55 protein-coding genes and 1 pseudogene (2 of these 56 only partly in view) are annotated in these 56,399 nt (G+C 70.0%); 17 read left to right on the top strand and 39 right to left on the bottom strand.

Going from position 1 to position 56,399, the window contains the following annotated elements:
* From ASH02_RS07985 to ASH02_RS27265, 4 genes are all read right to left on the bottom strand, one after another.
* Positions 1-456, bottom strand: partial view of a serine/threonine protein kinase gene (locus tag ASH02_RS07985; protein WP_156409733.1) — the 5' portion only. The gene continues 1,233 nt to the left of window position 1, outside the view; only the first 456 of its 1,689 coding nucleotides appear in the window; the start codon lies at positions 454-456; its stop codon lies beyond the left edge, outside the window.
* A gap of 134 nt (positions 457-590) precedes the next feature.
* Complete coding sequence (locus ASH02_RS07980; RefSeq protein ID WP_156388855.1) at positions 591-1,664, bottom strand: branched-chain amino acid aminotransferase; 1,074 nt, start codon at positions 1,662-1,664, stop codon at positions 591-593.
* A gap of 90 nt (positions 1,665-1,754) precedes the next feature.
* Complete coding sequence (locus ASH02_RS07975; RefSeq protein WP_057294548.1) at positions 1,755-2,816, bottom strand: 3-isopropylmalate dehydrogenase; 1,062 nt, start codon at positions 2,814-2,816, stop codon at positions 1,755-1,757.
* A gap of 10 nt (positions 2,817-2,826) precedes the next feature.
* Positions 2,827-2,952 (bottom strand): hypothetical protein, encoded by a 126-nt coding sequence (locus ASH02_RS27265; protein ID WP_268788269.1) that lies wholly within the window; start codon positions 2,950-2,952, stop codon positions 2,827-2,829.
* Positions 2,953-3,332: 380 nt separating this feature from the next.
* Here ASH02_RS27265 and ASH02_RS07970 point away from each other — a divergent pair, with 380 nt between their 5' ends.
* Positions 3,333-3,899: an O-methyltransferase gene (locus ASH02_RS07970; RefSeq protein ID WP_056676078.1), complete on the top strand. Its 567-nt coding sequence runs from the start codon at positions 3,333-3,335 to the stop codon at positions 3,897-3,899.
* Positions 3,900-4,283: 384 nt separating this feature from the next.
* Here ASH02_RS07970 and galE read toward each other — a convergent pair whose 3' ends face one another.
* On the bottom strand, positions 4,284-5,303 hold the full coding sequence (gene galE / locus ASH02_RS07965) for a UDP-glucose 4-epimerase GalE (RefSeq protein WP_057294547.1): 1,020 nt from the start codon (positions 5,301-5,303) through the stop codon (positions 4,284-4,286).
* Positions 5,304-5,312: 9 nt separating this feature from the next.
* Positions 5,313-5,975: a membrane protein YczE gene (gene yczE, locus ASH02_RS07960; RefSeq protein ID WP_056679081.1), complete on the bottom strand. Its 663-nt coding sequence runs from the start codon at positions 5,973-5,975 to the stop codon at positions 5,313-5,315.
* 62 nt (positions 5,976-6,037) lie between these two features.
* On the opposite strand from yczE, the gene yczR reads away from it, so the two are divergent.
* Positions 6,038-7,480: a MocR-like transcription factor YczR gene (gene yczR / locus ASH02_RS07955; RefSeq protein ID WP_057294546.1), complete on the top strand. Its 1,443-nt coding sequence runs from the start codon at positions 6,038-6,040 to the stop codon at positions 7,478-7,480.
* On the opposite strand, the gene ASH02_RS07950 is transcribed toward yczR, so the two are convergent.
* Positions 7,477-8,616: a glycoside hydrolase family 16 protein gene (locus ASH02_RS07950; RefSeq protein ID WP_056676061.1), complete on the bottom strand. Its 1,140-nt coding sequence runs from the start codon at positions 8,614-8,616 to the stop codon at positions 7,477-7,479. The two genes, yczR and ASH02_RS07950, sit on opposite strands and share 4 nt — an antisense overlap.
* Positions 8,617-8,709: 93 nt before the next feature.
* Positions 8,710-10,296, bottom strand: coding sequence for a phosphoglycerate dehydrogenase (gene serA, locus ASH02_RS07945; RefSeq protein WP_056676058.1), 1,587 nt, complete (start codon positions 10,294-10,296; stop codon positions 8,710-8,712).
* 356 nt (positions 10,297-10,652) lie between these two features.
* On the opposite strand from serA, the gene ASH02_RS07940 reads away from it, so the two are divergent.
* Together ASH02_RS07940 and ASH02_RS07935 are read left to right on the top strand one after the other, a co-directional pair.
* On the top strand, positions 10,653-12,236 hold the full coding sequence (locus ASH02_RS07940; RefSeq protein WP_057294545.1) for an ABC-F family ATP-binding cassette domain-containing protein: 1,584 nt from the start codon (positions 10,653-10,655) through the stop codon (positions 12,234-12,236).
* Positions 12,237-12,317: 81 nt separating this feature from the next.
* A complete protein-coding gene (locus tag ASH02_RS07935; protein WP_156409732.1) occupies positions 12,318-12,797 on the top strand; it encodes a hypothetical protein in 480 nt (159 codons plus the stop codon).
* Between the two features lie 12 nt (positions 12,798-12,809).
* On the opposite strand, the gene ASH02_RS25590 is transcribed toward ASH02_RS07935, so the two are convergent.
* Complete coding sequence (locus tag ASH02_RS25590) at positions 12,810-13,562, bottom strand: hypothetical protein (protein WP_162262579.1); 753 nt, start codon at positions 13,560-13,562, stop codon at positions 12,810-12,812.
* Between the two features lie 463 nt (positions 13,563-14,025).
* The gene (gene argG, locus ASH02_RS07925; RefSeq protein ID WP_056676044.1) at positions 14,026-15,456 is read right to left on the bottom strand and encodes an argininosuccinate synthase; all 1,431 of its coding nucleotides are present in this window, start codon (positions 15,454-15,456) and stop codon (positions 14,026-14,028) included.
* A gap of 111 nt (positions 15,457-15,567) precedes the next feature.
* Here argG and ASH02_RS07920 point away from each other — a divergent pair, with 111 nt between their 5' ends.
* Entirely contained in the window at positions 15,568-16,608 is a 1,041-nt protein-coding gene (locus tag ASH02_RS07920; protein WP_156409730.1) for an Rv0361 family membrane protein, read from the top strand.
* 10 nt (positions 16,609-16,618) lie between these two features.
* On the opposite strand, the gene ASH02_RS07915 is transcribed toward ASH02_RS07920, so the two are convergent.
* On the bottom strand, positions 16,619-17,329 hold the full coding sequence (locus tag ASH02_RS07915; RefSeq protein ID WP_056676037.1) for a DsbA family oxidoreductase: 711 nt from the start codon (positions 17,327-17,329) through the stop codon (positions 16,619-16,621).
* Between the two features lie 142 nt (positions 17,330-17,471).
* On the opposite strand from ASH02_RS07915, the gene ASH02_RS07910 reads away from it, so the two are divergent.
* The 3 genes from ASH02_RS07910 (at position 17,472) to ASH02_RS07900 (ending at position 20,115) form a co-directional block, all read left to right on the top strand.
* Positions 17,472-18,371, top strand: coding sequence for an ABC transporter ATP-binding protein (locus tag ASH02_RS07910; RefSeq protein WP_056676034.1), 900 nt, complete (start codon positions 17,472-17,474; stop codon positions 18,369-18,371).
* Positions 18,368-19,174 carry an ABC transporter permease subunit gene (locus ASH02_RS07905; RefSeq protein ID WP_056676029.1) on the top strand — a complete coding sequence of 269 codons (807 nt, stop codon included), beginning with the start codon at positions 18,368-18,370 and terminating at the stop codon, positions 19,172-19,174. Before ASH02_RS07910 ends, ASH02_RS07905 begins: the two co-directional genes overlap by 4 nt.
* A 101-nt stretch (positions 19,175-19,275) precedes the next feature.
* On the top strand, positions 19,276-20,115 hold the full coding sequence (locus tag ASH02_RS07900) for a hypothetical protein (protein WP_156409729.1): 840 nt from the start codon (positions 19,276-19,278) through the stop codon (positions 20,113-20,115).
* A 21-nt stretch (positions 20,116-20,136) separates the two neighbouring features.
* On the opposite strand, the gene efeB is transcribed toward ASH02_RS07900, so the two are convergent.
* The 22 genes from efeB to ASH02_RS07790 all read right to left on the bottom strand — a co-directional run bounded on the left by efeB (position 20,137) and on the right by ASH02_RS07790 (position 42,342).
* The gene (efeB, locus tag ASH02_RS07895; RefSeq protein WP_056676024.1) at positions 20,137-21,396 is read right to left on the bottom strand and encodes an iron uptake transporter deferrochelatase/peroxidase subunit; all 1,260 of its coding nucleotides are present in this window, start codon (positions 21,394-21,396) and stop codon (positions 20,137-20,139) included.
* Complete coding sequence (gene efeO, locus ASH02_RS07890; protein WP_056676022.1) at positions 21,393-22,565, bottom strand: iron uptake system protein EfeO; 1,173 nt, start codon at positions 22,563-22,565, stop codon at positions 21,393-21,395. The genes efeB and efeO overlap by 4 nt, the downstream gene beginning before the upstream one ends.
* 29 nt (positions 22,566-22,594) lie before the next feature.
* Positions 22,595-23,458 carry an iron uptake transporter permease EfeU gene (gene efeU / locus ASH02_RS07885; protein ID WP_056676019.1) on the bottom strand — a complete coding sequence of 288 codons (864 nt, stop codon included), beginning with the start codon at positions 23,456-23,458 and terminating at the stop codon, positions 22,595-22,597.
* 208 nt (positions 23,459-23,666) lie between these two features.
* Complete coding sequence (gene ilvC, locus ASH02_RS07880) at positions 23,667-24,692, bottom strand: ketol-acid reductoisomerase (protein ID WP_056676016.1); 1,026 nt, start codon at positions 24,690-24,692, stop codon at positions 23,667-23,669.
* 131 nt (positions 24,693-24,823) lie between these two features.
* Positions 24,824-25,363 (bottom strand): acetolactate synthase small subunit, encoded by a 540-nt coding sequence (gene ilvN, locus ASH02_RS07875; RefSeq protein ID WP_056676012.1) that lies wholly within the window; start codon positions 25,361-25,363, stop codon positions 24,824-24,826.
* Positions 25,360-27,120 carry an acetolactate synthase large subunit gene (locus ASH02_RS07870; RefSeq protein WP_056676010.1) on the bottom strand — a complete coding sequence of 587 codons (1,761 nt, stop codon included), beginning with the start codon at positions 27,118-27,120 and terminating at the stop codon, positions 25,360-25,362. Before ASH02_RS07870 ends, ilvN begins: the two co-directional genes overlap by 4 nt.
* Positions 27,121-27,350: 230 nt before the next feature.
* A complete protein-coding gene (locus ASH02_RS07865; RefSeq protein ID WP_056679077.1) occupies positions 27,351-27,653 on the bottom strand; it encodes a 4a-hydroxytetrahydrobiopterin dehydratase in 303 nt (100 codons plus the stop codon).
* A gap of 40 nt (positions 27,654-27,693) precedes the next feature.
* Entirely contained in the window at positions 27,694-28,395 is a 702-nt protein-coding gene (locus tag ASH02_RS07860) for a GNAT family N-acetyltransferase (RefSeq protein ID WP_056679074.1), read from the bottom strand.
* A gap of 17 nt (positions 28,396-28,412) precedes the next feature.
* The gene (locus ASH02_RS07855; RefSeq protein WP_156393480.1) at positions 28,413-29,459 is read right to left on the bottom strand and encodes a S66 family peptidase; all 1,047 of its coding nucleotides are present in this window, start codon (positions 29,457-29,459) and stop codon (positions 28,413-28,415) included.
* Positions 29,460-29,513: 54 nt separating this feature from the next.
* Positions 29,514-30,506, bottom strand: a complete 993-nt coding sequence (locus ASH02_RS07850; RefSeq protein WP_056676005.1) for a hypothetical protein — start codon at positions 30,504-30,506, stop codon at positions 29,514-29,516.
* On the bottom strand, positions 30,503-30,919 hold the full coding sequence (locus tag ASH02_RS07845; protein ID WP_056676003.1) for a VOC family protein: 417 nt from the start codon (positions 30,917-30,919) through the stop codon (positions 30,503-30,505). The genes ASH02_RS07850 and ASH02_RS07845 overlap by 4 nt, the downstream gene beginning before the upstream one ends.
* A 103-nt stretch (positions 30,920-31,022) precedes the next feature.
* A complete protein-coding gene (locus ASH02_RS07840; protein ID WP_156393479.1) occupies positions 31,023-32,003 on the bottom strand; it encodes an amidohydrolase family protein in 981 nt (326 codons plus the stop codon).
* 5 nt (positions 32,004-32,008) lie between these two features.
* Entirely contained in the window at positions 32,009-32,533 is a 525-nt protein-coding gene (locus ASH02_RS07835) for a 3-hydroxyanthranilate 3,4-dioxygenase (RefSeq protein ID WP_056675997.1), read from the bottom strand.
* A complete protein-coding gene (locus ASH02_RS07830) occupies positions 32,530-32,979 on the bottom strand; it encodes a RidA family protein (RefSeq protein WP_056675994.1) in 450 nt (149 codons plus the stop codon). Before ASH02_RS07830 ends, ASH02_RS07835 begins: the two co-directional genes overlap by 4 nt.
* The gene (locus tag ASH02_RS07825; RefSeq protein ID WP_056675992.1) at positions 32,972-33,763 is read right to left on the bottom strand and encodes a 2-keto-4-pentenoate hydratase; all 792 of its coding nucleotides are present in this window, start codon (positions 33,761-33,763) and stop codon (positions 32,972-32,974) included. Before ASH02_RS07825 ends, ASH02_RS07830 begins: the two co-directional genes overlap by 8 nt.
* Positions 33,760-35,217, bottom strand: a complete 1,458-nt coding sequence (locus ASH02_RS07820) for a 2-hydroxymuconic semialdehyde dehydrogenase (protein ID WP_057294540.1) — start codon at positions 35,215-35,217, stop codon at positions 33,760-33,762. Before ASH02_RS07820 ends, ASH02_RS07825 begins: the two co-directional genes overlap by 4 nt.
* Positions 35,214-36,566 carry an FAD-dependent oxidoreductase gene (locus tag ASH02_RS07815; RefSeq protein WP_056675981.1) on the bottom strand — a complete coding sequence of 451 codons (1,353 nt, stop codon included), beginning with the start codon at positions 36,564-36,566 and terminating at the stop codon, positions 35,214-35,216. The genes ASH02_RS07820 and ASH02_RS07815 overlap by 4 nt, the downstream gene beginning before the upstream one ends.
* Entirely contained in the window at positions 36,559-37,833 is a 1,275-nt protein-coding gene (kynU, locus tag ASH02_RS07810; RefSeq protein WP_235530206.1) for a kynureninase, read from the bottom strand. The genes ASH02_RS07815 and kynU overlap by 8 nt, the downstream gene beginning before the upstream one ends.
* A 117-nt stretch (positions 37,834-37,950) precedes the next feature.
* Entirely contained in the window at positions 37,951-38,853 is a 903-nt protein-coding gene (locus ASH02_RS07805; protein WP_057294539.1) for a hypothetical protein, read from the bottom strand.
* 109 nt (positions 38,854-38,962) lie between these two features.
* On the bottom strand, positions 38,963-40,645 hold the full coding sequence (gene ilvD, locus ASH02_RS07800) for a dihydroxy-acid dehydratase (RefSeq protein ID WP_056675972.1): 1,683 nt from the start codon (positions 40,643-40,645) through the stop codon (positions 38,963-38,965).
* A gap of 68 nt (positions 40,646-40,713) precedes the next feature.
* On the bottom strand, positions 40,714-41,175 hold the full coding sequence (locus ASH02_RS07795) for an SRPBCC family protein (RefSeq protein ID WP_056675969.1): 462 nt from the start codon (positions 41,173-41,175) through the stop codon (positions 40,714-40,716).
* 81 nt (positions 41,176-41,256) lie between these two features.
* The gene (locus tag ASH02_RS07790; RefSeq protein ID WP_057294538.1) at positions 41,257-42,342 is read right to left on the bottom strand and encodes a WD40/YVTN/BNR-like repeat-containing protein; all 1,086 of its coding nucleotides are present in this window, start codon (positions 42,340-42,342) and stop codon (positions 41,257-41,259) included.
* Here ASH02_RS07790 and ASH02_RS07785 point away from each other — a divergent pair.
* The 5 genes and pseudogenes from ASH02_RS07785 to ASH02_RS25585 form a co-directional block, all read left to right on the top strand.
* Positions 42,341-43,228, top strand: a complete 888-nt coding sequence (locus tag ASH02_RS07785; protein ID WP_082563488.1) for an EamA family transporter — start codon at positions 42,341-42,343, stop codon at positions 43,226-43,228. The genes ASH02_RS07790 and ASH02_RS07785 overlap by 2 nt on opposite strands.
* Positions 43,229-43,341: 113 nt before the next feature.
* The gene (locus tag ASH02_RS07780; protein ID WP_056675963.1) at positions 43,342-43,524 is read left to right on the top strand and encodes a hypothetical protein; all 183 of its coding nucleotides are present in this window, start codon (positions 43,342-43,344) and stop codon (positions 43,522-43,524) included.
* A gap of 54 nt (positions 43,525-43,578) precedes the next feature.
* Positions 43,579-44,505, top strand: coding sequence for an alpha/beta fold hydrolase (locus ASH02_RS07775; RefSeq protein WP_057294537.1), 927 nt, complete (start codon positions 43,579-43,581; stop codon positions 44,503-44,505).
* 43 nt (positions 44,506-44,548) lie between these two features.
* Positions 44,549-45,694 carry a PQQ-dependent sugar dehydrogenase gene (locus tag ASH02_RS07770; protein WP_057294536.1) on the top strand — a complete coding sequence of 382 codons (1,146 nt, stop codon included), beginning with the start codon at positions 44,549-44,551 and terminating at the stop codon, positions 45,692-45,694.
* A gap of 162 nt (positions 45,695-45,856) precedes the next feature.
* Positions 45,857-46,057, top strand: a pseudogene (locus ASH02_RS25585) (ISL3 family transposase); the annotation flags it as partial.
* A gap of 51 nt (positions 46,058-46,108) precedes the next feature.
* Here ASH02_RS25585 and ASH02_RS07765 read toward each other — a convergent pair.
* The 4 genes from ASH02_RS07765 to gatC all read right to left on the bottom strand — a co-directional run bounded on the left by ASH02_RS07765 (position 46,109) and on the right by gatC (position 50,201).
* A complete protein-coding gene (locus ASH02_RS07765) occupies positions 46,109-46,618 on the bottom strand; it encodes a DinB family protein (RefSeq protein ID WP_057294535.1) in 510 nt (169 codons plus the stop codon).
* A 165-nt stretch (positions 46,619-46,783) separates the two neighbouring features.
* Positions 46,784-48,283: an Asp-tRNA(Asn)/Glu-tRNA(Gln) amidotransferase subunit GatB gene (gene gatB, locus ASH02_RS07760; RefSeq protein ID WP_056675950.1), complete on the bottom strand. Its 1,500-nt coding sequence runs from the start codon at positions 48,281-48,283 to the stop codon at positions 46,784-46,786.
* Positions 48,280-49,860, bottom strand: coding sequence for an Asp-tRNA(Asn)/Glu-tRNA(Gln) amidotransferase subunit GatA (gene gatA / locus ASH02_RS07755; protein ID WP_082620833.1), 1,581 nt, complete (start codon positions 49,858-49,860; stop codon positions 48,280-48,282). Before gatA ends, gatB begins: the two co-directional genes overlap by 4 nt.
* The gene (gene gatC, locus ASH02_RS07750; protein ID WP_056675946.1) at positions 49,857-50,201 is read right to left on the bottom strand and encodes an Asp-tRNA(Asn)/Glu-tRNA(Gln) amidotransferase subunit GatC; all 345 of its coding nucleotides are present in this window, start codon (positions 50,199-50,201) and stop codon (positions 49,857-49,859) included. Before gatC ends, gatA begins: the two co-directional genes overlap by 4 nt.
* 84 nt (positions 50,202-50,285) lie before the next feature.
* Between gatC and ASH02_RS07745 the strand changes: the two genes are divergently transcribed.
* The 4 genes from ASH02_RS07745 (at position 50,286) to ASH02_RS07730 (ending at position 54,264) form a co-directional block, all read left to right on the top strand.
* A complete protein-coding gene (locus ASH02_RS07745) occupies positions 50,286-50,804 on the top strand; it encodes a SigE family RNA polymerase sigma factor (RefSeq protein WP_056675943.1) in 519 nt (172 codons plus the stop codon).
* Positions 50,797-51,942 (top strand): YncE family protein, encoded by a 1,146-nt coding sequence (locus ASH02_RS07740; protein WP_056675942.1) that lies wholly within the window; start codon positions 50,797-50,799, stop codon positions 51,940-51,942. The genes ASH02_RS07745 and ASH02_RS07740 overlap by 8 nt, the downstream gene beginning before the upstream one ends.
* Positions 51,943-52,006: 64 nt before the next feature.
* A complete protein-coding gene (locus ASH02_RS07735; protein ID WP_057294534.1) occupies positions 52,007-53,377 on the top strand; it encodes a mycothione reductase in 1,371 nt (456 codons plus the stop codon).
* Positions 53,374-54,264, top strand: coding sequence for an SGNH/GDSL hydrolase family protein (locus ASH02_RS07730; protein WP_057294533.1), 891 nt, complete (start codon positions 53,374-53,376; stop codon positions 54,262-54,264). The genes ASH02_RS07735 and ASH02_RS07730 overlap by 4 nt, the downstream gene beginning before the upstream one ends.
* Here the strand turns inward: ASH02_RS07730 and ASH02_RS07725 are convergent, their stop codons facing one another.
* Together ASH02_RS07725 and ligA are read right to left on the bottom strand one after the other, a co-directional pair.
* On the bottom strand, positions 54,265-54,813 hold the full coding sequence (locus ASH02_RS07725) for a chloramphenicol phosphotransferase CPT family protein (RefSeq protein ID WP_200959106.1): 549 nt from the start codon (positions 54,811-54,813) through the stop codon (positions 54,265-54,267). It lies immediately after the preceding gene.
* Positions 54,810-56,399, bottom strand: the 3' portion of a protein-coding gene (ligA, locus tag ASH02_RS07720) for an NAD-dependent DNA ligase LigA (RefSeq protein WP_057294532.1). 519 nt of this gene lie beyond the right edge of the window; 1,590 of the gene's 2,109 nt are visible here — the last part of the coding sequence; its start codon lies off the right edge, out of view — the gene reads right to left on this strand; it ends in the stop codon at positions 54,810-54,812. Before ligA ends, ASH02_RS07725 begins: the two co-directional genes overlap by 4 nt.

Genomic DNA, 56,399 nt, shown 5'->3' with positions numbered 1-56,399 from the left:
GTTGCGACCTTCCATCAGCACGTTCGACGGCTTGATGTCGCGGTGCAGCACGCCCACCCGGTGCACGGCCTGCAGCGCCTCGGCCAGGCCCTGGGCGAACCACGCCAGGTCGTCTCCGGTCAGCGGACCCTCCTCGCGCACGTGGTCGTGCAGCGAGAGCCCGGGCACGTAGCGGGTGGCCACGAACGGCACCGGCCCCCACGGGTCGGAGTCGACGATCTCGGCGACCCGGACACTACGCACCCGGGTGAGCGAGTTGACCTCGCGGGCCAGCCGGGCGCGGGCCTCGTCGTCGCCGACGACGTGCGGGCGCAGCACCTTGAGCGCCACGCGCTCTCCCCCGGGCTTGCGGGCGAGGTGCACGACGCCCATGCCGCCCTCGCCGATGCGCGAGAGGAGGGTGTAGTCCCCCACGCGCATTCCAGGTGGGGCCTGCCGGCCCGGAGTCGTCGTCACGTCGTGAGATTACCCGTGCCCACCGCCCCGAACCCCGTGTAACGCGCTGTCCGTGACGCTTTGCACCCTGCCCGCGGGTGCAGAAGTGTCAACAAGGGCGCACAAGTGCCCGGTTCGGTACGGCGTACGCCGGATCAGACGACCTGGTGCATCCAGCCGAAGGAGTCGTCGGCGCGGCCGTACTGGATGTCGACCAGCGACTGCCGGATCTTCATCGTCAGGTCGGTCGACGCCGGGGCCGGGACCTCGCCGCCGTCCCACTTCAGGGCACCGACCGGGGTGATCACGGCGGCCGTGCCGCAGGCGAAGATCTCGGTGATCGCACCGCTGGTGACGCCCTCGCGCCACTCGTCGATGGAGAACTTGCGCTCCTCGACCTTGTGGCCGAGCTGCTCGGCCAGCTCGATCACGCTGGAGCGGGTGATGCCCTCGAGGATGGTGCCGGTCTCGGGGGTGACGATGCGTCCGTCGTCGAAGACGAAGTACATGTTCATGCCGCCGAGCTCCTCGACGTACTTCCCCTCCTGGGCGTCGAGGAAGACGACCTGGTCGCAGCCGTGGCCGCTGGCCTCCTGCTGGGCGACCAGCGAGCTGGCGTAGTTGCCACCGGTCTTGGCGGCACCCATGCCACCGCGGCCGGCGCGGGTGTACTCCTCGGTGAGCCACAGGCTGACCGGCTTGATGCCGCCCTTGAAGTAGGAACCGGCCGGCGAGGCGATCACCATGAACGTGACGTGCTGGCTGGGACGCACGCCGAGGAACACCTCGGTGGCGATCATGAACGGGCGCAGGTAGAGGCTCTTCTCCCCCGCCGCCTCGGGCACCCACCGCTCGTCGACCTTCACCAGGGCGTCGACGGCCTGCACGAAGTCGTCGACCGGCAGCTCGGGGAAGGCCAGGCGTCCGGACGAGCGCACCATGCGCTGCGCGTTGGCCTCGGGACGGAACGTGGCGATCGAACCGTCGGGCTGGCGGTAGGCCTTCATGCCCTCGAAGGTCTCCTGCGCGTAGTGCAGGACGGCGGTCGCCGGGTCCATCGTCAACGGGCCGTACGGCGTGACGCGGGCCGCGTGCCAGCCCTCGTCGGGGGTCCACTCGACGGTGAACATGTGGTCGGTGAAGAACGTTCCGAAGCCGGGGGCCGCGAGGATCTCGGCGAGGCGGGCGTCGTCGACGATCTTGTCGCTCAGGGTGGTGCTGATCTCCATGGACATCAAACTATCTGACCTTCTGTGAAATGAGCGACGCCGGGCACGTCGAAGCGACGTACCCGGCGCCAGAGGCTGGCGAAGTACGTGTCAGCCGGCTACTCGCGCGGCGATCGCGTCGCCGATCTCGGACGTACGGCGGGCAACGCCGGCCGTGCGCTCGGACAGGTCCGCGAGGACGGCGGACTCGATGGACCGGGCAGCGTCGTCGAAGCCCAGGTGGTCGAGCATGAGGGAGACCGAGAGGATCGCCGCGGTCGGGTCGGCCTTCTGCTGGCCCGCGATGTCGGGGGCAGAGCCGTGCACGGGTTCGAACATGGAGGGGGCGGTGCGGTCCGGGTTCACGTTGCCGGAGGCGGCCAGCCCGATGCCACCGGTGATGGCGGCGGCCAGGTCGGTGATGATGTCGCCGAAGAGGTTGTCGGTGACGATCACGTCGAAGCGGGACGGGTCGGTGGTCATGAAGATCATCGCCGCGTCGATGTGCATGTAGTCGGTCGTGACGTCTGGGTGCTCGGCGGCCACGGACTCGAAGAGGCGCCACCACACGGAGCCGGCGTTGACCAGCACGTTGGTCTTGTGGACCAGGGTGAGCTTCTTGCGGGGGCGGCGCTCGGCCCGGGCGAAGGCGTCGCGGATCACGCGCTCCACACCGAAGGCGGTGTTGACCGAGACCTCGGTGGCGACCTCGGCCGGTGTGCCGACCCGCAGCGCGCCGCCGTTGCCGGTGTAGGGACCCTCGGTGCCCTCACGCACGACCACGAAGTCGACCTCGCCCGGCTCGGCCAGCGGCGAGGTGACGCCGGGGAAGATCCGCGAGGGGCGCAGGTTCACGTAGTGGTCGAGCTCGAAGCGCAGCTTGAGCAGCAGGCCGCGCTCGAGGATGCCGGGGGGCAGGTTCGGGTCGTTCGGCTTGCCGCCGACGGCGCCGAGCAGGATCGCGTCGTGGCCGCGGATCTCCTCCAGCGTGCTCTCCGGAAGGACCTCACCGGTGGCGAGGTAGCGCTCGGCGCCCAGGTCGTAGCGGGTCTGCTCGAACTTCACGGGGGCAGCCACCTCGAGCACCTTGAGTGCTTCGGCAGTGACTTCGGGGCCGATGCCGTCGCCAGGGATGACGGCGAGGCGGACGGTCTGGGGAGGAGTCGTGGTCATGACGATGAATCTAGTTGTCGTCGGGGCGCGGGCCGCCGTTGTCTCGCAGGTCAAGAGCGGCCTGGACGGCCTCCATGCTGCGCGGGTTCTCGGGGTTGTGGCTGGCAGGTCCCCACTCGGGGTACATGTCGTACATGGGTCTCTCCGTTCGGTGTCGCATCGGTTGATCGGGCGTGGGTGGTGCAACGAAGCCACGCCCCGCGACGGGGAGACGGATGCCGAGCCGTGGATCGCACGGGCACCGACACGGTCCATCAGGACCAGAGAGATTGCGGATCACGCTGAAACTTCTGGCGATCCGCCGCGGGGCGTCTTCAGGTGGAAGAAGGCCCGTCGTACAAACACCACTCGCCACGGCGAGGTGGCCTTCTGTCAGGCCTCGCCGCGGCAGTGAATGAGTACGAGAACGCTCCGCATGATGGAGAAACCGTACGACGCCTCGCGTGAGTGCGCATCCGACTTCCACGATCCGCTCACGATGCGAGACGACTTTCCCAGGATGAAAGACTCGACGCCATGAGCGCCCCGCCCGACCTTCCTTCCATCGTGTCCCGTGCGTTCGACGTGTCCCGCAAGTCGGGCTACGTGTCGTTCTGCCGCAACGAGACCGGACGACTCCTGGCCACCCTGGCCGCCACCCGCACCGGCACCTTGGCCGAGTTCGGCACCGGCTGCGGCGTGGGCACCGCATGGCTGCGCTCGGGCGTGCGCGGCGACGTCCGCATCGTCACGGCCGAGCTCGATGCCAAGCTGGCCGATGCCGCCGCCGAGATCTTCGTCGACGACGACTCCGTGGAGGTGCTGGCCGCCGACTGGTCGACCCTGCGCGACCAGGGACCGTTCTCGCTGCTGTTCCTCGACTCCGGTACGCCGTCCGCGGTCGGCGTCGACTCGATCGCCGAGCTGGTCGAGCCGGGCGGCATCGTCGTGCTCGACGACTTCGTGCCCTGCGAGCTGTGGCCGCCGATCACCGGCGGACGCGTCGACACCCTGCGCGAGCAGTGGCTCACCGACGATCGCTTCACCGCGGTCGAGGTGATGATCGCCTCCGACGCGTCGGCGATCATCGCCACCCGCAGGTAGGAGCAACCCGGCCGGCCGCGCCCCTGCTGCTGCGCGGCAGCCTGCTGTGCGGCAGCGCCGGCGCACGACAGGTCCCGCATCAGCGCAACGGCGCGACTCGATGGACGCGTCGGAAAGTGCGGCAGTTGGCGCTCACGCCGGCGCTCGCCCGCCGCATGTGTGACGTGCCAGCACCAACTGCCGCAGTTCCCCACGCCTTCGGAGCGAGATGATCAGCTCGGGGCAAGGCAACGGCCCGACACCAGTGCCCACTCAACACCCGTCTCGTCGGCCGCGGGTCGCGGTTCGCCTCCCGCTGGCCAGGGCCCGCGCCACCGGTCGCGGTCCGCGGGCCGCGGTCCGCGGGTCGCGGTCCGCGGGTCACGGCTCAGACTGGAGGCAGGCTCAGGCCTCCGGGTAGCCCTGCGGGTTGCCCGACTGCCAGCGCCAGGTGTCGGCGCACATGTCGTCGATGGTCCGGGTGGCCCGCCAGCCGAGCTCGTCGGCCGCGCGAGCCGTGTCGGCCCAGTAGGCCGGCAGATCGCCGGCACGTCGACCGACGACCTCGTGCGGGAGCTCGCGGCCGACCGCACGCTCGAACGCGTGGAACAGCTCGAACACGCTGGTGCCGGTGCCGCCACCGAGGTTGAACGCGCGGACCGGTTCGACCATCGCGTCGAGGTGCTCGAGCGCCGCCACGTGGCCGGCGGCGAGGTCCTCGACGTGGATGTAGTCGCGCTCGCAGGTGCCGTCGGCGGTCGGGTAGTCGTCGCCGAAGATGGACAGCTTGTCGCGTCGACCGACCGCCACCTGCGCGATGAACGGCATCAGGTTGTTGGGCACACCCTGCGGGTCCTCGCCCATCGTGCCCGAGCTGTGCGCGCCGACCGGGTTGAAGTAGCGCAGCAGCGCGACCTTCAGTCCGCCGGCGGTGGCCACGTCGGAGAGCACCTGCTCCTGCATCACCTTGGTGCGGCCGTAGGGGCTCGCGGCGGAGAGCGGCTGGTAGTCCTCGTGGTAGGGCACCGGCGCGTGGTCGCCGTACACGGTCGCGGAGGACGAGAACACCAGGCGTTGGACGTCGTGGCGCCGCATCGCGTTGGCGAGGGCGAAGGTCGAGCCGAGGTTGTTGGCGTAGTACTCCAACGGCTTGCCGACGCTCTCCCCCACCGCCTTGAAGCCGGCGAAGTGGATCACCGCGTCGATCTTCTCGTTGGCGAACAGCCGCTCGGTCTTGTCGACGTCGGTCAGGTCGAACGCGTGCACCGGCACGTGGGCGCCCGAGAGCGACTCGATGCGGCCGACCACGCTGGGCTTGCTGTTGGAGAAGTCGTCGACCACGAGCACGTCGTGGCCGGCTTCGATAAGGGAGAGGACAGTGTGGGAGCCGATGTAGCCGGCACCGCCGGAGACGAGAACGCGCATGGGAGAAGACTAGGGCGTGTCGGGTAGCTCGACGGTGAACCACGGCAGCATCGCCTGGGCCAGCGGCCCGATGGCCAGCGCGTAGAGCACCGTGCCCACGCCGAGAGCACCGCCGAGGAGCAGGCCCAGGACGACGACGGCGACCTCGAGTCCGGTGCGCACGAGCCGGAGCGAGCGGCCGGTACGCCGGGCCAGGCCGGTCATCAGCCCGTCGCGGGGACCCCGGCCGAACTGCGCCCCCATGTAGAGGGCGGTGGCCAGCCCGTTGCCGACGACACCGACGACCAGCAGGGCGATCCGCGGCGCCCAACCGTCGGGCTCGGCGAGCACGGCCAGCGTGGCGTCGGCGGAGAAGCCGACCACGAAGGCGTTGGCGATCGTGCCGAGTCCGGGAACCTCGCGCAGCGGGATCCACAGCAGCAGCACCACGAAGCTGAACAGCACGACGGCCTGGCCGAGGGTGATCGGCACGTGCTGGATGAAGCCCGAGTGGAACACGTCCCACGGGGCCAGACCGAGTGCCCCGCGCACCATCATCGCCAGCGAGACGCCGTACAGCACGAGCCCGATCATCAGCTGCGGCAGGCGTCGCGCGAGGCGACCGGCGCGGAGCTGTTCGAGCGGGCCGAGGTCGGAGAGCTGGCGTCGGGGAAACGTGGTGCTGAGGGACATGCCCACCATTCTGGTCTCGATTGGCCCTTGAACAAATAGCCAATCGTGGAATAGTGGCCTGTATGTCACGCGTCATATCGGCCCACACCGTGGCCACTCTCGTCGCCGACTTCGACCGTTCCCCGGCGTACGCCGGCCTCGCCGAAGCACTGCGCAGCCTGGTCGCCGACGGTCGGATCGCCCACGGCACCCGCCTGCCCAGCGAGCGCGAGCTCACCGACGCGCTCGCCGTCAGCCGCACCACCGTCACCCGGGCGTACGCCGAGCTCCGCGGGCGCGGCTACGCCGAGGCGAGGCGCGGCGCCGGCACGTTCACCTGTGTGCCGGGCGGACCGACGCGGGCGCCCGACCGGGTGCTCACCCCGCGCGTCGACGGCGAGGACCTGATCGACCTCAACTGTGCCGCAGCCCCCGCCCCGCCGGGTATCGCCGCGGCCTACGAACGCGCCGTCGCCGAGCTGCCCGCCTATCTCTCCGGCCACGGCTACTACCCCGTCGGGCTGCCCGAGCTGCGCGAGGCGATCGCCGCGCTGTACGACGCGCGCGGACTGCCGACCGATCCCGAGCAGATCATGGTCACGCCCGGCGCGCTGGCCGCGACCGGTGTCGTGGCCCTGGCCTGCACCGACCCCGGGGACCGGATCATGGCCGAGGTGCCGGTCTACCCCAACGCCACCCGGGCGCTGACCATGCGCTCCACCCGGCTGGTGGGCGCCGGCGTCGATGCGGACGGCTGGGACCTCGCAGGCATCGGCGCGACGATCCGGCAGAGCGCACCGCGTGCGGCGTACCTCATCCCCGACTTCCAGAACCCGACCGGCCACCTCATGCTCGACGCGCAGCGCGAGGAGTACGCCGCCCAGCTGGCCGCCTCGCGCACGTTGGCGATCATCGACGAGGCACACCAGGCGCTCTCGCTCGAAGGCCAGGAGATGCCCCTGCCGATGGCCGCGCACGTCGAGGCGGCCGGCGGTGAGGCGATCACGCTGGGCAGCGCCAGCAAGATGCTGTGGGGCGGCCTGCGCGTCGGCTGGTTGCGGGCTCCCCGCGCCCGGGTCGACGCCCTCACCGAGGCGCGCCTGGCGCTCGACCTCGGTGTGCCCGTGGTCGAGCAGCTCGTCGCGGCCACCCTGCTGCGCGATGACGGCAGCGTGCTGGCCGCGCAGCGAACCCGGCTGCGGGAGCAGCGTGACGCCCTCGCCTCCGCCCTTGCCGAGCAGCTGCCCGAGTGGACCTTCCGGGTTCCCGCCGGCGGCCTGGCCATGTGGTGCGAGCTGCCGTCACCGCGTGCCTCACAGGTGGCCGCCGAGGCCGAGGCGCGTGGCGTCGTGGTCGCGCCCGGTCCGGTCTTCTCACCGACGGGTGGCTACGAACGGTTCCTCCGGATCCCGTGGACCCGCCCCGCCGACGAGCTCGAGGAAGCCGTGGCCCGCATCGCCCAGGCCTGGCGAAGCGGCGACTCCGGCGACGCGCGCAAGACTGCCGAACGGGTGATGGTGGCCTAGCGCCAGACCCTGGCGTAGTCGACGCGCATGGTCGCGGGCAGGGGCGGCGGATCCAGCGGGTCGTAGCCGTTCGTCCCGGAGCCCAGCGCTTGGGTGAACATGACGATGTACTTCTGGCGGAACGCCGGGTCGCCGGAGGTGTTGGTCAGGCACAGCCTGTCGTTGACGTAGATCCGGATCCGGGTGGCCGACCACTCCAGGCGGTAGGTGTTCCACCGGCCACGGTGCGCGACACAGTCGTACGCCGTGTTCGTGTGCGCACCACTGGTGACGGAGCCGTTGACGTCGTTGCGGTAGTGCAGGAACGGGATCGAGAGGTCCGGGTAGACCGAGTAGGTCTCGGAGACGTCGATCTCGCCGGTCGTCGGCCAGTTCAGTTCGACCTCACGATCGTCGGGCCACAGCCAGTAGGCCTCGTGCAGGCCCGGCGCCTCGGTGGCCGTGGTGAAGACGCGAGCCTCGAACCTGCCATAGCGCTGCGACCACTTGTGGTAGGTCGAGACCATGCCCGACGTGAAGATCTTGAAGATGCCTTCGAGCCCCGGACACTCGGCCAGGGTGGCCGGTCGGGCGACGAGACGCAGCGCCCCGTTGCCCACGCTCACGTTGTCGCCGCGGTAACAGGCTGCCGCCCCGGGCGGGTCGCCGGTGATGAAGCCGTCGGTCTGCGGAACCCACTTGGTGGTGTCGAGCGCCGTACCGCTGAAGTCGTCGCGGAACGTGCAGCGCCATGGAGTGCCGTCGGCCTTGAGCGGCCGCACCCCGCAGGCATCGCGGGTGACCAGCAGCCGCGGCACGTAGCGGGTCGCGGACCGTCGACGGCTCGAGGCGTCGACCACCCGGTACCCGGTCTTGCGGGAGCTCTTCCAGACGACCGTGCGGAACGCGTGCCGCCGACTCGTGAGCGAGCGCACCCGCACCCATCGCGTGCCCGCTCGCCTCTGCAGGACCACGCGGTCCGCGCGGTGCGCCGTACGACCAGTGAGGTAGACCGTGCCGAGGTTGCGCGCGGAGACCTTGAGCGTGGGGGCGGCTTCGGCGGCGACGGCGACCGGTCCCGTGGCGGGGGTGAGCAAAAGTCCGACGACCATGACCAGCATCGCCAACAACGTCACGACCCGAGTCGTACGGCGCATGGCTCCTCCACAGCGTTTCGTCCGAGAGTGCAGGAAAATCACAACAGCGTCCTGGTGCCACACTCGCACCAGGACGCCGCTGTGTTCAAGAGGTCAGGACAGGTCGACGGCGCGCACGGTCTGCGCGGTCATCGCCTGCTCGATCTCGGCGAGGGTGTCGGCCGGGATCGCGGAGTCGACCGAGAGCGCGACCAGCGCCTGGCCGCCCTTGCCGTCGCGGGCCACCTGCATGCCGGCGATGTTGACCTCGGCCGTGCCGAGGATGCCGCCGACGGTGCCGACCATGCCCGGGCGGTCTTCGTAGGAGAAGAAGGCCAGGTGGTCGGTGGGCTCGATGTCGACGTCGAAGCCGTTGACCTCGACGAGGCGCTCCTTCTGCGCGAGGCCGACCAGGGTGCCCGAGACCGAGACCTGCGAGCCGTCGGCCAGCGTGCCGCGGATCGTGATCAGGTTGCGGTGGTCGGGGCTCTCCGCCTCGGTGACCAGGCGTACGGCGGTGCCGCGCTCGGCCGCGAGCAGCGGTGCGTTCACGTAGGAGACCTGGTCCTCGATGATGTCGGTGAAGACACCCTTGAGGGCGGCCAGCTCGAGCACCTTGACGTCGTACTCGGTGATCTCGCCACGGACCTCGACGTCGATCGACTGCGCGACCTCGCCGGCCAGCGCGGTGAAGACGCGGCCGAGCTTCTCGGTGAGCGGGATGCCGGGACGCACGTCCTCGGCGATGACGCCGCCCTGGACGTTGACCGCGTCGGGGACGAGCTCACCGGAGAGCGCGAGGCGCACGGACTTGGCGACGGCGATGCCGGCCTTCTCCTGCGCCTCGTCGGTCGAGGCACCCAGGTGCGGGGTGGCGACGACGGTCTCGAGCTCGAACAGCGGGCTGTCGGTGCACGGCTCCTTGGCGAACACGTCGAGGCCGGCAGCCGCGATGCGCCCGGTCTTGAGGGCGTCGTACAGCGCGGCCTCGTCGACGATGCCACCGCGGGCGGCGTTGACCAGCACCAGGTTGGACTTGGCCTTGGCCAGCTGCTCGGCGCCGATCAGGCCCACGGTCTCGGGGGTCTTGGGGAGGTGCACGCTCATGAAGTCGGACTCGGCGAGCAGGGTGTCGAGGTCGACCAGGCGGACGCCCATCTGCGCGGCCCGGCCGGCCTGCACGTAGGGGTCGTAGGCGATGACCTTCATGCCGAACGCGCTCAGGCGCTGGGCGACGAGCACGCCGATGCGGCCGAGGCCGACGATGCCGACGGTCTTCTCGTAGAGCTCGATGCCGGTGTACTTGCTGCGCTTCCACTCGCCGTTGCGCAGGCCCGCGTGGCCGGGGCTGATGTTGCGCGCGGCGGCGAGCATCAGGCCGACGGCCAGCTCGGCGGCGGAGACGATGTTGGACGTCGGCGCGTTGACGACCATGACGCCGGCCTGGGTGGAGGCCTTGACGTCTACGTTGTCGAGACCGACGCCCGCGCGGGCGACGACCTTCAGCTTCTTGGCGGCGGCCAGGGCCTCGGCGTCGACCTTGGTGGCCGAGCGGACCAGGATCGCGTCGACGTCGGCGATGGCCGGCAGCAGCTCGGCGCGGTCGGCACCGTTGCAGTGGCGGATCTCGAAGTCGGGGCCGAGCGCCTCGACGGTGGCGGGGCTCAGCTCTTCGGCGATGAGAACGACGGGCTTGCTCACAGCGGATTCCTCGATTTGTGTCGCGGATTTGCGGGACTCGTCCGACGGCCAAGTTGCGGCCGTTCAGGAGGTCGTGCACGACGCTGTGCCCGGACCGGCAATGCTACCCGACCTCCCACGGATGGCCGAGTCCGTCCGCATCGAGACCGCCCCCTCCCGGAAGCAACGCGGGGTCACCGTCGCTCCACACGCGTCGCGACACGGGCAAACCGTCCACGTCGCCGCACAGGAGCGGCCTCGAAATTCGTTTGTACGACGCACCCGACCTTGGCATACTGATCCACGTGAAGTTCTGAGAGCGCCCGTGAAGCCCGTCGTCGACGGGTGGTTCCCTGCCCCGATTCCGAGGCTCGCTCTTGTCATCTCCGCTTCGCTTCTCCCACGTCTCCTTCGCCTGGCCCGACGGGTCACCGGTGATCGACGACCTGAACCTGCTCGTCCCGTCCGGACGCTCGGGGCTGGTCGGCGCCAACGGCTCCGGCAAGTCCACCCTGCTCCGACTCGCCGCGGGCGACCTCACCCCGACCGGCGGCAGCATCCGCGCCGAGGGCCGGGTCGGCTGGCTGCGCCAGGACCTCACCCTGCGCTCCGACGAACGCGTCGACGACCACCTCGGCGTACGCCGGATCCGTGACGCGATCCGCTCCATCGAGGGCGGCTCCGTCGCCGAGTCCGACTACGAGACCGTCGGCGACGCCTGGGACATCGAGGAACGCGCCGGCGCCGAGCTCGCCCGGGTCGGCCTGCCTGCGGACATCCTCGACCGCCGCCTCGGCCAGCTGTCCGGCGGCGAGACCGTCCAGCTCGGGCTGACCCGCCTACTGCTGCAGCGCCCCGACATCCTGCTGCTGGACGAGCCCACCAACAACCTCGACGCCCGCGCCCGCGAACGGCTCCACGCGGTGGTCGAGTCGTGGCGCGGCACCCTGGTCGTGGTCAGCCACGACCGCGAGCTGCTCGAGCTGGTCGACCGGGTCGGAGACCTCCATGACAACTCCGTCACGTGGTACGGCGGCGGCTACTCGTCGTACGCCGAGCAGGTGGAGGCCGAGCAGGCCGCAGCCGCACAGGCAGCCACGACCGCGCGGGAGGACCTCCGCAAGCAGAAGAACGACCTCGTCGAGACCCAGCGGATCCTCTCCGGGCGCAAGCGCTACGCCGACAAGATGTATGCCAACAAGCGGGAACCGCGGGCGGTGATGAAGCTCCGCAAGCGCTCCGCCCAGGTCTCCGCCGGCAAGTACCGCCAGCTCCACGAGGACCGGCTCGAGTCCGCGCGGGAGCGCCTCGACGACGCCGAGTCGCGGGTGCGCGACGATCGGGAGATCCGGATCGACCTGCCGGAGACCGAGGTGCCACGCGGTCGCGAGGTGCTCCGGCTCGACCTGCGGCTGCGCACCGGCGCCCGGGTCGACCTCGACCTCCGCGGGCCGGAACGGATCGCGGTGACCGGTGCCAACGGGAGCGGCAAGACCACGCTCCTGCACACGATCATCGGGTCCCTGGCCCCGGAGGGTGACATGCAGGTGAAGGTGCCGTTCGGCCTGCTCGACCAGCGCCTCGACACCCTCGACGACTCGCTCACGGTCTTCGAGAACGTGGCCGCGCGGGCACCGGCCTCGGACCCGAACGAGGTGCGTGCCCGCCTGGCCCGCTTCCTCTTCCGCGGCTCCAAGGGTGACCAGGTGGCCGGCACGCTGTCCGGTGGCGAGCGCTTCCGGGCGACCCTGGCCGCGGTACTGCTGGCCGACCCGGCGCCGCAGCTGCTGCTGCTCGACGAGCCCACGAACAACCTCGACTTCAGTTCGTACGACGCGCTCGTCTCGGCGTTGGGCGGCTACCGGGGTGCCCTGCTCGTGGTGAGCCACGACGAGGCGTTCCTCGACGAGATCGACGTTCACCGCAGGATCTCGCTGCACGACGTACCCCGTATTGGGTAAGTCGGGCCATCGTCGCGACACGAGCGTTTTCGGGTGCCTAGATTTTCGGACAGGGGACCACACTGAACGGAAGTCGGGGACATGAAGAGAACATGGGTGTTGGGGCTGGTCATGGGCCTGGTCGGCGTCGTGTTTGCCGCGATGCCGGCGCAGGCCGAGCGGATCGGCGACGAAGGCTGTACGCCGGGCTACTGGAAGAACCACACCGACAGCTGGTCGGAGGGGCCGGGGCAGCCGATCGCCAGCACGACGTTGCTCAACTCGAACCAGGTCAAGTTCCACACGACCGCGGCTCTGGCGGGCGACTCACTGCTCGACGCCCTGAACTACAAGGGCGGAGCCGGAGCGGCCGGCGCCGAGCGCAACCTGATGCGGCACGCGGCCGCCGCCTGGCTGAACGCGGCCACCGAGGACCTCGGGTACCCGTACCGTCGCTTCGCGGACCCGTACAACATCGTGGGGACCGTGAACGCGGCCATCGCGAGCGGGGACCCGGCCGCGATGCTGGCCGTGAAGGACGAGCTGGCGGCCGCGAACGAGTTGGGGTGCCCGCTGAACTGATCAGCGGCCGACTCAGGCGGTTCGCCTCGACATAGGAGATTCTCCGGCGCCACGCGCCGGAGAATCTCCTATGTTGAGCCACGTTCGTATCGTGCAGTCCGGACCACACGCGACCGGCCAACCTGCCCAGCCCCGGGCGCGCAGGATCAGCGCGACCGCCGCCGCGAGCCGGCACGGCTCGAGCACCTGCCTCCACCCCGGACGTATCGTCAGCCGATTGCTGATCGCCGCTCCGATGTCGCGATCCAGATCGAGCCATCGATCCTCGGACCACTCGTGGCCGAGTCGTCCGTCGAGCTCGACCAGCAGCAGGTGAGCCAAGTACTCGACGTCCCGGAAGATCACTCCTCCGGGCCCCGCAGGTGCACGACTGATCGGACGGTCTCGATCGACGCGGCGCTGGCGATGCCCCCGAGGAAGACCGTGCTTGCGCTCGACGTCGGAGAGGTAGCGGCGCTCGAGAACCGAGAAAGCTCCGGCGTCGATGTCGACGAGGATCTCGACCAGGAGTCGACGACGAGGCAGGCGTGGTCGCAACTCGATCGCCTCGAGCAACCGCCCCACCGTGGTACGGCGCTGCTGGCACAGATCGGCGAGCACTGCCACCGCCGCAGCATCGTCTCGGGCACTGGAGGCCGCGCCCAGTGCCGCGTGTTCGACCGCGACCCGCGGTGGCGACAGATGGAGCTGCGCGATCTGGTCGAAGTGCTGGCTGCGGTGCAGTTCGACGCCCGGCGCGGGATGAAGTCGCCTGGTGCGGCTCACGAGGAGTTGGACCACCTTCTCCTCGCGACCGAGCCAGGGGCCACGGATCCGGTGTGCACGTAGCGCCGAGAGACCGGTCAGTGCGGCCGGTTCGTGGCAGAGAACCGCGGACCACCACCGTTGCTCGCGGGTCAACGGTCCGGTGTGCTCGACGTAGACACCCTCATGAACGCGTGCCAGCCTCGCTCGACGGCACCATCGCTCGATGTCATTGTCCGTGCCGCCGAGCTCGAGGATCTGTCGACGAGAGATGACACCGTCCTGCAGACGCAGGAGCGAGGCGAGGGCAGCAGTGGATTCCATCCGATGAGCCTGAATCGCACATCGGACCGCAGCAACGGTTCGCTCGGCCGCCTGTGGATGGGAGCGCAATGGAGGCGCCGCCAGACGCACTCACCCAGAAGAAGGAGGTTCTCCGGCGCCAGACGCCGGAGAACCTCCACTGTTTGCAGCAGGAGTGGGTTCAGTCGGTGCCGAACTCCATCGCGGCGCGGTCGAGAGCCTCGTCCTCGTCGCTGATCGACTCACCGCGGTCGGCGATGCGGTCGGCGCCACCGGCCGGGAGCTCACCGAACAGGGTGCCGTTCTCGACGAGCACCTGGCCCTGGTCGAGCGGCTGCCCGGCGTACATCTCGAGCTTGGAGCGCGAGTCGGCGATGTCGAGGTTGCGCATCGTCAGCTGGCCGATGCGGTCGAGGGGGCCGAACGCGGCGTTCTCGGTGCGCTCCATCGACAGCTTGTCGGGGTGGTAGGAGAAGTTGCTGCCCGAGGTGGCCAGGACCGTGTAGTCCTCGCCGCGACGCAGCCGCAGGGTGACCTCGCCGGTGACCAGTGACGCGATCCAGCGCTGGATCGACTCGCGAATCATCAGCGCCTGCGGGTCGAGCCAGCGGCCCTCGTAGAGCAGCCGGCCGAGCTTGCGGCCCTCGTTGTGGTACTGCGCGACGGTGTCCTCGTTGTGGATCGCGTTGACCAGCCGCTCGTAGGCGATGAAGAGCAGCGCCATGGCCGGGGCCTCGTAGATGCCGCGCGACTTGGCCTCGATGATGCGGTTCTCGATCTGGTCGGACATGCCGAGGCCGTGGCGGCCACCGATCGAGTTCGCCTCGTGCACCAGGGCCACCGCGTCGTCGTACCGCGTGCCGTTGATGGAGACCGGGCGGCCCTGCTCGAAGCCGATCGTGACGTCCTCGGTCTCGATGGCCACCGACGGGTCCCAGAACTTCACGCCCATGATCGGTTCGACGGTCTCGAGGGAGACGTCGAGGTGCTCGAGGGTCTTGGCCTCGTGGGTGGCGCCCCAGATGTTGGCGTCGGTGGAGTAGGCCTTCTCCTGGGAGTCGCGGTAGGGCAGGTTGCGCTCGGTGAGCCAGGCGCTCATCTCGTGCCGGCCGCCGAGCTCGTGGACGAACTCGGCGTCGAGCCACGGCTTGTAGATGCGCAGGTCGGGGTTGGCCAGCAGGCCGTAGCGGTAGAACCGCTCGATGTCGTTGCCCTTGAAGGTCGAACCGTCGCCCCAGATGTCGACGCCGTCCTCGTGCATCGCGCGGACCAGCATCGTGCCGGTCACCGCGCGGCCCAGGGGCGTGGTGTTGAAGTAGATCCGCGAACCGGAGCGGATGTGGAAGGCGCCGCAGGCCAGAGCGGCCAGGCCCTCGTCGACCAGGGCGGCCTTGCAGTCGACCGCGCGGGCGATCTCGGCGCCGTAGGCCAGTGCGCGTCCCGGCACGCCGGAGATGTCGGGCTCGTCGTACTGCCCGATGTCGGCGGTGTAGGTGCAGGGCACGGCGCCCTTGTCGCGCATCCACGCGACCGCGACGGAGGTGTCGAGGCCACCAGAGAAGGCGATGCCGACGCGCTCGCCGACGGGAAGGGAAGTGAGAACCTTGGACATGACCCAACTGTATACGGAGTTGTGCATAATCATGCAATCGGGTTCGTGGACTGTTTCTCGAAGTGCCGGTCGGTTTGTTTGTCGACGCAGCCCTGGTGGGAGACTTCGACCATGAGTCAAGCCTTCTGCCAGCAGTGCGGCACCCGCCGCGAGAACGACGCGGCCCCCCGCTGCTCCGCCTGTGGGGCGGTCTTCCCGGCCCAGGCCGCGGCTACGGAGGTGCCCAGCGACGAGGCGCCGACGCGTATCGCCGGCCGCCCGGTGCAGAGCCCGCAGCCGCCGCAACAGGCTTCCACTCCCCCGCCGTCGTACGGCGCACCACAGCCCGGCGCACCACAGGCCGGCGCACCACAGCCCGGCGCACCACAGGCCGGCGCACCACAGCCCGGCGTGCCCACCCCGCCGTACGGCGCACCGCAGGCCGGCGCACCGCAGGGTGGGGCGCAGCAGCCCGGTTACGGCACCGTGCCGCAGCAGGCATGGCAGCAGCAAGGCTTCGGCCAGCAGCAGTGGGGAGCGGCCCCCGGCCAGCCTCAGGGCGGGTCCGGCAAGGGCAAGCTCTGGATCCTGCTCGCCGCGGCCGTGCTCGTCGTCGGCGGCGGGATCACCGCGCTGGTGCTCACCCTCGGCGGAGGAGATGGCGGCGGTGACGACGACAACCTCAGCGACGAGGAACAGATCGAGAACGTCATCACCGACTACAACGACGCCACGCAGAAGCTCGCGTCAGGCGACGCCTCGGCGTGCGACTCCTACCGCGACCTGGTCACCGAGGAGGTCAGCGACGAGGACCTGCAGGAGTGCCGCGACTCCGTCGACGACAGCGCCTCCAGCGACTCCGGCGACTTCTCCTACGAGATCAAGTACAAGAGCGCGGAGATCGACGGAGACACCGCCGTGGCCACGGTCGAGACGACCAGCAGCTTCGGCGACAGCGACCCCGAGACCAGGACCGAGGACCTGCACCTGCGCAAGGTCGACGGCGACTGGAAGCTCGACTTCGACGCCAGCTCGGGCTCGTCGGACGGCGACTCGAGCGACGCGCCGAGCGACTACTCGACCGAGGACTACGACTACGACGACCCGACCGAGTCGCCGAGTGACTACTCCACCTACGACTACGACGTGCCGTCCGAGTCGCCGTCGAACTGACCGACCAGCGTCAGATGGCGCAGCCGTCGGGCCCACAGGCCTGATCGGCTGCGCCGGCGACCATCTGCAGTGACGGGTGGGAGTCGCTCCAGGCGCGGGTCAGTGCCTGGCTGAAGACCTCGGCGGGCTGTGCGCCCGAGATGCCGTACTTGTCGTCCACCACGAAGAACGGCACCCCGGTCGCGCCGAACGCGCCGGCCTGCGCGACGTCGGCGTGGACCTCGTCGCGGAACTCGTCGCCGGACAGCACGGTGGCCACTCGCGCGGCGTCCAGGCCGACGCCGACCGCGATCTCGGTGAGGGTGGCGTGGTCGGCGACGTTGCGCACCTCGACGAAGTTGGCGGCGAGCAGGGCCTCCTTCAGCTCCCCCTGTACGACGGCGCCCGCGTCGTGCAGCGCCAGGTGGAGCAGCCGGTGCGCGTCGACGGTGTTGACCCGCTGGGTCTGCGAGAGGCGGTAGAGCAGCCCCTCCTCCGCCGCGACGGCCTCGACCTGGTCCATCATCCGCTGTGCGTTCTCGACGCCGCCGCCGTACTTGCGGGCCAGGACGTCGACCGTGCGCTCCACCGGCACCGGCGGCGCGGCCGGGTCCAGCTCGTAGGAGTGCCAGACCACCTCGACCTGGTCGGCATGCTCGAAGCCCTGCAACGCCGTCTCGAGTCGACGCTTGCCGATGTAGCACCACGGACACACGACGTCGGACCACACATCAATTCGCATGTCGGGTCAACGCACCCCCCGAGCCGGGGATTCCCGGACCCGGCGTGAGGCGGGCCTCAGGGTCGAGTCAGGGTCGAGTGGGGGACGAAGCGCCCGGCTTCCCCGATGCGGGCGAGGCCTGTTCACCGCGAGGCTTCTGGCCATGATCACTGTTGACTCACTCACCAAGCGGTACCGCGGATTCACCGCCGTCGACGACGTCTCCTTCGTCGCCCGACCCGGCCGCGTCACGGGGTTCCTCGGGCCCAACGGCGCCGGCAAGTCCACCACCATGCGCGTGATGGTCGGATTGACCGAGGCCACCTCGGGCAGCGCCACCATCCAGGGCCAGCCGTTCGCCGAACTGCCCAACCCGGGCCGGCAGGTCGGCGTACTCCTCGACGCCTCGGCCCAGCACGCCGGCCGCACCGGTCGGGAGATCCTGGCCATCGCCCAGCGCACGATGGGCCTGCCGAAGGCAAGGGTCGACGAGATGCTCTCCCTGGTCAGCCTGACCGAGAGCGAGTCGGAGCGCCGGGTGAGGAACTACTCGCTCGGCATGCGCCAGCGCCTCGGCATCGCGACCGCCCTGATCGGCGACCCTGAGGTGCTGATCCTCGACGAGCCGGCCAACGGACTCGACCCGGCCGGCATCCGCTGGATGCGCGACCTGCTGCGGGGATACGCCAACCAGGGCGGCACGGTGCTGCTCTCCAGCCACCTCCTGCACGAGATCGAGGTGATCGCCGACGACCTCGTGATGATCGGCAACGGCCGCATCGTCGCCGAGGGGACGAAGGCCGAACTGTTGCACGCCGCCGGCACCACCGTGCGCACCACCGCCGCAGCCGAGCTGGCCCAGGCCCTGCGCAACGCGGGGATCGTGGTCACCCAGTCGAACGACGGCGCACTGCGCACGGACGCGCCCGCCGACCAGGTCGGCCAGATCGCGCTCAACGCCCGGATCGCGCTCACCGAGCTGCGGTCCTCCGACAACGCGGGTCTCGAAGAGATGTTCCTCGAGCTCACCGCCGAGACCCAACGTGAAGGAGCAGCAGCATGACCACGCTGACCCAGGAGGCCCCCGTCACCTCGGGCACCCGTCCGGCCAAGCACGCGCCCATCCCCCTGTCCCGCATCATGCGCGTCGAGCTGATCAAGATGTTCGACACGCGTTCCGGCTTCTGGCTGATGGCCAGCATCGGCATCGCGGCCGTCCTCGCCACCGCCGCGACGATCATCTTCGCCCCCGAGTCCGAGCTCGACTACGAGGCCTTCGCGACGGCCATCGGCTTCCCCATCGCGATCATCCTGCCGATCATCGGCCTCCTCTCGGTCACGAGTGAGTGGAGCCAGCGCACCGGCCTGACCACGTTCACCCTGCTGCCCAACCGCAGTCTGGTGATCAACGCCAAGCTCCTCGTCGCGGTCGGCATCGGCGTGGTCTCGATGTTCCTGGCGATGGCCATCGGCGCGGTCGGCAACATCGTCGGTACGGCGATCGCCGGCGTGGACACGACGTGGAACGTGAGCGCCTACGAGCTCTCCCTGATCGTGCTGGCCAACGTGCTCGGCATGCTGATCGGCTCGATGCTCGGCGTGCTGATCCGCAACTCCGCCGGCGCCATCGTGGGCTACTTCGTCTACAACGCCCTGCTGCCGACGCTGTTCATGACGCTGGGCAACCTGCAGGAGTGGTTCCGCGACCTGTGGCCGTGGGTCGACTTCGCCTACGCGCAGGGCGCGCTGTTCAACGGCGACCCGAGCGGTGAGGACTGGGCACACCTCGCGGTCACCACCACGATCTGGCTGATCATCCCGCTGGTCGTCGGACTGTTCCTGATCCGCAAGTCCGAGGTGAAGTGACCCTGCGCCTCCAGGTGGCTGCCGGTCGGACCCTCGCCGGGGTCCGGCCGCTCGGCCATCTCCCCTGATTGAGCCGGCTCGAGCTGGGGAAGGATCCGGCCATGAACTCTCCGGTCTGCCCCCGCTGCGGCACTCCCCTGGCCCCGGGCCTCACGGCCTGCGGCCGATGCGGCCTCCCCCTGGGGCAGGCCGCGCCCCCGGCGTACGGCGCGGTGCCCCCGGGCAACGCCTATCCCCCCGCCCCGCCGGCGTACGGCGTACAGCCCGGGGCGCCGGCGCCGGGCGGGAAGCCGCCGCGCAGGCGTGGCCTGGTCGCCGCCGGTGTGATCGGCGCCCTGCTGATCGCCGCAGGCATGGCCGCATTGGTCTTCTTCCTGACCCAGGGCGACGACGACAAGGACGACGTGGCCGGTGACGACACGTCCAGCCAGTCGACCGAGGACCCCACCGACGAGCCGACCGAAGACCCGAGCACCGAGTCGACCGAGGACCCCACCGACGAGCCGACGGACGACCCGAGCACCGAGTCGACCGACGACCCGTCCACGGACCCGAGCCCGACCGGCCCGCAGACCTCCGGCACACCCGTGGTGCGCACGCCGCCGACCGGTTCCGACGAGGAGCAGATCCGCCAGCTGGTCCACGACGTCGACACGTGGTTGCAGGCGATCTTCGCCGGCGACTCCGCGCAGTGCGCGAACATGGGCGACTACTTCGTGGACCCCAAGGCCGAGGACATCAAGAGCTGCCGGACCTCGATGGCCCAGCTGGGCAGCGGCGACAACGCCTTCACGTTCTCCCCCGGCGCCATCACCGTGAACGGCGACAAGGGCACCGTGATGATGAAGACCAGCTTCACCTACAACGGCAAGACCGAGAACGACAGCGAGAAGACCGACGTCGTCAAGAAGGACGGCACCTGGTACTTCGTCGAGGACTGACCTCCACGCGTCGTACGTCGGTCAGGCGAACAGCGCCTGGCCGACGTACTCGCCCTTGCCAGCTCCCGGGGGTACGGCGAACAGGGCCGAGCCGGTGAACTTGAGGTACTCCATCAGTGCGTCACTCTGCGCCATCCGGGTCTGCATCGGGATGAACTGGGTGGCCGGGTCACGCACGTAGGCGATGAAGAACAGCCCCGCGTTCAGGCCACCGAGCGCATCGCTGCCGTCGACGAAGTTGTAGCCGCGGCGCAGCATCCGGACCCCGTCGTTCTGCTCGGGGTGCACGACGCGGACGTGGGCGTCGACCGGGATGATCGGGCCGCCGCGGCCGGGCATCTTGAAGTCGGGGTCACTGAACTCCTCGCCACCCGAGAGTGGCGCGCCGGACTCCTTGGTGCGGCCGATGAACATCTGCTGGTCGCCCAGCGACTGCCGGTCCCAGGTCTCGATGCGCATGTTGATCCTGCGCGCGACGAGGTAGGAACCGCCAGCCAGCCAACCCGACTTCGCGTCGTCGGTGTCGGAGACCCAGATGTGCTCGTCGAGCGCCTTGGCCTCCTCTGCCTTCACGTTGGCGGTGCCGTCCTTGAAGCCGAACAGGTTGCGCGGCGTCTCCTGCGACGTCGAGGTGCTCGACGTACGGCCGAAGCCGAGCTGCGACCAGCGCACCGAGACCGTGCCGAACCCGATGCGCGCGAGGTTGCGGATCGCGTGCACGGCGACCTGCGGGTCGTCGGCGCAGGCCTGGACGCAGAGGTCGCCCCCGGAGCGCTCGGGGTCGAGGGCGTCGGCCGGGAAGTGCGGCAGCGGCTCGAGTGACGCGGGCTGCTGGTCGGCGATGCCGAAGCGGTCCTTGCCCTTGGCGTCGCGGAAGAGCGTAGGCCCGAACCCGAACGTGAGGGTGAGCTTCGAGGGCGGCAACCCGATCGCCTCGCCGGTGTCGTCGGGCGGCAGGTCGGTGTCGCCCTCCGTCGGACCGACGGGTCCGGCCGAGCCGCCGGCCATCATGCGCTCGGCCGCCTCGGTCCAGGCGGTCAGCAGCGCGATGAGTGCGTCGCGGTCGTCGGTGACGACGTCGAACGCGGCGAAGTGCAGGCGGTCCTGGGCAGGCGTGGTGATGCCCGGCTGGTGGGCGCCACGCAGGGCGTAGGCGTGCGGTCCGGCGGTCTGGCTGGTGTCGGTCTCGAGGGCCTGGGCCGCGGCGAGGCCGCCGGCCACACCCACGACTGCCGCACCCCCCGTGAAGAGGGTGCGCCGAGAGACGATGGGCTGCTTCATGACCGGGACAGGATCGTGCCCGTCAGCTTCGAGAGGGGCTCGGCAAGGGCCTCGACTGCGACCTTGAGCGCCTTGATCTCGGGCTGCGTGAGCTCGTTGTAGTAGGTGAAACCCGAGTCGGTCCTCTGCGCGTCGAGGAGCTTCTGCAACGCGGCGAACCGGTCGGTCAGCGTCTTCGAGAGGGCGGCGTCCTTGGTCTCGAGCAGCGGCTTGACGCCCTCGAAGGCGACGCGTGCGCCGTCGACGTTGGCCTGGAAGTCCCACAGGTCGGTGCGCGACCAGAACTCCTCCTCGCCGGTGACCTTGCCCTCGGCCACCTCTTCGAGGAGACCGGTGGCACCGTTGGCGATGCCGTCGATCGTGAAGCTGAGATCGCCGTCGACCTTCGTGTCCAGCGTCTTGGTGTTCTTGAGCAGGTCGTCGGCGTAGAACGCGCGCTGCTTGGGCGTCATGGCCTTGTAGCCCTCGGCCCGGGCCGGCCAGAGGTCCTTCTCGATCCGGTGCCAGCCGGTGAAGTCGTCACCCTCGGCGACGTCGGCCTCGCGGAGGTCCATCTTCGGGTCGAGGTCACCGAACGACTCGGCCACCGGCTCGATGCGCTCCCAGTGCACGCGCGCGTCGGCGTACAGGGCCCGCGCCTCGTCGTCCTTGCCCGCCTTGTAGAGGTTGACGAACTGGGTGGTCTTGGTGAGCAGCTGGTCGGTCTGGTCCTGCACGTAGGCGAGGTAGTTCGCGTTGGCTGTGTCGACCAGCGCCTGCTCGTCCTCGGTGACCTCGACCTTCTCGTCGGAGGCGGTGACCGCGAAGTCGGAGCGGATGCCGTCGCCCTTCATGCCCGGCTTGCAGGCGGTGACGTACTTGCCCTCGGGCACCTGCACGGTGAGGCGGCTGTCGAGGTTCTCCCCGATGTTCTCGACCTCACCGATGATGCGCAGGCCGTCTTCGGCGAGCAGGTAGAACTCGGTGACCTGCTTGCCGGCGTTGGTGACGTCGAAGGTCAGCGTCCCCGCGGGCGCCTCGACCTTCGAGACGTCGCAGCCGTCCTCGGTGGAGACCACCTGGATGGAACGCGGGTTGCCCTCGTCGGGCTCCGTGTTCTCCGTGCACGAGGCCACCAGCGGTGCGGCCACGAGCAGGGGGACCAGAACGGCCAGTCTTCTGTTGCGCATCGTCGTCCTTCTGTGGAGTGGGGTGGTGCTCAGGACGTTGCCACCGTGGCGGCGTCCTTGGGGGCGGTACGCCGGCGGGCACCGCGGAGGAAGAGGGTCATCACCGGGACCAGGTAGAGCACCCACACGGCCCCTTCGAGCTTGGTGGTGGCCATCGAGATGTTGAAGACGCCCTTGATCAGCGTGCCGAGCCAGCCGGCGGGATCGATCGTGTCGGAGATGTCGAAGAGCAGGTCGTGCAGTCCCGGCAGGAAGCGCGCCTCCTGCAGGTCGTGCACGCCATAGGCGAGTACGCCGGCGGCGACGACGATCAGGAACGCACCGGTCCAGGTGAAGAACTTGCTCAGGTTGATGCTGATCGCGCCGCGGTAGATGAGGTAGCCGAGGACGATCGCGGTGAGGATTCCCAGCGCGGCACCGAGCAACGGCTCCCAGGTGGGGGTCACCGAGCCGACCTCTTCACGGGTGCCGGCCTGGGTGGCCGCCCAGATGAAGAGCGCGGTCTCCAGGCCTTCGCGACCGACCGCGAACATCGCCACGACGACCAGGCCCCAGCGACTTCCGTCGGCGGCCTCGTCGATCTGGCCCCGCAGCTCGCCGCCGAGCCCGCGGGCGGCACGGGCCATCCAGAAGACCATCCACGTCACGAAGCCGACCGCGATGATCGAGAGGGTGCCGCCGATGAACTCCTGCGCCTCGAAGGTCAGCCCGCGGGGGCCGTAGGTCAGCAGGGCGCCGAAGCAGAGCGAGATCAGGACGGCGATGCCGACACCGGCCCAGATGCGGGGCAGCAGGTTCGTCCGGCCGGACTTGACGAGGTACGCGACCAGGATGCTGACCACGAGGGCCGCCTCGAGGCCTTCGCGCAAGCCGATCAGGTAGTTGGAGAGCACGGACGCAGAATACGCCTGCGCCTTAGGAGTGCCTAACCTTGGTCGAGGAGCGAAACAGGAACGTGCGACTCCTCATCGCGAACCGTGGATTCTTGCGCCTCGAACCGTGGGTTCTTGACGTACGTCGTCCTCGACCGGATCAACAATCCGGTGTTCGGACATCAAGAACCCACGGTTGGCGCATCAAGAGCACGCGGTTGGCGCAGGATCAGCGTGCTGCGGAACCCTCGGTGTAGTCGTCGTCCGCCTGCGACCAGGCGAACTGGGCGCGCAGGGTCTTGCCGGTGGCCTCGATCGGGTGACCGGCCTCCTTCTCGCGCAGCTCGTTGAACTCCTTGGCGCCGTTGTCCTGGTCGTCGATGAACCGCTGCGCGAACGCGCCGCTCTGGATGTCGGCCAGGATCGCCTTCATCGACTCCTTGACGTCGGGCGACACGACCCGCGGGCCGCTGACGTAGTCGCCGTACTCGGCGGTGTCTGAGATCGACCAGCGCTGCTTGGCGATGCCGCCCTCCCACATCAGGTCGACGATCAGCTTGAGCTCGTGGAGCACCTCGAAGTAGGCGATCTCGGGCTGGTAGCCGGCCTCGGTCAGGGTCTCGAAGCCCGCCTGCACGAGGTGCGACATGCCGCCACAGAGCACGGCCTGCTCACCGAACAGGTCGGTCTCGGTCTCCTCGGTGAAGGTGGTCTTGATGACGCCGGCGCGGGTGCCGCCGATGGCCTTGGCGTAGGACTTCGCGAGGTCCCAGGCATTGCCGGAGGCGTCCTGCTCGACCGCGATGATGTCGGGGATGCCGCGACCCGCGACGTACTCACGACGCACGGTGTGACCCGGCGCCTTGGGCGCGACCATGATCACGTCGACGCCGGCCGGCGCCTTGATGTAGCCGAAGCGGATGTTGAAGCCGTGGCCGAAGACCAGGGTGTCGCCCTCGGTGAGGTGCGGCTCGATCTCCTCGGCGTACAGCTTGCGCTGGTGCTGGTCGGGGGCGAGGATCACGACGACGTCGGACTCCTCGACGGCCTCGGCGGGGGTCAGCACGCGCAGGCCCTCGTCCTCCGCCTTGGCGCGGCTCTTGGAGCCGGGCTGCAGGCCAATGCGCACGTCGACGCCCGAGTCGCGCAGGTTGAGCGCGTGCGCGTGGCCCTGGCTGCCGTAGCCGATGACCGCGACATTCTTGCCCTGGATCAGGGACAGGTCGGCGTCGTCGTCGTAGTACATCTCAGCCACTGGGGCTCTCCTTCAGGTTGGTGTTGAGCTTGGATCTTGGGGACTTGTGCGGTGGTGTTGACGGTGGTGCGGTGTCATGACGCGTGTGGAGCGACCGTAACCCCGCGTTACACCGGGCGGGGACGGGTGGTTCAGACGGCCGGCGGCGGGGCCGGTACGGCGACCGGGCGCAGGTTGCGCTCGGAGATCGAGCGGGAGCCACGACCGATGGCGACCATGCCGGACTGCACGATCTCACGGACCCCGAACGGCTCGAGGACCCGCAGGAAGTCGCCCAGCTTGTCGGCATTGCCGGTGACCTGGATGGTCAGGGCGTCGGTGGCGACGTCGACCACCTTGGCCTTGAACAGCTGGACGGCGTCGAGGACCTGGCCGCGCGTCTCGGCGTCGGCGCGGACCTTGACCAGCAGCAGCTCGCGGCTGATCGAGGACGAGCCGTCGAGCTCGACGATCTTGATCACCTCGATCAGCTTGTTGAGCTGCTTGGTGACCTGCTCGAGCGGGCTCTCGTCGACCGAGACCACGATCGTCATGCGGGACACGTCGGGACTCTCGGTCGGGCCGACCGCGAGGCTGTCGATGTTGAAGCCGCGGCGGCTGAAGAGGCCGGCGATCCGGGCCAGGACGCCCGGCTTGTTCTCGACCAGGACGGACAGGGTGTGCTTGCTCACAGGTCATCCTCATCGAACTGGGGAGCCAGGTCCCGGGCGTACTTGATCTCGTCGTTGCTGGTGCCGGCGGCCACCATCGGCCACACCATGGCGTCGCGGTGGACCCGGAAGTCGACGACGACCGGCTGGTCGTCGATCGACATCGCCTTCTCGATCGTGGCGTCCACGTCGTCGGGCGAGTCGCAGGCCAGGCCGACACAGCCGTAGGCGTCTGCGAGCTTCACGAAGTCGGGGATCCGCTTGCTGTGCAGGTCGGTGTTGGAGTAGCGCTCGTTGTAGAACAACGTCTGCCACTGGCGCACCATGCCGAGCGACTCGTTGTTGATCACCGCCACCTTGATCGGGATGTCGTTGATCGCACAGGTGGCCAGCTCCTGGTTGGTCATCTGGAAGCACCCGTCGCCGTCGATCGCCCAGACGGTGCTGTCGGGCATGCCGACCTTGGCCCCCATGGCGGCAGGCACCGCGAAGCCCATGGTGCCGAGGCCTCCGGAGTTGAGCCAGGTGTTCGGGTTCTCGTAGCCGACGAAGTGGGCGGCCCACATCTGGTGCTGCCCGACCCCCGAGCAGTAGATCGCCTCGGGCCCGGCGATCTTGCCCAGGCGCTCGAGGACGTACTGCGGGGCGAGGGCGCCGTTCGGCGGGGTGTCGTAGGCCAGCGGGTACTGCTTCTTGATGCCGGCCAGGAACCCGACCCAGGCCTCGTAGTCGCCACGGTTGCCCTGCTCCGCCTCGGCGTTGAGCGCGATGATCAGGTCGGCGATCACCTCGCGGCAGTCACCCACGATCGGCACGTCGGCGTGGCGGTTCTTGCCGATCTCGGCCGGGTCGATGTCGGCGTGGATCACCTTGGCGCCGGGTGCGAACGAGTCGAGGTTGCCGGTCACCCGGTCGTCGAAGCGGGCACCCAGGCTGATGATCAGGTCGCTCTTCTGCAGGCCGGCCACCGCCGCGACGGTGCCGTGCATGCCGGGCATGCCGAGGTGCTGCACGTGGCTGTCGGGGAACGCTCCCCGGGCCATCAACGTGGTCACGACGGGCATGCCGGTCGCCTCGGCCAGCACGCGCAGCTCCTTGGAGGCACCTGCGCGGATCACGCCGCCGCCGACGTACAGCACCGGGCGACGAGCCTCGAGGATCAGCTTGGAGGCCTCACGGATCTGCTTGCTGTGCGGCCGGGTCACCGGGCGGTAGCCGGGCAGGTTCAGCTCGGTCGGCCACTGGAACGTGGTCATCGCCTGCAGCGCGGACTTGGCCACGTCGACCAGGACCGGGCCGGGGCGACCGGTCGAGGCGATGTGGAACGCCTCGGCCACAGTCTGCGGGATCTGGGCCGGGTCGGTGATCAGGAAGTTGTGCTTGGTGATCGGCATCGTGATGCCGCGGATGTCGGCTTCCTGGAAGGCGTCGGTGCCGATCTGCGCGGCGCCGACCTGTCCGGTCACCGCGACCATCGGCAGCGAGTCCATGTGCGCGTCGGCGATCGGGGTGACCAGGTTGGTCGCACCCGGGCCAGAGGTCGCCATGCAGACGCCGACCTTGCCCGTGGCCGCGGCGTACCCCTGCGCAGCGTGGCCGGCACCCTGCTCGTGGCGTACGAGGATGTGGCGGATCTTGCTGTCGAAGAGCGGGTCGTACGCCGGGAGGATCGCGCCTCCCGGAATGCCGAAGATGTTCTCGACGCCCGCGCTCTCCAGCGACTTGATCAGGCTCTGGGCACCGGTGACCTGTGCCCCGGTCTCGCCCTGCTCGCTCATCCTTGCTTCCTGTCCTCATGGGTTCGACTGCAACAAAAAACCCCCCGGCCGGTTTCGGCAACGAGGGGATGACGCGTGGGCGATGAGACCTGTGTGGTCTCAACTCACGCGTCGCGTGCATACAAGAAGGTCCTTGCGCATGCGCCTACGTTCGCTGCCGACGCCCGCCGGCGTCAACCAAGTACAACAGTAATCCCACATCGTGGTACCCGAGTCCCAGCATATGGCGCTCAGGGCGACGCGCGTACGCCGGCCTCCGTCGCGAGCTCGTCGATGCGTCGGGCCAGGGTGAGATCACGCCCGGTGATGCCACCGACGTCGTGGCTGGTCAGGTGCACCTCCACCCGCCCCCAGCCGAGCTCGAGGTCGGGGTGGTGGTTCAGCTCCTCGGCGACCGCGCCGATCGCGTCGACCAGCGCCAGTGCCTTGGCGAAATCGCCGGTGTCGAACCGGACGTGGAGTGCGTCGTCGTGCGTGGCCCAGCCGGTGAGTCCTGCATCGAGCACCTGCTGATCAGTCAGCTTCTCGCTCATGGTGCCCAGCATGCCACTCGGGAGGGCACCGGCGGGAGACTCACCCGGCCGCGCGGATCTCCCCCAGCGTGCGCACCTGCCGGCCGCCGTCGTGGTTGGCCGGGTCGAGCCAGGCGAGGTACGCCGACTCGAGCGCGGGCCACTCACCGTCGGTGATCGAGAACCAGTCGGTGTCGCGGTTGCGGTCCTTGTAGACCAGCGCCTGGCGGAAGCGTCCCTCGTAGGTGAAACCGAGTCGGGCGGCAGCCTTCCGCGAAGGTTCGTTGAGTGCGTCGCACTTCCACTCGTAGCGCCGGTAGCCCAGCGAGAACACGTGCCGGGCCAGCAGGAACTGCGCCTCGGTGGCCGCCGTCGTGCGCTGCAGGCGACGGCCCAGCACGATCCACCCGATCTCGACCGAGCCGTTGGCCCGGTCGATGCGCATCAGGCTGAGCATGCCGGCGGCCACGCCCGAGCCGTCGCGCACCACGACCGTCACCGAGTCGGTCGCCTCCGACCGCGCTTCGACGTGTGCGGCGAAGTCGGCCCGGTCGAGCGGCTTCTCACGTGGGAGGTAGGTCCACAGCGAGTCGTCGTCGGGCCCGCACAGCTCGTCGTACAGCTCGTCGGCGTGCTCGGGCAGCAAGGGCTCGACCCGGCACCAGCGGCCCTTCAGGACCGCGACGTCCGGGAAGGGGCACCCGTGCCAGTCGGGCACCGGGGGCCCGACGGGCTGCTCGTCGTTGCCCTGCACATCGCTCACGATCTCGAGACTAGTGATCACGCAAGGGTCTGCGACACCTCGCCCTGGCCGTTGTGGACGACGATGCGGGTGTCGGCGCCGTTGACCAGCGGCATGAACGGTGCGACGTGGCCGCAGTCGACGTCGAGCACGACGGGGATGTCGAGGCCGCCGAGCGCGTCGGCGACGGCGTCGTGCTGGGTGAAGTCGCCCGACGCAGGTGCCGGGGTGCGGCCGATCAGGATCGCCGACGCCTCGTCGAACCAGCCGGCCAGCCGGAAGCCGTGGAGGATCCGGGCCACGTCGTAGGCACCGAAGTCGCAGGCCTCGAGATAGACGATCAGCCCGTCGTCGGCATGGTCGCGCCCGAAGCCGGCGACGTCGGCGTACGGCGTGCCGGAGATCGCGCCCAGCGTCTCGACGCAGCCGCCGATCAGCCGGCCACCCACCTCGAGGTTGCCACCACCGAGCACGCTCCACCCGCCCTCCCCGTCGAGGTCGAAGGTGTTCACCCCCGGGTTGCCGACGTAGTCGCCGTGCGCGGCCGTGCGGTAGCGCCCCGGGCTGCGCTGCACCACGGGCCCGTTCGCCGCGGCGACGTCGGTCCAGTGCAGCAGCCCCTCCGGCGGGGTGTACGGCGAGTCCATCAGGTTCGCACCGTGCAGGGTGGCCCAACCAGAACGCAGGGTCAGCGGCAGCATCACCGTGGTCATGTCGGAGTAGCCCACCAACCACGTCGGCTCGGCCGCGGCGAGGGCGTCCCAGTCGACCAGGTCGAGCAGGTCGATCGCCAGCTCGCCGCCCCACGGCGGCGCAACCGCACGGATCTCCGGGTCGAGCAGCATCGCGGTCAGCTCGTCGGCGCGCTGCTGCTTGGGCGCCGAGACGTGCCGGTCGCCGGACATGCACTCGCCGACGCGTACGTCGTACCCGCGCCGGCGCAGGTCGGCCAGGGCGACCTCGAGCCGAGGCTGCATGCGAGCGTCGACGCCGCTCGAGGGCGAGGTCACCCCGATCAGGTCGCCGGGCTTCAACGGGCGCGGGAACTGCAGCTGCGGACGGCGTGTGTCAGGGACGGAAGGCATGCGCGCCAGCATGTCACCGCGGTGGTCGGCAGGCCACCGAGTAAACCGCGGCGGCTACTGGAAGCTGACGAACTGCACGCGCGGCCGGATCCGCAGCACCTTGGCGGCCGACATGCGGCGGATGTCTTCGTCGTAGAACAGCTTGAAGCCCATGTGGAACTGCTTCGCCTTCGCCACATGGAGGTAGGTCGACATCTTCTGGCCCGGCGTACCGAAGCCGTCGACGTGCTGCACCATCGCCAGGTGCGGGCGGGCCCTGACCCGGTCGATGCCGCGGATCATCTCCCGGCGGAACTGGTGGAGCATGAAGATCTTCTGCGGCAGGCGTTCACGACGGACCAGCCCCTCGAGCCAGGCCGAGGTGCGGTTCACCTCGCTCGCGTTGACCGACCCGATGCGACGACCCGGCACGTCTCCACGGCCCATCCGCCACTCGGGGTCGAGCGCGAGGCCGACCCACGGGTGCTTGAGCGCCCACTCCCAGCGCTTGGCGACCTTCAGGAAGTCGCTGCGGCCGGTCTGCAGGTCGAGCACGAGCATCACCTTGTGGCGGCGGGCCGCGCGCACGTACTCGGCCACCGCGGATTGGTCGATGTCGTGGCTGAAGTCCCGGCCCGGCCCGGGGTGTCCGTCGGCCACGGTCACGATCAGCTCCATCACCGGTACGGCCGGCTTGCCGGGGCGGTCGAACGGCCGGGCCGCTCGGCGTACCCGCCGGACGGCCTGCTCGGGCGAGGTCTCCCCCAGCACGCCGAGCACGGGCGTGCCGGCCGTGCCGTAGTAGGCCACCAGCATCCGGCCGTCGAAGACCCTGGTGCCCCCGTGCGGGAGCGCCGGGATCGTGGGCAGCTTCGCGATGACGGGTGCGGAGCCACTGTCCTTGCCGGGTTCGGCGCCCGGCTCGGCGGCGGCCCCGGCCACCGCGATCTCCGACACGTCACCGGCGTCCGTGCCCGGGTGGCCGACGATGCCGGCGGTCAGGACGAGGACCACCAGGCCCGCGAGCACACCGAGGATCGCGTGCGTGGGCGCGATCGTCTCCCTCACGGCAGGACCAGGTCCGCGACGGCGCCCGGGTTGAAGGCGATCTCCCACCGGAAGCCGTCAGGGTCGCCGAAGTAGCCGGTGTAGCCACCCCAGTCGCGTTCGACCGCGTCGCTGACCGGATCGGCGCCGGCCGCACGCGCGGTGGTCAGCACCGCGTCGACCTCGTCGCGGGTGGCCACGTTGTGGGCCAGGGTCAGTGGCGCCACGCCGTCACCGCGCCGGATCGGGCCGACCTCGGCCTCGAACTCGGCCTCGGCCCACAGGGAGAGCAGGAGGTGCTCCCCCGCCTTGATCATCAGCACCTCACCGGGCACGTCCATCTCGGCGGTCCAGCCGAGGCCGTCGAGGTAGAACGCCCGGGTGGCGTCGAGGTCGGCCACTGCGAGGGTGACGAGGCTGATCCGCTGGTCCAATGCACTGCTCCCCGTTGGTGACGATTGCGCTGTTCGAACTGTTTCACGCGCCACCGTGCCACGAGGTTGCCCCGCGCCGGGAATCCGACGATTGCGAGACAGGTCAGGGCAGCCCGAGGAATCGCTCGGCGTTGCCGTGGAGGATCGCCGCCCGGTCGGGGTCGGTCAGGAAGTCGGCGCGGTGCACCACCTCGCCGACCGGCCGTTCGCCCAGTGGGTAGGGATAGTCGCTGCCGAGCATCACCTGCGAGGCACCCAGGGTGTCGACCAGCAACCGCAGCGCCGCGGGCTCGAAGACCACGGAGTCGACGCTGAACCGGTCGACGTACGACGAGGGCGGCAGCTCGGACTTCGCGACCAGGTCGCCCCGGCGGTGCCAGGCGTTCTCGAGGCGTCCCAGCCAGAACGCGAAGGAGCCACCGCCGTGCGCGAAGCAGATCCGCAGCGAGTCGGGCAGCCGGTCGAACGCGCCGCCGAGGATCATCGCCAGCACGGACAGGTGGGTCTCGGCCGGCATCCCGGTCAACCACCGGGCCATCCACCGGTCGAGGCGCGGCGACTCGGGCATGTCCCACGGGTGCACGAACACCGGCATGTCGATCGAGGCCGCGTGCTGCAGGAACGTCACGACCCCTTCGTCGTCGAGGTCGCGGTCTCCCACGTGGTTGCCGATCTCGACCCCGAGGTGGCCCGAGTCCCGGCAACGGTCGAGCTCGCGGCAGGCCTCGTCGGTGTCCTGCAGCGGCACCTGTGCGAACGGCAGCAGCCTCCCCGCGGACGGCGCACAGATCTCGAGGGCCAGGTCGTTGAAGATGCGGGCCACCTTCGCCGCCTCGGCGCCCGGCAGGTCGTAGCCGAAGAACAGCGGGGTCGGCGAGACCACCTGCTTCGCGACGCCGTCGGACTCCATGTCAGCCACGCGTACGTCGGCGTCCCAGGCGTTCGACCAGACCGGCCGGAACTCCGTCGAGCCGACCATGATCATCGCCGCACGCTCGGAGTCGACCCGCAGCCACGGCCGCTCCTCACCCAGGTCCGGCCAACCCGCGGGCACGTAGTGGGTGTGGACGTCGATCGCGTCCAAGCCGGTCAGCCCTTCCCCGGGTGCAGTGCGCCGCACGCGTCGCAGGTGCGCGCCTCCTCGGAGGAGTAGAACGCCTCGAAGACCGGCGGCAGGTCCGACACGATGTCACGCACCTGCAACTCCGCCTCGTGCACCTTCGCGTTGCACTGCTGGCAGAACCAGGCGAACTTCTCGAGGGTGCCCTCCTCACGGATGCGCTCGATGACCAGTCCGATCGAGCCGGCCTCCGGTCGCTGCGGTGAGTGGTAGGTGCTGCCCGGCAGCTTCCACATCGACCCCTCGGTGATGTCGACGCGGTGCGGGCCCTCGTCGGTCATCAGGTCGACGTGCATGTTGCCGCGGTACTGGTAGAACCACTCCTCGTAGGGCTCGAAGTGGAAGTCGGTGCGGCTGTTCGGCCCGCCGACCACCATCACGATGAAGTCGCCGGTGGCGTCGTACATCTGCTTGTTGTTGACCGGCGGCTTGAGCAGGTGCTCGTTCTCGTTGATCCACGACTCGAAGTTGAAGACGGGTGGGATGTCGGTCATGGGCTCTCCTCCGTGGTGCGGTCGGTTCGGGCGGTGCCGGCCAGGGTGGCGACGGCCTGGATCTCGATGAGCAGGTGCGGGTGCGGCAGCTGGTGCACCGCGACCGTCGTACGCGTCGGGCCGGTGTGGTCGAAGAACTCGGCCCACACCTCGTTGTAGCCGCCGAAGTCGTTCATGCTGACGAGGTACGTCGTCACCTGGACCAGGTCGTCCAGCCCTGCCCCGACGGCAGTCAGCAGGTCACGGATGTTCTCGATCACCGCCCGGGTCTGCGCGCGGATGTCGAGGTCGACCAACCCGAGCTCGTCGACCTCGACGCCGGCGAAGCTGTTGTCGGGGCGGCGGCTGCTGGTGCCCGACACGTAGACGAGGTCGCCGGCGACCTTCACGTGTGGGAAGGCGCCGCGCGGGGTCGCCTTGCCTGGTACGACGACGCCCTCAGGCACGGTCTCCTCCCGTCCGCACGGAGACCAGGCCGAGCCCGGCCACGGTGCCCTCGACGAGCACGCCGGGCTCCATGGCCACGGCCGCGGTGGCCGCCCCGGCCAGGATGATCGAGCCGGCCGGCAGGGCGAGGTCGTAGTGCGCCGCCATCCGTTGCGCCGCGGCGACGGCACGCAGCGGATCGCCGAGGATCGCCGAGGTGCTGCCCTGCTCGCGGGTCTCCCCGTCGAAGGCGAGCGTGACCTCGGCACCGGCGAGACGCTCGCGGTGGTCGGCGAACGGCAGCCACTCGCCGAGCACGAAGCCGGCCGCCGAGGTGTTGTCGGCGACCACGTCCTCGAGGCTGAACCGGAAGTCGCGGTAGCGGCTGTCGATGATCTCGAGGGCCGCCGCGACGTCGGAGACGGTCGACAGGGGATCCTCGAGGTCGGGCGGCAGGTCCGCACCGAGCCGGAAGGCGACCTCCGGCTCGACGCGTGGATGCACCATCGTGGCGAGGTCGACGGTGCCGCCGTCGGACACCTCGGTGCTCGCCGTGAGCTGGCCGATGATCACGTCGGAGACGCCCATCTGGCGCGCCTTTGCCTCACTGGTGAAGCCGAGCTTCACCCCGACGACGAGGTCGCCGCGTCCGACCCGCAGGGCGATGCCTCCCCGTTGTACGGCGTACGCCTCGTCGAGGGTGAGTGGTTCGTCGGCGGACAGCTGAGGGATGGCCGTGGCCGTGCGCACGGCGTCGTCGAGGCGGACGGCGAGCTCTTCGATGCGGTCTCTCGCTTCGCTCACAGCTGCACGCACACGTTCGTCGGCTCGGTGTAGAAGTGCAGCGAGTGCAGGCCGCCCTCGCGGCCGATGCCGGAGAGTCCCACGCCGCCGAACGGCGACCTCAGGTCGCGGAGGTACCACGTGTTCACCCAGGACATGCCCACCCTCATCCGTTGCGCGACCCGGTGCCCGCGGGACAGGTCGCTGGTCCAGGTGACCGCGGCCAGGCCGTAGTCGGTGTCGTTGGCCATCTTCACGGCTTCCTCCTCGGTGTCGAACGGGATCAGTGCGGCCACCGGACCGAAGACCTCCTCGCGCACCACCCGGTGACTGTTGTCGAGCCCGGTCCACAGGGTCGGTTGGATCCAGGCACCGGCCGCCAGGTCGTCGCCCAGGTCGGGGACGCCTCCCCCGACCACCACCTCGGCGCCCTCCGTGACCGCGAGGTCGAAGTAGGACTGCACCTTCTCGCGGTGCACCCGCGAGATCAGCGGCCCGGTCGTGGTGCCCGGGTCGTCGGGGCGACCCAGGCGCAGCCGACCCGCCTCCTTGGCCAGCCCCGCGACGACGTCGTCGAAGACCGGCCGCTCGACGTAGACCCGCTCGGTGCACAGGCAGACCTGGCCGGTGTTGAGGAACGTCGAGCGGGCCAGGCCGGGGATCGCCTTGTCGAGGTCGGCGTCGGCGAAGACCACCGCCGCGTTCTTGCCGCCGAGCTCGAACGACACCGGGCGTACGGCGGGGGCCACGGAGCGCATGATCGCCGAGCCCGTGGACGACTCACCGGTGAAGGTGACCCCGTCGATGCCGCGATGACTGGTCAGGTGCTCACCCACCGAGCCCGGGCCGAAGCCGTGCACGACGTTGTAGACGCCGTCGGGCACCCCGGCCTCGGCGATCACCTCGGCCAGCAGGGTGGCGGTGGCCGGTGTCTCCTCGGACGGCTTGACCACCACGGCGTTGCCGCAGGCCAGGGCCGGCGCCACCTTCCAGGTGAGCAGGAGGAGCGGGAGGTTCCACGGGACGATCACCGCGACCACGCCCAGCGGCTTGTGCACCGCGTAGTTGAGCGCCTGTCGCCCGTCGGGCAGCTCGGTCAGGAAGGAGTCCTGCCCGGCCGAGGCGACCGTGTCGGCGAAGGACCTGAAGTTCATCGCGGCACGGGCCACGTCGAGCTCACGCACCAGCGAGACCGGCTTGCCGGTGTCCCTCACCTCGGCGGCGACGAAGTCCTCGAACCGTTCGTCGATGCGGTCGGCGACCCTGCGCATGAGGGCGACGCGGTCGGCCGTCCGGGTGCGGCCCCAGGCACCGTCGAGGGCCCGGCGGGCGGCGCGTACGGCGGCGTCCACCGTCTCGGCACCGGCCTCGCTGACCGTGCCCACCAGGGAACCGTCGACCGGGTCGATCTTGTCGAACTCCGCGACTCCGTCGACGTAGGACCCGTCCACGAAATTCCGGAACGTCGTGCTCATGATCCGACCCTAGACCCGCGGCCTCTGAGCAGTCGGCGTACGGCGAGAAGGGCGGCACCTGATCCGGTGGCACCGGTGGCGAGCAGGCCGAGGTTCTGACGGCGCATGCGGTGCTCGATCTCGACGTAGGGGATCGTCGTGAAGGACACCATCTCGTAGCGGGACTGGTAGCGGCCCGGGACGGCCCGCTCCAGCGCGTGCTGGGCGCGCGAGCGCAGCCGGAACACCGGCGAGCTGACCCGGTCGCGCATCTCGACGAAGTTGTCCAGGGCCATCTCGGCGATCGCGTCGCAGTTCGCCTTGCGGGCCTGTTGGTAGGCGTCGAGGGCGCCGGTCAGGTCGTCCCCCGCCTCTGCGAGGAGCCGGTCCAGCTCGATGCAGTCCTCGAAGGCGCAGTTCGCGCCCTGGCCGAAGAACGGGACGATCGCATGGGCGGCGTCGCCGAGCAGGGCCAGCGAGGCACGCTCGCCGTGGTGCACCCAGGGGCTGCAGCGGATGGTGACCAGGGACCCGATCGGGTTACGCCTGAAGTCGTCGACCAGGTCCGGGATCAGGTCCGCCACGTCCGGGTAGTGCCGGGCGAAGTGGCTCCGGATCTCGTCGTCGGTGCCCAGCGCGTCGAACTCCTCGCGGGTCCAGAAGAGCGTGCAGGTGAACGACCGGTCGAGGTTGGGCAGGGCGATCATCATCGACGAGCCCTGGGGCCAGATGTGGAGGGCGCCGGGGTCGAGGGCGAAGTCGCCGTCGACGGCCGGGATGGTCAGCTCCTTGTAGCCGTGGCTGAGGAAGTCCTGGCTGAAGTCGAAGCCGGCCCGGAAGGTCACGGCCCGGCGCGAGGCGGCGTACGACCCGTCGGCACCGAGCACGAGGCCGGCAGGCCTCTCGACAGGGCCGGTGTCGGTCCGGAAGCGCAGCACGCCGCCGTCCAGGTCGACGGACTCGAGCTCGTGCCCGAACTCGAGAGTGACTCCGGGCGTCGCCTCGGCGGCGTCGAGCAGGAGCTCGTTGAGCCGGCCGCGACTGACCGAGTGGATCGCCCGCACCCGGTCCGCACTGTAGGGCTGGAGCTGTGCCGCCGCGTCCTTCGCGTGCACCATGCGCCCCTGCATGGGCAGCGCCTGGGCCAGCACCTCGTCGCGGAGCCCGACCTGCTCGAGCGCACTGAGGCCGCGTGCCGACAGGGCCAGGTTGATCGAGCGGCCGCGCTCGGCACCGGTGGCGCGCGGGTCCGCACGGCGTTCGTAGAGCGTGACCCGGCGGCCGCTGCGGCCGAGCAGGGTCGCGGCCAGGCAGCCGGCCAGTCCGGCGCCGATGACCGCCACGTCCTGGTCGGCTCGGGTCTCAGGCACGTGCGCTCACCACCTCGGCCAGCGCCGTCGCCGCACGCCAGCAGTCGTGATGGGTCGAATACATCGGGACGGGCGCGAACCGCACCACGTCCGGCTGGCGGGCGTCGGCGATGACGCCACGCTGTCGCAGCCCGCGGGTCACCTCGCCGGCGTCGTCGGCCTGCAGCCGGACCGACAGCTGCGCGCCACGCTGGGCGGGGTCACGCGGGGTGATGATCTCGAGCGCACGGTCGGCGCAGAGCTCGTCGACGGCCCGCTCGAGGTACGCCGTGAGCCGGAGACTGCGGGCCCGCAGCGCGCCCATGCCCACGCTGTCAAACATCTCCAGCGACGCGAGCACCGGCGCCATCGCCAGGATCGGTGGGTTGGAGAGCTGCCAGGCGTCGGCGGTGTCCACCGGGGTGACCTCGGGCCCCATGCGGAAGCGGGTGGCCGGGTCGGTGCTCCACCAGCCGGCGAGGCGCGGCAGCGACCGGTCAGCCAGGTGGCGCTCGTGCACGAACGCGCCGGCAACCGCACCCGGCCCGCTGTTGAGGTACTTGTAGGTGCACCAGGCGGCCCAGTCGACGTCCCAGTCGTGCAGTCGCAGCGGCACGTTGCCGGCCGCGTGCGCGAGGTCCCAGCCCACCACGGCGCCCGCGGCCCGCCCGGCGCGGGTGATCGACTCGATGTCGAGCAGCTCGCCGCTGTAGTAGTTGACGCCGCCCAGCAGGACCAGCGCCACCTTCTCCCCGTGCTCGGCGAGGAAGCTGACGACGTCGTCGCTGCGCAACCCGGCCTCGCCGTCGCGGGGGCGCAGCCGGATCACTGCCTCGTCCGCGTCGTACCCGTGGAGGGCGGCCTGGCTGCGGACTGCGTAGCTGTCGGAGGGGAAGGCGGCGTCCTCGATGACGATCGCGTGCCGGTCGGGTGTCGGCCGGTAGAAGCTCAGCATCAGCAGGTGCAGGTTGACGGTCAACGAGTTCATCGCGACCACCTCGGCGGGGAGCGCACCCACGAGGCGGGCGGCCGGTTCCCGCAGCAGCTCGTGGTAGGGCAACCAGGGCCGTTGCGCCTCGAGGTGACCCTCGACCCCGAGACGCGCCCAGTCGTCGAGCTCTCCCTTGAGTCGCTCGGCGGTCACCCGGGGCTGCAGCCCCAACGAGTTGCCGGCCAGGTAGGCCGTCTCGGTTCCCGGCTGCTCGGGCACGGGTGGCACCAGGAACTGGTCGCGCGCGCAGGGGTCTGCGGCATCCAGCGCCAGGGCGCCTGCTTCGTCGACGGTCACGCGTGGGGCCTCCATGTTCTCGTCAATCGGTCACATCCATCCGGTCACCGGACACTCTGGCGGCCCGGTGTCGTCCGCGTCCAGTCGCCGCCCGCCGCGTGTGGCGCCGGATCCGGCTCACCCCGCAGCCGTCTCGTCAGCGGCCACCACCCTGGCTCGCGACAGCCAGGCGGCCGCGTCGTGGCCGGGGCCTCCCGGCACGAAGCTGAGGCGATCGCTCACCGCTGGTCCGGCGAACGGCGCGACCAGCGCGTGGACCAGGGCCCTCGGGCGCAGCCCGGCCCGGACGAGCAGCGCCAGCTCACGTTCGTTGAGTCCGACCGGCAGGTCGCCGTTGCCGAGGTCGGTGCCGTAGAGCACCTCTCCCCCGGCCGCGTGGAAGCGACTCAGGTTGTCCACGGCCGTGTCCTGTTCCGGGGAGGACGTGCCGTAGCCGTGGATGTCGAGCGTGCTGATCCACCGCTGGCTACGGGCCGCCCGGGCGATCTCGTCGTCGGACGCCCGCTCGGTCCAGGGCGTGTGCGCGAGTACGGCGACCCCGGCGTCGAGTGCGACCTGGAGCATGCCGGGCCCCTGCACGTGGGCGACCACCGGAACCGGCGACGCGTCGACCACCGCGGCCAGCGTGGCGGTGTCCAGCACCGGCCCGGCCTCGTTGTTGAGCACCACCTTGACCAGCGAGGCACCCAGGTCGACCTGCTCCGCCACGGCGGCCGCGGCCTGCGACGGGTCGGCCACGGCCCGGGTGCTGCCCTCCGGCGCCCAGGCGCGGTCACTCGGATAGCCACCGGGCGCGGTCAGGAAGCAGCCGGCGTACGCCACCGGGATCCTGGCGGCATCGGCGAGGTCGACGATGTCCGGCGACCAGCCGAGATCCACCACGGCACCGATGCCGCCGTCGGACAGTGCGTCGTACCCGACGAGGCCGAGGTGGACGTGGTGGTCGCGGAACACCGGGAACGCGGTGCCCTCCTCACCGGTGGGCAGGTGCCGCACCAGTCGTCCCGGCTCTCGCTCCATGGGCCATTCCTACACCCTCCCCACCCGATGCAACGCGGGGTCACGGTCGCTCCACACGCGTTGTGCCACGGACGAAGCGTCAACAGCACCGCACAGGACGACCGCTGAGTCAGCTGGTGACGGCTCCGTGCGCCGCGGACTGCACCGTCTTGGCGTACTTGCCGAGGACGCCGCGGGTGTACTTCGGCGGGTTGGGCTCCCAGCCCACCTTGCGCTTCTCGAGCTCGGCGTCGTCAATCTCCACCTCGAGCAGGCGGTTGGCCACGTCGAGGGTGATCTGGTCACCGTCGCGGACGAACGCGATCGGACCGGCATCCACGGCCTCGGGCGCGATGTGCCCGACACACAGGCCCGTCGTACCGCCGGAGAAACGACCGTCGGTAATCAGCAGGACGTCCTTGCCGAGGCCGGCGCCCTTGATGGCACCGGTGATGGCGAGCATCTCGCGCATGCCCGGGCCGCCCTTGGGGCCCTCGTAGCGGATCACGACCACGTCGTTGGCCACGATCGTGCCCTGCGTCAACGCGTCGAGTGCCGCGCGCTCGCCGTCGAAGACCCGGGCCGTGCCGGTGAAGACGTCGTTGTCGAAGCCGGCGCTCTTCACGACCGCACCCTCGGGGGCCAGCGACCCCTTCAGGATGGTCAGGCCACCGGACTTGTGAATCGCGTTGTCCATGGTGTGGATGACGTCGCCGTCGAGGGCCGGCGGGGCGATCGACTCGAGGTTCTCGGCGAGCGTCTTGCCGGTGACGGTCATCGCGTCGCCGTGCATGAGGCCGGCGTCGAGCAGCGCCTTCATCACCATCGGGATGCCACCGACCCGGTCGACGTCGGTCATGACGTACTTGCCGAACGGCTTGAGGTCGGCCAGGTGCGGGACCTTGTCGCCGATGCGGTTGAAGTCGTCGATGGTGAGGTCGACGTCGGCCTCGCGGGCGATCGCCAGCAGGTGGAGCACAGCGTTGGTGGAGCCGCCGAGCGCCATCACGACGGCGATGGCGTTCTCGAAGGCGTCCATGGTCATGATGTCGCGGGCGGTGAGGCCCTGGCGCAGCATCTCGACGACGGCCTCGCCCGACTTGATCGCGAAGGTGTCGCGGCGGCGGTCGGGCGCCGGCGGAGCAGCGGAGCCGGGCAGGGACATGCCGAGCGCCTCACCCACGGAGGCCATCGTGTTCGCGGTGTACATGCCGCCACAGGCACCCTCACCGGGACAGATCGCCTTCTCGACACGGTCGACCTCCGCGCGGGTGATCTTGCCGGCCAGGCAGGCACCGACGGCCTCGAACGCGTCGATGATGGTGACGTCCTTGCCGTCGATCTGGCCGGGCAGCGTCGACCCGGCGTACAGGAAGACCGAGGCAAGGTCGAGGCGGGCCGCGGCCATCAGCATGCCGGGCAGTGACTTGTCGCAGCCGGCCAGCAGCACGGAGCCGTCGAGGCGCTCGGCCATCATCACCGTCTCCACGGAGTCGGCGATCACCTCGCGGGAGACGAGCGAGAAGTGCATGCCTTCGTGGCCCATCGAGATGCCGTCGGAGACGGAGATGGTGCCGAACTCGAGCGGGAAGCCGCCGGCCGCGTGGACACCCTTCTTTGCGGCCTTGGCCAGCCGGTCCAGCGAGAGGTTGCAGGGGGTGATCTCGTTCCACGACGAGGCGACACCGATCTGAGGCTTGACCCAGTCGTCGTCGCCCATGCCCACGGCACGGAGCATGCCGCGGGCAGCGGCCTTCTCCAGTCCGTCGGTGACGTCGCGGCTGCGGGGCTTCATGTCAGGTGCGTCGGTCATGCCCCGAGCCTAATCCGCGGGGCTCGGCGCCGGGCGGGGTGTCTCAGCCCGGCGCCGCGTCTGGTGACTCAGGCCGGCTCTTCGGCGCGTGCCTTGAGGTTGGCCAGGCCCTTCTCGAAGTCCTTGCCGACCAGCTTGTCCATCGGGATGACCCGACCGACCAGGCCCATCAGGCCCTTCTGCTCACCCTGCATCGCCCAGGTCACCTCGGTTCCGGCCGCCACCGGGCGCAGTGTGAAGGTGACGGCGTTGGTCGCCTTCCACGGCTTGAGGAACCTCAGCGCCACCCCGATCCGGTCGGGTTCCGAGGCGGTGATCACCATGGTGCCGCTGCCGGCCCGCTTGTTGCCGGACCAGGCGTAGTGGGAGCCCTCGCCGCTCTCCGGCCCTGAGTAGGTCCGGTCGAGGTCGGGGTCGAGTCCCTCCCACGGCGACCAGCCCTGCCATTGACGGAAATCGTTGATCAGCCCGTGGATCCTCGGCGGATCGGCCACCACCACGGTTGAGCGCTCAACCTTGAACTCGGACATCGTCCAACCCCTCACACATGTTCCCAACGCAAGGGATCGTGTCAGAAAGAACGCGCGAGCACGACCCTTTCGGGGAGGGACTCACAGGGTCGCGGCGCGGACCACCATCACGTCGGGGAGGTTCTGCACGATCTCGCGCCAGGTCTCCCCCGCGTCCGCGGAGGCGAAGACTCCGCCGTTGCGACCGCCGAAGTAGAGGCCCGCCGGATCGTGGCTGTCGGCGTCCATCGCGTCGCGCATGACCGCCACGAAGAAGCCCTCGGGCAGGCCGGTGCCCAGCTCCTGCCAGGACGCGCCGGCGTCGGTGGAGCGCCAGACCCGCGCCTTCGCGTCCACCGGGTAACGCGCGTCGCCGCCCTGGATCGGGAAGACGAAGATCGTCTCCGGGTCGTGCGGGTGCACGACCATCGGGAACCCGAAGTCGGCCGGCAGCCCGTCAGCGATGGACTCCCAACGGCCTCCCTGGTCGTCGGAGCGATAGACGCCGCCGTGGTTCTGGAGGAACAGCCGGTCGGGTGCGTCCGGGTGGCGGGCCACCTTGTGCACGCACTGGCCGAACTCCGGGTACTGCTGCCCCTCGGGCAGGAACTCGGCCCGGATGCCGTCGTTGCGGGGCTGCCAGGTATCGCCGCCGTCGTCGGTCTGGTAGACACCGCCGGTCGAGATGGCGACGGTCAGCGACTGTGGGTCGGCCGGGTGCGGAAGGATCGTGTGGAAGGCCTGTCCGCCGAAACCCTCGCCCCACTGGGTGCGGTGCGGGTGGTTCCACAGGCCCCGGAGCAGCTCGAAGGACTCGCCGCCGTCGGTCGACCTGAACACCGCGCCCGGCTCAGTCCCGGCGTACACGACACCCGGTTGGGTGCCGGGGACCAGCTGCCACACCCGCTCGACGCTGGCGTCGATGTCGTCGGGCATGCGTACGGCGCCACCGGGCGTCTCCTGCCACGAGGCGCCGAGGTCGTCGGAGCGCCAGACCTGGGGGCCGGTCCAGCTCGACGAGGCACCCACCAGGAGACGCGGGTTGTCGCCACGTGTGTCGACCATGCAGGAGTAGACCTCCTCCATGTCGAAGTGGGGACCGGTCCACTGCCAGTCGACGCGCGCCGCGTCCGACGTACCGATCCAGAGGCCCTTGCGGGTTCCGACGAGGAGCACTGTCGATGCCATGCTTCGACCCTACGACCGGATCACGTTCGAGGGGAGAGGCATGCGCAGGGCAATCTGGCTGGTGCTGGGCGGCATCCTCTCCGTGCAGCTCGGCGCGGCCGTGGCCAAGGGCCTGTTCGACCGGATCGACCCCACAGCCATGGTCTTCCTCCGCCTGGTGACGAGCACGCTCGTGTTCCTCGCCATCGCCCGGCCCGACCTGCGCGGTCGCTCACGCGAGGACTGGGTGGTCGTGCTCGGCTTCGGGCTCAGCCTCGGGGTGATGAACTGGTCGATCTACCAGGCGTTCGCGCGCATCCCGCTCGGGTTGGCGGTGACGATCGAGTTCGTCGGACCGCTGGCCATCGCGGTGTTCGGCTCCCGGCGGCCGCGTGACCTGGTCTGGGTCGGCCTGGCCGCAGCCGGCGTGCTGCTGCTCGGCTTCCAGCCGACCGGGGTCACCCTGGCCGGGGTGCTGTTCGCCCTGCTCGCGGGCGCCGCGTGGGGGTCCTACATCCTGCTGAGCGCGAGCACCGGTCGACGCTGGCCGGGCATCGACGGCCTCGCCGTGGCCAGCGCGGTGGCGACCGCACTGCTGGTGCCCGCCGTCGTGAGTGGTGGCGTCGGCGACCTGCTGCACGGTGACATCCTCCTGCTCGGCGCCGCCGTCGGCATGCTCAGCTCCGTGGTTCCCTACAGCCTCGAGCTGGCCGCCCTGCGCTCCCTGCGCCCGGCCGTGTTCGGCATCATGATGAGCCTCGAGCCGGCCGCCGCGGCCCTCGCCGCGATCGTCGTCCTCCAGGAGTTCCTGGAGCCGATGCAATGGGTCGCGATGGCCTGCGTGATCGCGGCAAGTGTCGGCGCCACGCGGTCCGGGGCGCAGCTCCACGAGCCGGTGCCGGACTGAAGGTCCCCGCCGCGTGCTCGTTCACCCAGATGTCACACGACGTTGACGCAAGGGTCGCCCCCGCAGGCCTAGGTTGGGAGTCGTCCCCGCCATCGAGCCGCCTGGAGCGGATCATGAATCCCCTGCGCACTGTCCGGAACCTGCTTGACGACTGGGCCGTCCGGTCCCAGTCCACCGCCCGCCGCAACGCCATGCTCGCCTGCACCACCCTGGCGAAGCACCGCGCCGAAGTCCTCGAGGTCGATGAGTTCTTCGCCGCCCGCTATCCGACCCGGGTCGTGGCCGCCCACGGCTGAGGGCTCGGTCACATCTCCCGCACGGGCGGGCCGGCCTGGTGAACAATCCTCCTCATGGCTGCCATCGCCCAACCTGAAAGCACGATCGACAGCGCGACCCCGTCGGTCTACTTCTTCGACGTCGAGTCCGCGGACGGCACGCTCCTGCGCGCCTGGACCAACGACCCCGACTGCCTGATCGACGGCCCGACGGTCGTGCTCTGCAACGGCCTGGGCACCAACCCGTGGACCACGCCGTCGTTGCTGCGGCCCGGGTCCGGCGTACGCGTCGTGTCCTGGAACCACCGCGGCACCGGCGGCTCCGCACGTCCCGCCGACCGCAAGCACGTCGGCATTGAGCATTTCGTCGAGGACGCCGTCGCGGTGATGGACCACGTCGGCCTCGACAAGGCCGTGCTGCTGGGCTGGTCGATGGGCGTGAACACGATGTTCGAGCTCGCCGTACGCCACCCGGAGCGGGTGTCGGGGCTGTTCGCGTACGCCGGTGTGCCCGGGGCGACCTTCTCGACGATGCTGGCTCCTCTGCACCTTCCCAAGCCTGTGGCGCGCGCCCTGACGGTCAACCTGGCGCGCGTGGTCGCCGCAACGGGCAAGGCGATCACGCCGATCGCCAAGCGGCTGCCGATCGGGCAGAAGGCAGTGAGCCTGGTCAGCCACAGCGGCTTCATGTTCCCGGTCGCCGACCCGGAGCTCGCGGCGAAGGCGATCCGCGAGTACCTCACCACGCCGATCGACTGGTACTTCCACCTCGCGCTCACCACGGCCGCTCACGGCCGGGTCTCGCTCAGCCGGATCGACGTGCCGACCGCGTTCGTCGCCGCCAAGTGGGACCTGCTCGCCGGCCCACGCGACATGGCCAGCGCCGCGGCGCGCATCGAGGGCGCGACGTACGTCGAACTCGTCGGCAGCCACTTCATCGCGATGGAGCAGCCGGAGCGCTTCCACGAACTGCTCCTGGAGTTCCTCGACCGGGTGCGCTGACCCCCGGCCCGGGTTACACCGAGGTGCCCTACAGTCTTCTGACATGAGGCTGGTGGCGTCGCTCCTGATGGTTTCGGTGGCGTTGACCGCCTGTTCCTCCGAGGACGACGGCGACCCGCAGTCGACGCCGCAGGTGCCGGCCCAGCCTTCGGGCGACGGATCGACCGGGACTGGTCCGACGGATCCCGTGCTCACCGGCAAGCCCCGTCCCTCCGCGTCGGCGGACGGGGTCCGCGTCGTCGACACGGTCGCGACCGGGCTGGAGGCCCCGTGGGGCCTGGACTTCCTGCCGAACGGCGACGCCGTCGTCACCGAGCGTGACTCCCGGCGGGTCCTGGTGATCACGAGTGGACGCACCCGCGAGATCGGCGTGATCGACGAGGCCGATCCACGCGAGGAGGCCGGGCTGCTCGGGGTCGCGGTCTCCCCCGACTTCGCCACCGACTCCACGTTGTACTTCTACGTCTCGACCCCGACGGACAACAGGGTGGTGCGGGCGTCGTACGACGGGAGCACGCTGGGAGCGACCGAGCCGATCCTGACCGGCATTCCCAACGGGTTCATCCACGACGGCGGCCGCCTGGTGTTCGGGCCCGACGGCAACCTCTACGTCTCCACCGGCGAGACCGGCGACCAGGACATGGCGCAGGACCCGGACGCACTGGGCGGCAAAATCCTGCGGATCACCCCCGACGGCAAGCCGGCACCGGGCAACCCCGACCCGTCGTCGCCGATCTGGTCGACCGGGCACCGCAACGTGCAGGGTCTGGCCTTCGACTCCGACCGCCGGCTGTGGGCCAGCGAGTTCGGCTCCCAGGCCTTCGACGAGCTGAACCGGATCGAGAAGGGCGCCAACTACGGCTGGCCGCTCTTCGAGGGATCCGGCGGCGCCCCCGACTACACCGACCCGCAGGTGGTCTGGCGCACCAGTGACGCCTCACCCTCGGGACTGGCCTGGGCGGACGGCTTCTTGTGGATGGCCTCGCTGCGCGGTGAACGCCTGTGGCGGGTCAAGGTCGAGGACGGTGTCGCGAGCGACCCGACCGACTTCTTCGTCGGGAAGTACGGCCGGCTGCGCACCGTCGTACTCGCTCCCGACGGCAACCTGTGGCTCACCACGTCCAACCGTGACGGTCGCGGTGATCCGGCCGAGGCCGACGACCGCATCCTCGTCGTCTCCCCCTCCTGACGCGAGCCGCGTGCTTTCGATGCGCGAACCGTGGGTTGTTGCGCGCCCAACCGTGGGTTCTTGATGTGCTGAAATCAGGCTCTTCGCAGCTGAGGGTGTAGTCCGGTCGGCGCGTCGGTGGCCGGGTAGGGGTCGAGGTCTCCCGAGGATTGGGGTGACCATGATCTCGGGCTCGAAGTGCTCGGGCAGCGGTTGGAGCCCGACCGGGCGATTCTCCGGTGCCGGGTTGTCGAGCCCGACAGATGGTGTCGTCGCTCCGGATGCCCTGGCGCGGCCAAGGACACGGTGGTCCGGCGGTTGGCGCACGAGCCGTTCGGGTGGCGGCCCACGGTGTTGGAGGTCAGCCTCCGCCGACACCGTTGTAACGCCGCCTCCGACGACCCGGAACACGGACCGACGACGCGCCGCGAGCCGTCAGTCGCCGACGCTGCCGTCGATCATCTCGCGCAGGATGTCCGCGTGGCCCGCGTGCCGGGCGGTCTCCACGATCACGTGCAGGTACATCCACGTCAGTTCCCTGCCCCGCGGTGTGGTGACGGCGTAGTCGAGGCTGTGCTGGGCGGCGATCTCGCGGGAGCGGTCGCACTCCGCCTGGTAGGCGGCGATGACGTCGTCGAGCTTCTCGTTCGGCTCCAGCCGCAGGTCGGCCTCCGGGTTTGCGTCGGTCCACGGCGGCGTGGGCAGCTCCGCGGCGGGGATCTGCCCGATCTGCTCGGCGAACCCGCCCAGTTCCACCCACCGCAGGTGTTTGATCAGGCCGCCGAGGTTGGTGCCGGTCGGCACCGGGCTGCGCCGGGCGTCCTCCTCCGACACCCCGCGGGCCTTGCGCACGACGGCGTCGCGCAGATAATCCAGGAACGTCTCGAGCTGCTCGCGCTCGCTGGCGGCGACCACGCTGCCGAGGATCTCACCCGGTCTAGTCATGGCCGGAACATAGCACGCGGGCCGACCCTCGCACCGGGGCTATTTTTGGGCTCTTCGGCGGCTTCCGACCCCAACTACACCCTCGATTGTGAAGAGCCTGAAATCAAGAACCCACGGTTGGCGACGCAAGGATGCACGGTTCGCGCATCAAGAACCCACGGTTGGTCAGGTGAGCTTCTCGATGATGAGCTCGCGGACCCGGCCGGCGTCGGCCTGACCGCGCATCTCCTTCATCACCGCGCCGATGAGAGCACCGGCGGCGGCGACCTTGCCGTCGCGGATCTTGTCGGCGACGTCGGGGTTGGCCTCGATCGCCTTGTCGACCGCGGCACCCAGGGCACCGTCGTCGGAGACGATGGCGAGGCCACGGGCGGCGACGATCTCGGCAGGCGTGCCCTCGCCGGCGATCAGGCCGTCGAAGACCTGGCGGGCCAGCTTGTCGTTGAGCGAGCCGGCGTCCACCAGGGCTTGTACGGCGGCAACGTCGGCAGGTGTCACGCCCAGATCGGCGATCTCCTGGCCCGAGTCGTTGGCACGGCGGGCCAGCTCGGAGAGCCACCACTTGCGCGCCGACTGCGGTGAGGCACCGGCGGCGATGGTCTCCTCGACCAGCCCGAGCGCTCCGGCACCGACGGTGTCGCGCATCTCGAGGTCGGAGAAGCCCCACTCCTTCTGCAGGCGGCCGCGCTTCTCGCGGGGCAGCTCGGGCAGGGTGCCCTTGAGCTCCTCGACCCACTCACGCGACGGCGCCACCGGCACCAGGTCGGGCTCGGGGAAGTAGCGGTAGTCGTCGGCGTCGGACTTCGGGCGACCGCTGGTCGTGACGCCGGTGTCCTCGTGCCAGTGCCGGGTCTCCTGCAGGATCGAGCCACCCCCGTCGAGGATCGCGGCGTGACGCTGCATCTCGTAGCGGACCGCACGCTCGACCGAGCGCAGCGAGTTCACGTTCTTCGTCTCGGTGCGGGTGCCCAACGAGCCGGTGCCGACCGGGGCCAGCGACAGGTTCACGTCGGCGCGGATCGAGCCCTGGTCCATGCGGGCATCGGAGACACCCAGGGCCACGATCAGCTCACGCAGCTGCGCGACGTACGCCTTGGCCACCTCGGGGGCCTTCTCCCGTGAGCCCATGATCGGCTTGGTGACGATCTCGATCAGGGGGATGCCGGCCCGGTTGTAGTCGACCAGCGAGTGGTCGGCGCCGTGGATGCGCCCGGTGGCTCCACCGACGTGCAGCGACTTGCCGGTGTCCTCCTCCATGTGAGCGCGCTCGATCTCGACGCGCACGATCTCGCCCCCCTCGAGCTCGACGTCGAGGTAACCCTCGAACGCGATCGGCTCGTCGTACTGCGAGGTCTGGAAGTTCTTCGGCATGTCCGGGTAGAAGTAGTTCTTGCGCGCGAAACGGCACCACTCGGCGATCTCGCAGTTCAGCGCGAGGCCGATGCGCATCGCCGACTCGACGGCCTTGGCATTGACCACCGGCATCGCGCCGGGCAGGCCCAGGCAGGTCGGGCAGACCTGGCTGTTGGGCTCTCCGCCGAACACGGCCGGGCAGCCGCAGAACATCTTGGTGTTGGTGTTCAGCTCGACGTGGACCTCGAGGCCCATCGCCGGGTCGAACTTCTCGAGGGACTCCTCGAAGGACAGCAACGTGTCGGTGCTCATGCCATTTCTCCGGTGGTCGAGTAGGGAGGTCTCGATACGGGCGCAGAGCGCCCTACTCGACCACCGGGACCCGTGTCGAGACTGGGGGCCTGCGCCAGCAACGGGCCGCCCCACTTCTTCTCCAGCAACGTCTCGAGGGCAGCACCCACGCGGTAGAGCCGGTCGTCGGCCAGGGCCGGTGCCAGCACCTGGAACCCGGCGGGCAGGCCGTCCTCGGAGGCCAGGCCGCTGGGCAGCGAGATGCCCGGGACACCGGCCAGGTTGGCGGGGATCGTGGCGAGGTCGTTGAGGTACATCGCCAGCGGGTCGTCGAGCTTCTCCCCCAGCTTGAACGCCGTGGTCGGCGCGGTCGGCGAGACCAGCACGTCGGCCTTCTCGAACGCGGCCTCGAAGTCGCGGCTGATCAGCGTGCGCACCTTCTGCGCCTGCCCGTAGTAGGCGTCGTAGTAGCCGCTCGACAGGGCGTAGGTGCCGAGGATGATGCGACGCTTGACCTCGTCGCCGAACCCGGCGTCACGCGAGGCGCGCATGACGTCCTCGGCCGACGGGTCGCCATCGGGCACGACCCGCAGGCCGTAACGCATCGCGTCGAACTTCGCCAGGTTGGAGGACGCCTCCGACGGCATGATCAGGTAGTACGCCGCCAAGGCGTGCACGAAGCTCGGGCAGGAGACCTCCACCAGCTCGGCGCCGGCCGAGACGAGCAGGTCGAGCGACTCCCGGAAGCTGGCCTCGACGCCTGCCTGGTAGCCCTCGCCTCCGAGCTCCTTGATGACGCCGACGCGGAGCCCACTCAGGTCTCCGGACGCACCCTGACGGGCGGCCTCGGCGAGTGCACCCACCGGCTCGTTGATCGAGGTGGAGTCGCGCGGGTCGTGACCGCCGATCACCTCGTGCAGCAGGGCAGAGTCGAGCACGGTGCGCGAGACCGGGCCGGCCTGGTCGAGTGAGTTGGCCATCGCCACGAGGCCGTAGCGCGACACCCCGCCGTACGTCGGCTTCACGCCGACGGTGCCGGTGACCGCACCGGGCTGGCGGATCGAGCCGCCGGTGTCGGTGCCGATCGCCAGCGGCGCCTCGAAGGCGGCCACCGCAGCGGCCGAGCCACCGCCGGAGCCGCCGGGGATGCGGTCGAGGTCCCACGGGTTGCGCGTCGGGCCGTACGCCGAGTGCTCGGTCGACGAACCCATCGCGAACTCGTCCATGTTGGTCTTGCCCAGGATCGGCAGGCCGGCCTCCTTGAGGCGGGTCACCACCGTGGCGTCGTACGGCGGGATCCAGCCCTCGAGGATCTTCGAGCCACAGGTCGTGGGCAGGCCCTCGGTGGCCAGCACGTCCTTGACCGCGATCGGCACGCCGTCGAGGACCGAGGCGGGGGCGCCGGCGGCACGACGGGCGTCGGAGGCGGCGGCCTGGGCCAGCGCTCCCTCACGGTCGACGTGGAGGAACGCGTGGACCGCACTGTCGACGGCCTCGATGCGGTCGAGGAACAGCTCGGTCAGCGCGACGGACGTGGTCTCGCCGGCCTCGAGGGCGGCGACCAGGTCGGCGGCGGAGGCGCGGAGGTAGTCGGTCATGCTTCCTCCCCCAGGATGCGCGGCACCGAGAAGCGCTGCCCCTCGGACGCCGGGGCCATGGCCAGCGCCTGCTCGGCGGTCAGCCCGGGCGTCACGACGTCGTCGCGGAACACGTTGGTCAGCGGCAGCGCGTGGGAGGTCGGCGGGATCTCGTCGGCGGCGACCTCGGCGATGGAGGCAACGGACTCGAGGATCACCGACAGCTGCGGTGCGAGGTGCTCCAGCTCGGCGTCGGACAGGTCGATCCGGGCGAGATCGGCAAGATGCGCGACCTCGTCACGTGAAATCTCGATACGACCACTCGTGCCTCGCGGGCTACTCGATCCAGGAATCTCAGGCATGAGCCCGATCCTATGGCCGAACCACTCCCAACCGAATCCCGGGTCACCGCGTCTAGCGGGGTGACAATCACTTCGGGAGGACACATGGCACGACCACCATCCGACGCAGACTACGCAGAGTTCGTGCACGGCGTCTGGCCGCGGCTCTACCGCACGGCCTACCTGCTGATCGGCGACCACGCGACCGCGGAGGACCTGGTCCAGACGGCGCTCGCCAACACCTATGCGTCGTGGCGCAACGTCCGCTCCCTGGACGCGGCCCACGGCTATGCCCGCAAGGCGCTGATGAACACCGCCGCCTCGTGGTTCCGCAAGAAGGGCTGGCGCAACGAGGTGCCGACCGACGTACTGCCCGAGTCCGGCGCCGAGACCGACCCGTCCCACCGCCCGGCAGTGCTGGACGCGTTGAAGCTCCTGCCCAAGGGCCAACGGGCCGTGATCGTGCTGCGCTACTACGAGGACCTCGCCGTGTCAGAGACCGCGCGAATCCTCGACTGCTCCGAGGGAACGGTCAAGAGCCAGACCTCGGCCGCCCTCTCCCGACTGCGCGTCCTGCTCGGCGACGCAGTCATCCCGCTCACCACTGGAGCCTCCAATGACTGAACGACTCTCACACCTGCTGCACGACGAGGCCGACCTCCTCGACATCCCCTCCGCTCCCACCGGACCGGTGCTCGCCAAGGGCCGTTCGATCCGGCGTCGCCGCCGAGCCACGAGCCTGGTCGCCGCGGCCGCCGTACTCGGTGTCATCGGCGGCGGTGCCGCCCTGCTGGCAGACGGTCCCGGTGGCGGTGACCGCACCAGCGACGCTCCCGTCTCCGCGACCGAGCGCTACCTGCGCGGCGGCGCGTACGCCGTGGGCAGCACCGTCTACTTCGGCGACCCCGGCAACGGACCGATCACGCTCGAGGAGAAGGTGAAGGCGCTCTACTACACCTCCGAGGGCGTCGTGGTCCGCACCGGCAAGACGCCGTGGACCGACGACTCCGGGCCCTCTCACTATGCGCTGGTCACCCCCACCGGTGACGTGCAGCCGCTCGATCTCGACCTCGGGGACCGGGTGCCGGCCACCGACCCGCACACCCAGACGATGGTCTACGCCGACGGCCAGCAGGGCGCCTGGGAACTGGTGGTCGTCGACATCAGCACCAACACCGAGGTGAAGCGCATCCCGTTCGAGGGCTCGTTCAGCTGGGGCGGCTGGGAGGCACCGCCGGTCGGACTGGCCGGTGACACCGCGTACGTCGGGATGGACGACGCCACGCTGGCCATCGACCTCGGAACCGGTGAGGCGAGCGTCGCCGAGGGGCTCGACAAGGCGACCATGCCCGAGGCCACCGGCGGTCACGCACTGACCACGGACTACAGCACCAGCATGGAGGTCGTCGACCTGGCCTCCGGCGAGAGGCTCCTGCAGATCGACCTGCCCGAGGGCCACCACTTCGGTGAGCTCTCCCCCGACGGCCGCTACCTGAAGGTCGTCGCGGAGGAGGAGCTCGACGAGAACGGCCAGATGGGTCCGGCCGACCCGGGCTTCGACGTGTACGACGTGGCGACCGGCGAGCACGTCTCGTTCGACCAGCAGCCCTGGGACTTCGGCTGGTCCCCCGACGGCCACCTGGTCAAGGTCACCCGCACCGAGGTGACCGTCTGCGATGCCAGTACCGGGTCCTGCACCACCGACGAGCAGGCCAGCGGAAAGGGCGAGATCAAGATCGCGGGCAACGCCTACGAGTCCTGACGCTCGAGACGGACGGGGCCATGGACCGGATTCAGGTCCATGGCCCCGCTCCTATGCTGGGCCCATGGCTCGCTACGACATCGCCGTCATCGGTGCCGGCTCCGGCAATTTCCTCGCCAACCGCTCGCTGCGCGACAAGCAGTTCGCGATCATCGAGGAGAACCTCTTCGGCGGCACCTGCCTCAACGTGGGCTGCATCCCGACCAAGATGTTCGTGCACACCGCCGACGTCGCCAACTGGATCCGCGACGCGGGCCGGTTCGGCATCGACGCGTCCCTGGACGGTGTGCGCTGGGCCGACATCCGTGACCGCATCTTCGGCCGCATCGACCCGAACTCCGCCGAAGCCCGCCAGGGTCGCGTCGACGGCGCCAACACCACGGTCCTCGAGGGCCACGCCACCTTCACCGGTGACCGCACGCTCGCCGTGGACCTCGGCGACCACGTCGAGGAGGTCACTGCCGACCAGGTCGTGATCGCCGCCGGCGGACGCCCGGTCATCCCGACCGAGATCGCGGAGTCCGGGGTGCCCTTCGAGACCAGCGACACGATCATGCGCATCGAGACGCTCCCGCGCACCCTCACCATCGTCGGCGGCGGCTTCATCGCCGCCGAGTTCGCACACATCTTCTCCGCGCTGGGCGTCGAGGTCACCCTCGTGGTGCGCGGCGACGCCCTCGTACGCCGAACCGACGCCGAGATCAGCGCCGGGTTCACCGAGCTGGCCACCAAGCAGTGGAACGTCCACCTGGGCCGCACCGTCACGACCGCGTCGGTGGACGACGGCGGGCTCCGGCTCGGCCTCGACGACGGCACCACCCTCGAGGCCGAGATGCTCCTGGTCGCCACCGGTCGTCGACCCAACAGTGACCGTCTCGACCTGGCCGGCACCGGCATCGAGCTCCACGACGACGGTCGCATCGTGGTCGACGAGTTCGGGCGCACCACCTCACCCGGGGTGTGGGCGCTGGGCGACATCTCCTCGCCGCACCAGCTCAAGCACGTGGCCAACCACGAGGCGCGCACGATCGCGCACAACCTGGCCCACCCCGACGAGCTGAGGCCGTTCGACCACCGGTTCGTGCCGTCGGCGATCTTCAGCCACCCGCAGATGGCCGGCGTGGGGCTCACCGAGGCCGAGGCACTCGACGCCGGGCACCGCGTCTCCACCAGCGTGCGGGCGTACGGCGACACGGCGTACGGCTGGGCGATGGAGGACACCACCGGCATCTGCAAGGTGATCGCCGACCGCGACACCGGCCTGCTGCTCGGCGCGCACATCATGGGGCCGGACGCCTCGACCCTGATCCAGCCGGCGATCCAGGCGCTGTCGTTCGGCCTGGGGGCACGCGACATGGCGCGCGGGCAGTACTGGATCCACCCCGCGATGGCCGAGGTCCTCGAGAACGCGCTGCTGGGACTCGACCTCCGGTGACCGCTCCGCACCCGACCGTCCGGCACAGGGCCGCCCTGGCCCTTGCCCTGCTCCCGATGCTCCTGCTCGCCGGGTGCGGCGGCGACGCGGCGACCGACATCGGCGACGTCGACACCCCGTCGGTGCGCTATGTCGCGCTGGGTGACTCCTACTCCGCGGCACCGGCGGTGCCGTCGTCGAAGGACGACGACGGATGCCTGCGCTCGACCCACAACTACCCGTCACTGGTGGCGAAGGAGTGGAAGCCCGACACGTTCGTCGACGTCACCTGCGCCGGCGCCGACACCGCAGACATGACGCGGCCGCAGTACCCCGCCATCAAGGCACAGCTCGACGCGGTCACCTCCGACACCGACGTCGTGACCCTCGGCCTGGGCGGCAATGAGTTCAACCTGTTCTTCACCCTCGTCGGCCAGTGCGCGTTCGTGCGCAACCAGGACCCCACCGGCTCGCCGTGCGAGGAGGCGATGAACGTGCGGGGCAAGGACAAGCTGCTCACCAGCATCGCCGCCACGCGCGGACGCATGGTCTCCGTGGTGCGCCAGATCCAGCAGTCGGCCCCCGAGGCGAAGGTGCTGCTGGTCGGCTACCCGCAGATCGTGCCGGCGACAGGCACCTGCCCGGACCTGCTCCCCCTCGCGGATGGCGACTACCCCTACGGCCGGATGGTCAACAAGGCGCTCACCGAGATGCTGGACGAGGTGGCGCGGGCCACCGAGACGACGTACGTCGACCTGTGGAAGGCGACCGCCGGCCACGACATCTGCGCCGACGACCCGTGGATCAACGGTCAGCACCACGACCCGGAGCGCGGCGCGGCGTACCACCCGTTCGTCGAGGAGCAGGAGGCCGCCGCCGCGAAGGTGCTGGCCGCCCTCGAGGGCTGATCAGCCGCGGGCGAAAAAACGTTCGCGGATCGTCTGGACCAGCGCCTCCGTCGACGCTCTCCCGGTGTCGACCTCGAGGTCGTAGGTGATGCCGTCGTGCACGGACTCGGCCTGCGCCGCGGCCATGCCCGGCGTGCGGTCGCCCCTGGCGGCCTCGCGTGCGGCGACGACGGCCGCGTCGCAGCGCACACCGACCCAGCCGACCGACAGTCCCGACAGCGCCGAGTGCCACCCTTGCTGACCGGCGGGGCCGCTGACGAAGTTGTCCTCGACGATCACCCGCGCGCCGGCCCGCACCATGGCCGCGATGCCGGTGCGCCACTGCTGCTCCACCGCGACGAAGTCGTCGCCCACGACCACACCGCCGTCCGGCTCGAGCACCAGCCCGTAGCCGGAGAGCAACCGCGGCGGCGCGGCGTCGACGAGCGTGTCGACACCGAGCCGGAGCCAGGTGCCCGGCAGGGTCTCTTGCAACAACCTGGCCAGCGTGGTCTTCCCGGAGCTCGAACCGCCGTTGAGCACCAGCACCTGCGGCGGCGTACGGGTCATGCCAGCTCGCGGGCCGCGTCGGGCCCCTGGGCCAGCAGCACCTCGAAGCCTGCCTCGTCGAGGATGGGTACGCCGAGCTCGGCCGCCTTGTCGGCCTTGGAGCCCGCGGCCTCGCCGATCACCGCGAACGCGGTCTTCTTCGACACCGACGACGACGCCTTGCCGCCGCGGGCCAGGATCGCCTCCTTGGCCTGGTCGCGGCTGAACTTCTCCAGCGAGCCGGTGACCACGATCGAGAGCCCCTCGAGGGTGCGCTCGACGGACTCGTCGCGCTCGTCCTGCATGGTGACGCCGGCGGCGGCCCACTTGTCGACGATGGCGGTGTGCCAGTCGGAGCCCTCACCGTCGAACCAGGCGCGCACCGACGAGGCGATCGTGGGCCCGACGCCCTCGGTGTCGGCGAGCACCTCCTCGGAGGCGTCACGCACCGCCTGGAGCGATCCGAACTGGGTGGCCAGGCCACGCGCGGCCGTCGGGCCGACGTTGCGGATCGAGAGTGCGACCAGCACCCGCCACAGCGGGACGTCCTTGGCGGTGTCGAGATTCGCCAACAGGCGTTGGCCATTGGCGCTCAGCTGAGGGCCGGCCTCGTCCTTCTTCGGGGCACGGGTGAACAGGGAAGCCTGCATCAGGTCGTCGGCGGTGAGGGCGAAGAGGTCGCCCTCGTCATGGATCACCTTCGCCTCGAGCAGGGCAGCGGCGGCCTCGGAGCCGAGCCCCTCGATGTCGAACGCGCCGCGCCCGGCGACGTGGAAGACCCGGTCGAGCAGCTGTGCCGGGCACGAGCGGTGGTTGGGGCAGCGCATGTCCTTGTCGCCCTCGCGTTGCTGCACCAGCTCGGTGCCGCAGGCCGGGCACTCGGTGGGCATCACCCATTCGGCCAGGCCCTCGGGCCGCAGTGCCAGCACCGGACCGACGATCTCGGGGATCACGTCGCCGGCCTTGCGCAGGATCACCGTGTCGCCGGGGCGGACGTCCTTGCGCTTGACCTCGTGGCCGTTGTGCAGGGTGGCCCGTTCGACGGTCGACCCGGCCACCTTGGTGGGCTCCATCACCCCGAACGGCGTGACCCGGCCCGTGCGGCCGGTGTTGACCTCGATGGAGAGCAGCTTGGCGTTGACCTCCTCGGGTGGGTACTTGAAGGCGATCGCCCATCGGGGCGCGCGGCTGGTCGAGCCCAGTCGACGCTGCAGGGACACCTCGTCGACCTTGACCACGACGCCGTCGATCTCGTGCTCGACCTCGTGCCGGTGCTCGCCGTACTCCTCGATGAAGCTGCGCACGGCCTTGAGGTCGGGCAGCACCCGGACCCTCGGAGACGTGGGCAGGCCCCACGCCTTCAGGGCGTCGTACGCCTGGGACTGCGCGGTCGGCGAGAAGCCCTCGCGGGCGCCGATGCCGTGGCAGACCATGCCGAGCGCGCGGGTCGCGGTGACCTTGGGGTTCTTCTGGCGCAGCGAACCGGCCGCCGCATTGCGCGGGTTGGCGAACGGCGGCTTGCCCTGGTCGCGCATCGCGTCGTTGAGCCGCTCGAACGCCTCGACCGGCAGGAACACCTCGCCGCGCACCTCGACCAGGTCGGGCAC

Source organism: Nocardioides sp. Soil796 (genome assembly GCF_001429525.1).
Lineage (GTDB): Bacteria > Actinomycetota > Actinomycetes > Propionibacteriales > Nocardioidaceae > Nocardioides.
This window is presented reverse-complemented; position numbering and strand designations above follow the sequence as displayed.

Coding starts and splice junctions, on each gene's coding strand:
- ASH02_RS07980 (WP_156388855.1), bottom strand. CDS start 1,664: ATGGAGATCAGCACCACCCTGAGCGACAAGATCGTCGACGACGCCCGC.
- ASH02_RS07975 (WP_057294548.1), bottom strand. CDS start 2,816: ATGACCACGACTCCTCCCCAGACCGTCCGCCTCGCCGTCATCCCTGGC.
- ASH02_RS27265 (WP_268788269.1), bottom strand. CDS start 2,952: ATGTACGACATGTACCCCGAGTGGGGACCTGCCAGCCACAACCCCGAG.
- ASH02_RS07970 (WP_056676078.1), top strand. CDS start 3,333: ATGAGCGCCCCGCCCGACCTTCCTTCCATCGTGTCCCGTGCGTTCGAC.
- galE (WP_057294547.1), bottom strand. CDS start 5,303: ATGCGCGTTCTCGTCTCCGGCGGTGCCGGCTACATCGGCTCCCACACT.
- yczE (WP_056679081.1), bottom strand. CDS start 5,975: ATGTCCCTCAGCACCACGTTTCCCCGACGCCAGCTCTCCGACCTCGGC.
- yczR (WP_057294546.1), top strand. CDS start 6,038: ATGTCACGCGTCATATCGGCCCACACCGTGGCCACTCTCGTCGCCGAC.
- ASH02_RS07950 (WP_056676061.1), bottom strand. CDS start 8,616: ATGCGCCGTACGACTCGGGTCGTGACGTTGTTGGCGATGCTGGTCATG.
- ASH02_RS07935 (WP_156409732.1), top strand. CDS start 12,318: ATGAAGAGAACATGGGTGTTGGGGCTGGTCATGGGCCTGGTCGGCGTC.
- argG (WP_056676044.1), bottom strand. CDS start 15,456: ATGTCCAAGGTTCTCACTTCCCTTCCCGTCGGCGAGCGCGTCGGCATC.
- ASH02_RS07920 (WP_156409730.1), top strand. CDS start 15,568: ATGAGTCAAGCCTTCTGCCAGCAGTGCGGCACCCGCCGCGAGAACGAC.
- ASH02_RS07915 (WP_056676037.1), bottom strand. CDS start 17,329: ATGCGAATTGATGTGTGGTCCGACGTCGTGTGTCCGTGGTGCTACATC.
- ASH02_RS07910 (WP_056676034.1), top strand. CDS start 17,472: ATGATCACTGTTGACTCACTCACCAAGCGGTACCGCGGATTCACCGCC.
- ASH02_RS07905 (WP_056676029.1), top strand. CDS start 18,368: ATGACCACGCTGACCCAGGAGGCCCCCGTCACCTCGGGCACCCGTCCG.
- ASH02_RS07900 (WP_156409729.1), top strand. CDS start 19,276: ATGAACTCTCCGGTCTGCCCCCGCTGCGGCACTCCCCTGGCCCCGGGC.
- efeB (WP_056676024.1), bottom strand. CDS start 21,396: ATGAAGCAGCCCATCGTCTCTCGGCGCACCCTCTTCACGGGGGGTGCG.
- efeO (WP_056676022.1), bottom strand. CDS start 22,565: ATGCGCAACAGAAGACTGGCCGTTCTGGTCCCCCTGCTCGTGGCCGCA.
- ASH02_RS07870 (WP_056676010.1), bottom strand. CDS start 27,120: ATGAGCGAGCAGGGCGAGACCGGGGCACAGGTCACCGGTGCCCAGAGC.
- ASH02_RS07865 (WP_056679077.1), bottom strand. CDS start 27,653: ATGAGCGAGAAGCTGACTGATCAGCAGGTGCTCGATGCAGGACTCACC.
- ASH02_RS07855 (WP_156393480.1), bottom strand. CDS start 29,459: ATGCCTTCCGTCCCTGACACACGCCGTCCGCAGCTGCAGTTCCCGCGC.
- ASH02_RS07835 (WP_056675997.1), bottom strand. CDS start 32,533: ATGACCGACATCCCACCCGTCTTCAACTTCGAGTCGTGGATCAACGAG.
- ASH02_RS07820 (WP_057294540.1), bottom strand. CDS start 35,217: ATGAGCACGACGTTCCGGAATTTCGTGGACGGGTCCTACGTCGACGGA.
- ASH02_RS07805 (WP_057294539.1), bottom strand. CDS start 38,853: ATGGAGCGAGAGCCGGGACGACTGGTGCGGCACCTGCCCACCGGTGAG.
- ilvD (WP_056675972.1), bottom strand. CDS start 40,645: ATGACCGACGCACCTGACATGAAGCCCCGCAGCCGCGACGTCACCGAC.
- ASH02_RS07795 (WP_056675969.1), bottom strand. CDS start 41,175: ATGTCCGAGTTCAAGGTTGAGCGCTCAACCGTGGTGGTGGCCGATCCG.
- ASH02_RS07785 (WP_082563488.1), top strand. CDS start 42,341: ATGCTTCGACCCTACGACCGGATCACGTTCGAGGGGAGAGGCATGCGC.
- ASH02_RS07790 (WP_057294538.1), bottom strand. CDS start 42,342: ATGGCATCGACAGTGCTCCTCGTCGGAACCCGCAAGGGCCTCTGGATC.
- ASH02_RS07780 (WP_056675963.1), top strand. CDS start 43,342: ATGAATCCCCTGCGCACTGTCCGGAACCTGCTTGACGACTGGGCCGTC.
- ASH02_RS07775 (WP_057294537.1), top strand. CDS start 43,579: ATGGCTGCCATCGCCCAACCTGAAAGCACGATCGACAGCGCGACCCCG.
- ASH02_RS07770 (WP_057294536.1), top strand. CDS start 44,549: ATGAGGCTGGTGGCGTCGCTCCTGATGGTTTCGGTGGCGTTGACCGCC.
- ASH02_RS07765 (WP_057294535.1), bottom strand. CDS start 46,618: ATGACTAGACCGGGTGAGATCCTCGGCAGCGTGGTCGCCGCCAGCGAG.
- gatB (WP_056675950.1), bottom strand. CDS start 48,283: ATGAGCACCGACACGTTGCTGTCCTTCGAGGAGTCCCTCGAGAAGTTC.
- gatA (WP_082620833.1), bottom strand. CDS start 49,860: ATGACCGACTACCTCCGCGCCTCCGCCGCCGACCTGGTCGCCGCCCTC.
- gatC (WP_056675946.1), bottom strand. CDS start 50,201: ATGCCTGAGATTCCTGGATCGAGTAGCCCGCGAGGCACGAGTGGTCGT.
- ASH02_RS07745 (WP_056675943.1), top strand. CDS start 50,286: ATGGCACGACCACCATCCGACGCAGACTACGCAGAGTTCGTGCACGGC.
- ASH02_RS07740 (WP_056675942.1), top strand. CDS start 50,797: ATGACTGAACGACTCTCACACCTGCTGCACGACGAGGCCGACCTCCTC.
- ASH02_RS07735 (WP_057294534.1), top strand. CDS start 52,007: ATGGCTCGCTACGACATCGCCGTCATCGGTGCCGGCTCCGGCAATTTC.
- ASH02_RS07725 (WP_200959106.1), bottom strand. CDS start 54,813: ATGACCCGTACGCCGCCGCAGGTGCTGGTGCTCAACGGCGGTTCGAGC.